The organism is Pseudoselenomonas ruminantium, from assembly GCF_900113715.1.
Lineage (GTDB): Bacteria > Bacillota > Negativicutes > Selenomonadales > Selenomonadaceae > Selenomonas_A > Selenomonas_A caprae.
Genome location: NZ_FOQK01000005.1, coordinates 94,206 through 151,876 on the forward strand (window position 1 = coordinate 94,206; position 57,671 = coordinate 151,876).

The window sequence follows — 57,671 nt, forward strand, 5'->3', positions numbered from 1 at the left end:
CGGCGTTACCGTTGGCTCCGGCGTTACCGTTGGCGTCGGCGTTACCGTTGGTTCCGGCGTTACCGTCGGTTCCGGCGTTACCGTTGGCTCCGGTGTTACCGTTGGTTCCGGTGTTACCGTTGGTTCCGGCGTTACCGTCGGTTCCGGCGTTACCGTTGGCTCCGGTGTCGGGGTTACAATCAGTGATGTATCGATCCAGCTTCCTGGTCCGTCCTCACCTTCCACGATAAGCACGTCATCGATTTTGGAATTTATCGCATCACCAACATTAACACCATTTACGCCGTGAAGATAAATCGAACTATCCGCATTTACCTGCCCTGTAAACGTATCTGCTGTGTCGGAGGCATGATTGGTCCCACCACCAATGCTCACGGTATCGTCAGCATCCACCCACAGATTATTCAGGAGCGCTGATTTGCCAACGTTGCCGCCAATGGTAATCTGGTTGCCGACCAGCATCGCACTGGAGCGAGCATTGTTCGTTTCCTGAAGGAAGCCGATAAGGTTCTTGTTCTGGCTTTCGACATCTGCCCAGCTTGCATCCGATTTCCAGCTGACACCTACGTACGGCTGATCGTAGATATGATCATTATTGGGGTCATTGAACTTCACGCCATGTGACGTGTCATGCGACCATCCCTGATACATATTGGTTGCCACGATACCTTCCGCATTGCCGGTCGTCGTAAAGAACAGGGTTCCCTGTCCATCGTTGGCTTCGCCTTCCGGGCCAGTCACCCAATAGAATTCGCGGCCAGCTTTGACATTCTTACCGACCACAGCAGTCTTGCCCCCAACAAGGACCTCATTCTTTTTGCCAGCCAGCAGGGAACCGACAATCCAGTTCTCGAGCTCCGTCGTTATCGTTGCCAAGTACTTATCCCCGACGGCCGATCCACCAGCGGTTCCCTCTTGCGCAGCCAGTTTTGCTGTCTCCCAGCGGGTCAATATCGACTCATGATTGTTCGTACTACCATGCGACCAGTTTGTCAAGATATGCTTAGCCAGCTGATGGTATTCTGCAGCGGTCAGCTCGTCAAACGGCTTAGCCGTGCCAGTTACATTCTTGTCCCCCAGTTTGACGTGTTCGTTGTAATACGCCTGCAAAGCCTCTTCATAGGCGGCTTCATCCGTGGGCAATGTCCTGTTCTTATAGGTACCATACTGCGCAAAGCAACGTTCCGCAATTTGTGCGCGCTCCTCCGCACTCAAATCGCTAAACTTCTTCCAGACTGTATCTTTAAGGTAATTCTCGTAATATAGCCCAGCCAGTCTCTTCAGATCCGGATCGTTCTTGACCGAATCCTGCAAGGTTTTGCCGATTATTTCATTGACATACAGGCGATAGGAATTAGCCGAATCCAGATTGCCACTGATGAGAATATTGCCACGCGTATCATCGGCAGCCGTGTCAATGATGAGCTCCCCTTGATTAAGCCCCACGGCCACATCGCCATAGAATGTAGCGTTGCCGCCTTTGGTTTCAATCCTGCGATCGCCATTTTCCAGATAGTTGCCATCTGCATCGCGTTCATCAGCAGCATGACCGATATAGGTACCGACACGGCCATCGCTGATGGATGCACCACAGCCAGCAGTAAAGTCGCCGCCATTTGTCTTGATATCGGCATTGAGGATGACCATGCCCTTGGCATCGCCATCGGTATCGGCATGCAGATTGACATGCAGCTTGCCATCGGTCGCCGTTATCGGCGCATTGATGGCCACATTGCGCTGTGCCTCCAGCGTCAGCGTAGCCTCGCTGCCCGCTGTGCCATATGTCGCATCATTGAGGACCATGCGCTCCGTAGATTTCACGATTGGCGAATTGACCGTAATATTCGATACGCCTAAGGAATAAATATCCGCATTTGCTTCCACAGTATTCTGGTCTGCTGCCTGTATCCGCACACTGGTACCATTGCTGAGACGCCAGCTGATATAGTCGGCATTGATATAGCTCTGCTGATTTCCAGCCGTCGCATTCTGTGCCTGATACAGCTGCTCTTCTGTCTGCGCTGTCGTGTCAGCTGGTGTAGCATCAGCATAGCCCTCCGGCGCTTCATTGGTGATAATGATATCGACGGGATCGATGAACCATTCGCCCGCTTTGCCATTCACGCCAAAAGCCTCAATCTGTGCCTTAGTCGAAACGGATAGCACATCACCAGAAGTCTCCACCTGGCCGCCGTTATTGTCACCGCTGGCCGTAAGCACGGCGCCATCGGCGATATTTACCCGCTGGCCCAGCACCTTGACCGTTCCGCCGCTATGGCCGGTTGCAAGACCATCTGCCGACACCTGGCCGGATACATTGACGATACCATGGCTGCCACCATCAAGAACGATTTCCCCCTGCTCATCGACGCGTACACTCTTCGCTTCGATGATACCACTGTGATTGACTACTTCGCTTAAAAGATCTCCGGCACTTTTGGCAGTCATCAGCACACGGCCGCCATCGGCCGTTATCTTGCCGCTATTGAGGATATGCGCATCAGCCACTTCACCGCTGACAGCGATATTCAGTTTGCCCGCCGTATCCATAGCAAGATGCAGGTTCTTAGCTGCACTGAGTGCCACTTCTCCGGCTGGATTCTCGATGCTGCCGGTATTTTCTACCACCGCAGCATGCAGCGCCACAAGTCCGCCCTGCGCCTTTATCTCCGCCGCATTCAGTATCTTTCCTGTAGACGTTTCACCGAGTCCCAAGGAGATTGCTTCCACGCCATCGCCAAAACTCGTCATGAAATTATCGTTTACCTGTGCGGTTGAAGCGATCAAGCTGCCAGTATCTACCTGTGCACCCTGTCCAAACAGAATCCCGCGCGGATTGATCAGGAATACCGTACCGCCTGCCTTGAGGCTGCCATAGATTTCTGAAGCACTATTCCCTACCACACGGTTCAAAGCTATATCTGTCGGCAATTGATTGAACACAACGCTTTCGCCGCGCTCAATGTTAAAAAGATCCCAATCCAACGCTACATGGTGCGAATGCTGATCAATAACCAAAGTATGCTCCTTCTTACCGATTTCAGCTTCACCCGAACGAATTTTACCGCCTGTCGGCAGAGCTTCTACTCCGCTCATGGAAAAAGCCGAAAATGTCACACCCATAGCAACAGCTAAGTGCAGCGCCTTTTTCCGTATTGTCCGCATAGAAACACCTCCCTACTCCTTTTAACCATCGAAACTTCTTCCCTATACTTATATATCGAAACATTCCTGTTACGACTTACCATTTTCAGAAAATATTTACATTTATTTAATATTATAACGCCGTTGTTATAATGTATTTTTAAGGAATGACTTAAAAATATATGCCGCCGCGCAGCCAAAAACAACCATGCGTTTTATTCTTATCATTCTGGGCTTCCTGTGCACCAAGCGGCCAGGCATAGTCTGCCCGTAGGAATGCCGCGTCCGCGAAATTCAGCAGCAGGCCCACACCTGCACCTTGCAGGAAGCGATGATTTTCCCCACTTGTCCGGTGATCATGCGCAATGACCACGCCGCCATGATCGATAAAGCCAGCCAGCTGGCAGCGTATCTTACCTGAAAATGGCAGCAGATAGCGAAGCTCGCCGCGAATAAGATAGCCCATATCGCCCGATGACTCACTGGCAGGATAAGCCCGCACCCCTGTAGCACCGCCTAACGAGAAGCGCTCTGACGAGTCAAGATTCCGGCTGGCCAGCTGTCCCCGTGCATAGAGCTGCCAGCTGACGCGCGGCGAAAGCTGTTCCATATATTGCCAGCTGCCCCGCAGCTTATGATACGTTCCTGCCGTACGGGCTTTCTGCTGCTGGACATAGGCTTCGTCGTTGTCAGCGCCCAATGTTCCCCATTTGTAGTCCATACGCCAGCTCGACTGGGCACGGCTCCAGCGCTTGTCCCCATAGAGCGATAAGACCAGCGCATGCGTATGTTTTTTCAGCTGATAATCTACGGTACGATACTCATCAGACAACATGCTCTTTTCATAGGAAAGTCCGGCATAGAGATTTTCATACTGGCTGCGCCTGAGCGCATACTCAAGGCCAACCGATGCCGTACGCGATGTCCCGCAAGCATCGAGCACCCGATAGGTGTCTCCCAATTGGTACGACAACATGCTATACCCCAGCATCGCCCGCAGTCCATCCGCTCCAAACGGTAACAGATAACGCAGGCTATAATTGTATAGATTGCTGCCCGTCATGCTGCCAGCCAAGTCGAGCTGGCCGCCAGCCTGTTCCGGATTCAAGATATTGTAGAATACACCGTAGGAATTATAGCCGGTATAGCGATTGCCATAATTATCGGCACTGATCATGCCACACTTGCCATAGTGCGGCATAAGTGTCAGCTTCAATATGACCGTCCCTTCCTGGCGGCCAGTCTCCATGCTGGCCTTGGCATCAGCACCAGCCAAATCCGATAGCAGCCATACAGCGCGTTCCAGCTTAGCTCGTGTGATATAGTCGCCAGGATGGAGGAAGCGGATTTCACGCTGCAACACGCTTTCATGGATACTTGTCTTATTGTCGAGCTTGATTTCATCGATTCTGCCGATGAGCACACGATATTCGACGACACCATTCTTGATTTTCTGTGCCGGCAGATAGACACGGGCCATCAGATAACCGCGCTGCCGGAAATACGCCGTCAGCTTTTCCGCTCCAGCTTGCAGCTCCTTGAACGAAACCATCCTGCCTTGATACTCTTTGAGTTGTTCCTGCAAGATGGTTTCGTCTACGATGTCCTGCCCTGTGACAGCAAAGCCTGCGACATTTATTTTGACATCTTCGGCCATAGATAGCGGTGGCCGTTCCGGCTCACTGACTTCAATCGCAGCCGTTCCAGCTGCTTCCGGCAAACCGACTTCCTCCTTGTCCTGTTCCGCACGGCTTAGCGTACCAGCTGTCGGCAGTTCAGCGGCCGCTGCTGTCGAGCCTGCCAGCAGCAAACATACGGCGGTCACTAACATCTTTTGGGTAGCTCTAATCTTGTCTCGCTGCATCATCATCACCTGCTTCGTAAAAAGTACAAAAAAAGAATGCTTGGACATTGCGCCCTAAGCATTCACTTGCCATTATACTTTTGTCAGCCACTCCAGTCACTCCGAAGCCATCTCCTGTGCCCAATAATACCGTCCATCATTTCCCTTGACACAGGCAACGCCCATCTTCGTATAATGACGATTGAGTAAATTGGCACGATGCGTCGGCGAATTCATCCAGGCACGGACGATTGCTTCGGCATCAGCCTTCTTGCTGACCGCCAGGTTCTCACCGAACCAGGCAAAAGATGCATTTGCAAAAACCGATTTGACTTCCCGGCCATCCGGACGGCGATGAGCAAAATTCACTTCTGCTTCTGCAGCACGGACATACGAAGCAGCCGCAAGCTCACGATTGAGCGCCAGCGGTGCTACGCCAGCATTAACGCGCATGATGTTGACATGATAAAGAACTTCCTGATCCAACTCCGCCGCTAATGCGGAAGAAGCAGCAAAAACGACAAGAGCCAGTACCAGCAGGGAAACCATCCGCCGCCAGGTTTTCATCTTTCTCGCCTCTTTCGTTTGCCGCTTGACCGTCATCTTATGAGCACTTGGTATCCTCACTTCGCGCCCTCCTGCCTCGGCAGGGAAGATTCCGATCGCACAACAAACCAGCGAACCCATTATCGAAGCCTCGATAATGATGTTTCCTGCTGGCGCAGCCATCGCATGACTGCAGCAATCCCGTTTTTGCTATTCAGTTTTACAGCATTCTTCTTAGTTATATTATAACGTAAAGTAATCAAACAAGCAATGCTTTTCTTTGCAGCATGCCGATATCTGTAACGATTTGACCGGTAACTGCATCCAGCAATTCTTTTCCATTACTTTTTCGCTGTTCAACAGAAAAATCCTGCCACAGATTTCTCTGCAGCAGGATTTTTAATCATTTTACAAGCTTATAATATTTTTTCTTGCCCTTCTTCAAGATAGCCTCGCCATCTTTGAAGTCAGTCTCCGCCAGCACATAGTCAACATCCGCTACTTTGACATCGTTGAGAGCTACACCATTCTGCTGGATCAGACGGCGGCCCTCGCCCTTCGACGCAACGATCTTGCCGGCAGCCATGACATCCAGCAGTTTATCGTCGGCAGCCGCCTTGACCTCGGGGATATTGGCCCCGGCACCCGAGCCACCGAACATGGCCTCAGCTGCCGCTTTAGCCTCCTCGGCAGCCTGCTCGCCATGAACGATTTTCGTGACCTCATAGGCCAGGATCTTCTTGGCCTCATTGATAGCCGAATCCTGAAGTGCACCAAGACGGCGAACCTCATCCATCGGCAGGAACGTGAGCAGGGCAAGGCAGTTCTCGACATCCGCATCATCAACGTTGCGCCAGTACTGGTAGAACTCATACGGGCTGGTCTTTTCTGCATCAAGCCAGAGCGCACCGCCAGCAGTCTTACCCATCTTCTTGCCGTCGCTCTTAGTAAGGAGCTTGTTCGTCAAGCCGTAGACAGCGGTATTGTTCTTGCGGCGGTTGAGCTCGACACCAGCGATGATGTTCGACCACTGGTCGTCACCGCCCATCTCGAGTTTGCAGCCATAGCGGCGGTTGAGCTCGAGGAAATCGTAGCCCTGCATGATCATATAGTTGAATTCCAGGAACGTAAGTCCCTTTTCCCAGCGCTGCTTATAGCAGTCAGCAGCCAGCATGCGATTGACTGTGAAGCAGGCACCGACTTCGCGCAGCAGATCGATGTAGTTGAGCTTGCGCAGCCAGTCGCCGTTATTGACCATGATGGCCTTGTCATCGCTGAAATCGATGAAGCGGGCAATCTGCTTCTTGAAGCATTCACAGTTGTGCTCGATATCCTCATCCGTCAGCATCCGGCGCATGTCCGTACGGCCCGACGGATCGCCGACCGTACCCGTACCACCACCGACAAGGCAGATGGGACGATGACCAGCACGCTGCATATGGGCCATCGCCATCAGCGCGATGAAATGGCCCGCATGCAGGCTGTCTGCCGTCGGATCGAAGCCGATGTAGAACGTAACTTTCTCTTTATCAAAAAGCTCTCTGAGCTCCTCTTCGTTTGTGCATTGCGCGATGAAACCGCGTTCTTTCAAAGTATCAAATACATTAGCCAACAAACTCTCTCCTTTGAGACTTACTACAAATCATTACTGCATATCAATTACGGCCCTTGGCTATGCCGCCGCCCGGCTCAGGGGCGACTGCTTCAGGAGCGGACGGAGTATTCTTGGAGCCAGCCGGAGCATCTGCACCTTTTGCTGGCTTGCCGCCATTCGCCTTGGCATCCTTGGCGTTTTTCTCGTCCTTCTTCTTGCCATCGTCCTTTTTCTTGACTTCGGTCTTCTTATCGTTTTCCAGCTCACCGATGCTGTCGTGTTTCGAAGCGACGGAACCATCGAAGTTCTTGGCCGGGGTCTGCGCCAGAGCCTTTTCCATAAAGGCCTTCCAGATCTGTGCTGGCAGCTGGCCGCCCATGACACCATTCATTGGCGTATTGTCATCGTTGCCAACCCAGACGCCGCAGACGAGATCGGGCGTATAGCCAACAAACCAGGCATCGTGATAGTCACTCGTCGTACCAGTCTTGCCAGCAGCCGGACGGCCGATATTGGCCCGCGTACCGGTACCCTTCTTGATAACACCCTCGAGCATATCTGTAAGCTCTACGGCACTGCTTTCGCTGACGACGCTGCGCTGTTTGGGTTCCGCCTGCTCAAGCACCTTGCCATTGCGGTCAAGCACTTTGATGACCACGACCGGATTGACATGAACGCCCTTATTGGCAAACGTGCAGTATGCACTCGTGAGCTCTAATGGCGTCACACCTTTGGTCAGGCCGCCCAAAGCGGTCGACAACGTGCGGTCATTCTGAGGTCCGTCGAGCACAAATGTCGAGATGCCCATCTCCTGCGCATAATAAATCGGCTTGTCGATGCCGATCTTCTGCGCAATCTTGACCGTCGGTACGTTCATCGAATAGCGGGCCACATCGCTTAGCTTGACTTTGCCGCTGAAGTTGCCGCTGTCGTTCTGCGGCCGCCAGCCATTGATGTTGATGGGGCTGTCGTCGATGATCGTGTTCGGTGTGAATTTATTCTCCAGTGCTGCCACAAAAACAAAGGGCTTGAAAGCCGAGCCCGGCTGGCGCACTGCCATCGTCGCGCGGTTGAACTGGTCGGTGCCGCGGCCGCCGACCATCGCCTTGACATAGCCGTTGTGCGGGTCGATGGCGACCAAGGCTCCCTGCGGCTGCTGGATCTTGTTGCCATCCACCTTGACATTCGGCAGCTGCTTCATCGCGGTTTCCGCTGCACGCTGTGCATCCATATCGATGGTCGTATAGATCTTGAGCCCTTCTTTGTAGACAGCATCTGCGCCATACTTATCGATGAGCAGCTGCGTCACATAATCGATAAAGTAGGAAGCTTCCGTATTGCTTTCCTTCTTGACCGGCTTCACGATCTGCAATTTCTCGGGCTTGGTCTTAGCCGCCAGGCTGCTGTTGATATAGCCGTATTTTGCCATCTGGTCAAGGACTGTTCCCTTGCGTTCCTGTGCGGCATCAAGATTGTTGAGCGGCGAGTAATAGTTCGGGCTCTTCGGGATACCAGCAAGCATGGCACATTCATTGAGCGTCAGATCCTCGACGTTCTTGCCGAAGTAAGTCTGCGCTGCTGCCTGTACGCCATAAGCACCCTGCCCAAAATAGATCTGGTTCATATACATCTCGAGGATTTCCTGCTTTGTATACTGCCGCTCGAGCTGCAGGGCCAGGAAAACCTCCTGTATCTTACGCGTCAGCGTGCGTTCCTGGGTCAGGTACGCGTTCTTGGCCAGCTGCTGCGTGATGGTCGAGCCACCCTCCGAGACGCCACGGCCGCGGATGTTGGCATAGAGCGCACGCAGGATGCCGCGCGGGTCGACACCGCTGTGCTCGTAGAAGCGGTTATCCTCGACGGCCACGAAAGCATTCTGCAAGTCTTTGGGAACTTGCTGGATCTTGACGGGCCGGCGGTTTTCAGCCGCGTGGACATTGGCAATCTCATTGCCATTGATATCGTAAATCTGCGAAGACGCCGGTGGCAGGATATCGTTTGCCAGATCGGGCTTCGTATTCATGCTGGCAGTCAGAAAACCACAGCCAATGCCCGTGACCATGACCAGGATGACCAGACCAAAGCCGAGGATGACTTTTTTGACGTTGCTGCTGCCACTTTTTGCGGGACGTTTTTGACGGCTCGTATTCGTATTTGAACGTTTCTCCATGAGCTGCCTCCTTAAATTTATACTTTTTCATTTTATCACAAATCGAATGTATCGTCTATGAAATGAACAGCTCAAATCGTTGTTTTCTGCTTATTTGAGGTCTACGATGGTAGCACCGGTTCCGCCCTCATTGATATCAGCAAATTGGAATTTGGCCACATTGCGGTGATGTTTGAAATATTCATGGACGCCCTTGCGGAGTGCGCCCGTTCCCTTGCCATGAATGACAAGCACCTGCGTGAGCCCCGCGATAACGGCATCATCGATGAACTTGCCGAGCACGATTTCTGCCTCATCGACCATCATGCCGCGGATATCGATATCGCGGCCGATGTTCTGCGTCTTTTGCAGGAATGAGCCCGATTGCGTCGTGCGCTTCCTGCCGGCTGCTGCCGGAGCCTTCTCTTTCTCCGCATGGGAAAGAAACGTGCAGCCCGAGGCCTTGACCTTGGTCCGCAGGCCGCCCAGCTGTACCGTGAGCTCTTTTCCCTGTACCTCCAGGACTGTCCCCTTCTGGTCAAGTTTCTTGACGTAGATGATATCGCCTGGCACCAGCGTCTTGACGTCAATCTTCTTGCCGACGCCCTTCTGCGCCATGATGCCCGGTCTTGCCCGGTCAGAAGCCTCATTGATCCTGGCCCGTGCCTCCTGGATGGCCTGCTGGCGCGCCCGGATGCCCTGATCATCAAACTGCTCCTTGAGATCCTTTATGACTTCCTCGGACTCACGCCGCGTCTGGCGGATCATCGCGGCACTCTTCTCCTTGGCCTTGCGGATGATATCGCCCTTCTTCTTGGCAAGCTCCGCCTTCGCATCCTCAAGTTTGCGCTCGAGCTGTGTGACCCGCTGCTGGCGCTCGCGGATATCGGCGTTCATCTGCTCATACATCATCTTCTCATTCTCAAGCTGGTTGATGACATGCTCAAACTGGGCATGGTCAGCCTTGACCAGCTGCTTAGCCCGCAGGATAAGCGAGTCAGAAAGACCGAGCCGCTGGCTGATGGCAAAGGCATTGCTCGCACCCGGAATGCCGATGAGCAAGCGATAGGTCGGCCGCAGGGTCTCGACGTCAAATTCCACGCAGGCATTTTCGATGCCCTCGCGCGTATAAGCAAACGTCTTGAGCTCCGAATAATGCGTCGTTGCCACAGTCGTTGCCCGCACATCGAGCAGACGCTCGAGGATGGACATCGCAAGTGCCGCACCTTCCTCAGGATCGGTGCCCGCCCCAAGCTCATCGAGCAGCAGCAGATCGTCGCTTTCAACTTTGTCGAGAATGCGCACGATATGAGTCATATGCGCCGAAAAAGTCGACAGGCTCTGCTCGATGCTCTGCTCATCGCCGATGTCGGCATAGACATTCTGATAGACTGCAATCTCCGAATCGGCAGCGACCGGCAGATAGCAGCCTGACTGCGCCATCAGCACCATGAGGCCCAGCGTCTTCATGCTGACCGTCTTACCACCAGTATTCGGGCCCGTTATGAGCAGCATGCGGTAGCCATCGCCCAGCGTGATGCTCGTCGGTACGACTTTGTCGCGCGGAATCAACGGATGGCGCGCATTCTTGAGCACGGTCCGCCCTTCCGTATTGAGCAGCGGGCGTGTTGCCTCCATATCCCGGGCCAGCTTCGCCTTGGCAAATGCAAAGTCAATATCTGCCAGTATCATGCAATTGGCCGTGAGCGGTTCACTGTCGCGGCTGATTTCCTGCGACAATTGCCGCAGGATACGCTGTACTTCCTGCTGCTCCGCCAGCGTCAGCTGCTTGACATCGTTATTGAGCTCCACCACCGCCATCGGCTCGATGAAAAGCGTCGAGCCACTCGCCGACTGGTCATGGATAAGACCAGGGAAATGCGCGCGGTATTCAGCCTTGACCGGCAGCACGTAGCGCTCATCGCGCACTGTGACGATGGCATCCTGGAACATTTTCTGATATGCCGCATCGTGAAGGATACTGTTGATCTTATCCTTTATGCGCACCTGCGACGATTTGAGCTCCCGGCGGATGCGGCGCAGCTCGACACTGGCATCTTCGCGCATGTTGCCATGCTCATCGATCGTGTTGCCAAGATTGCGCTCAAGCTGGCCAAGAATCTCCAGCGAACGCGCCCACTCCTTTAGCAGCGGCACCTCGGCCTCAAGATCGCGGAAGAAATACTTGACATTGCGCATCGCATAGAGGGTACTCATGACCTCCTGCATCTCCGCCAGGTCAAGCACCGCCCCTTTGCCCACTTTCGTGAGCAGCGGGCGGATGTCGCGGATGCCGCCGAGCGGTGGTGCGGTCATAGCATAGACCTGCACAGCCTCATCCGTCTCCTGCTGCCATTCAGCAATCTCGGCGATATCCGAGCTCGGGAAGAGCAGCCGGGCCTTTTCCTTGCCCAGCGCTGATCCGGCCCGCTCCTCAAGCATCGCCGTGATTTTCTCATATTCTAATATCTTGAACGATTCATTTTCCATTGTTAAAGCACTCCCCGGAAATGCACGGTAAGTATATTACTATATAATACTATGCTATTCCGTCTATATTGTCTCCAAAATCTACAGCAAAATTGCACCGCATATTTTTTTAGTACGCTTTTAGTACGCACAAAAGCCCCCGTAACAGCCGGGGGCTTGCATATATTATAAGCTATTTTTAGAGTTTCTGCAACGCCATCCGAATAGCTTCACGCTCACGTTCAGAATCAGCTTCCTCCATCATGCGCTCCAACTTGGGACGGATATCGTGACCGCTGAACCCGTCCTCGTAAGACCGGCGATACGATCCGTTGTCCATGTAGCGACCCATAGAATCCCTGCGACGGTAGCTGTTACGATTCGACATCCCGCCGTCCTTCAACTTATTCATAAGCTTCATGTCCATTTATATCACTCCTATCGCACTCACGCCTTCACGGTCGAAGTTAATGCTGGCGTCTACCTTAGCAATCGGGATCGTGCTCAGATTTTGGATAGCTACATTCTGACAGCAGCCAGCTACAATTTGTGCCGTAATATCTCGTGAGATATTAAAGAACTGCTCTACTGCGGCAGGAGTGACCGTCATGATAGACAATCGGTGTCTGTTTGCGTTTCACCATTGTTACCTTCCTTACTTATACATGATTACCCCAGTATGGGGCATAAAATAGTTTTGCGCAAATTATTTTTTACACAAACTATATTACACTCCTAATTGTTCATATCTCACCTTATATACGCAATACTTTATATGTAAAATCTTCCAGCCGGGGTTTACAGTCTATTCTATGAAGTCGTTTTTTAATAGGTTATGTATCGCGAATTTTTTCCTTCGCAAATTGTTTGCTTTCTTTTGTGCCTTGGTTAATTTTGGTAAATCGGTCAGACCAGCAAGTTTCATTCCCGCGTTCGTATATATCTTAGGCATCCAGTTTTCTCCGTAATCACGCATCATCAATGTCCGTTGTGATTGAAGTAGAAGTTCAAACCCTATGTTATCTTGGACAAAATTGCTAACAGCAATAAGTATACGTTCCTGTCCATATAATTCTCCGGTGTATCGTTCGAGATTCATGTAATTAGACATATTTTCATAGTATATCGTTCCATCTAAATCTTGAAACCAACCGTAGGCATTCATATCAATATGTTTCCCACAGTACATATATCTTTTATAATCTTCTGCTGTGTTGTTAATTTCATCTAACACAAACATACCAGTGCATAAATCAGAATGATTATGAGGATAATTTAAGCATGAACAAACAATATCTCCTTTTTTGAATGGCGTAGGAAAATAGCACCAAAGGTAATCAAAATCTTCCTCATCTGTAATATGATAATCGATACCTCCTTTATCTTCAATTTTTGCTTTATGTTTCTCGAAAAACTCTATATTTTGATTTAAATACTCATGAATGCTATCATGTTTAATTAAGTGCCTATACTTAGGCATAGGCAAGTCTGACATATTGTCAACTATCCAGCGATAAGCCTTATATTTCTCGTCCATTGACATTTTAATATTCTGGTAAACGAGCCATGCTGCTTGAATAGTGTTACATTGATAATTTATGTCGTATAGATACTGGCGAATGTCTTTTGAATTAACATAGGATAAAACATTCAAAAATTACACCTTTCCTTTCAGATTTCATATTTAACTTAATTATTTTACGATGCAAATTTAAGTATTAATACATATCTGCAACATGACATAGCTGCTCATATATTTGCCTTGTACTATTTTCTTTATAGACATAAATATGAGACCCTTTTAATGTTATAGGGATTATTACGAATTGCATGAATACCATAATCCAGCTTTTATCATCAAAATGACCCTCAAAGTAATACTCGAACAAACGTGAACTTAAATTATAAGCTAATATGTTTTTTTAGCATTATGGTGCAATACATCATTATAAAATCTGTCCATGCTAATTCTCCTTAAATGAAGAAAGTAATTTTCATAATGTAACCTCCTACATATAAAAGAAGCTAATTACTTGAAATGTTAATGACTAACCTACCATTTGAATCTTTCATAGTATTTTGCAGTTTATTTATATGTTTATCATTATCACATTCTTGATAAGGAACATAAATTGTTATTGCATTAATATTTTTTGAATAGTTGAGAATGGCCGGGATCTCTATGTAGTCATCATATATTAAAGTTAAAGCTACAATATCTGAACCATCAATCAATCTATCAAAGGGATTCATGCTATGAGAATATGGTCGATAGAAGGGACTCCGCCGACAATTGTTTGCCTGTTCATTTATGATAATTTCTACCCCATCATAAGCTTTGTAAAATTGTGCATGATTTGGATAAGGCGAAGATGAAAAAGCAATATCAACATTATTAAGTCGAATATAATATATATCTTCTGCAAGAAAAGATATTTCTTCAAAATTTTCCATTAGTATATCAACTTTCAATAACCCCTCATATATGTTGTTTTTTAAAGACTCAAGACTTACTGCCATGATAATATAACCATATCTTATTCATATCTCCTTGCATCAAGTCGCTAACTTTATCATGGATATAAACATAATGTGGTGGCAAAGGATCCAGTGGAGTAAATCCACATAAATATGCTACAAAAGAATTCCAGCCAATACCTCTAACACACCATTCAAAGTGTTTCAATGAATTTCTCTCAACAAGATAGGATAGCGTTAAATATACTTATGAGAGCTCAGTTTCACTTATATATCTTAATTCTCTTTCCAGTCTTTCTATAACCTTACTAGGTAACTTGTTTACATATATATTCTTTGCTTTTCTATAGGATAGGTCACGCAATTCTTCGATAGGATGCATATAAAACACCTCCGCAATATATTTGAACGTTTTAACTTTGGCTATATATATAATTGATTGCACTAGGCATGATATCAAGGCTTAAGCTGAGCTTATTATAAGAAGCATAATCAAGAGCCCTCATCGGCGCCTCTATAAGTCTTTTTATATTGTTATCAATATGTTGCGCAATGTACTCCAATATTTTTTGTGGAATGACAAGGCCATTAATTGCAACAATATTTTCCAAAATGGCAATACGTGCATTATAATCAGGCTTTTGGATATCTGTTATAAAGCCACTTTTTAAGCAACACCTAAGATTATCATCCAATCGAAACAATTCATCAGGGGCATAATATGAACTAATTACTATTTGCTTTTTTGAATCATATAGTTTATTAAATAGTAAGAAAAATTCTCTTTGTGCACCACGGTCAGCATATAAACCTTCAATATCATCGACTATAAGTATATCAATATCATTATATTTTGTGTAAAAACTACCACATTGTTCTCTCTTAAAGTAAAGATACTCATCCACAAATTGTTCAGCAGATGTATATAGAACTTTTTTATTATTGGTACTAGCCATAGCACTATTGGCTATGGCGTTCAAAAGATGTGTCTTTCCCACCCCCATACTTCCGAAAAGGAAAAGATAGTTTATAATATCTCCAGAGCTATCCACTAAAGAATTAGCAGTTTTGTATGCAATACGGTTTGCTTGATAAATAATAAAGCTTTCAAATGTACATTCATGATTAATTGGTAACGACTTAGCACATATTTGGTCAATAGGGTATTGTCTTTTCGTTACCTCTAAATCAGTTGAAACCACTTTTACACTTATATGTTCTTGACTATTTATAAGCTCGTTTACCAAAGTTTCTATAATTTTTATATAAGGGTTATACTTTCTCATATAAATAGCACTACATCTTGCGCCAATGGTAAAAATTGGCGGTTTCAGTGATATCGGCTTTAAATCCGTCAAAAATATGTCGCAAAAACCTGATGAAAAATATCTTTCTCCTTTAATATAAATTTGATGCCAAAGATTTTCAAGTTCTAGATTACACATACTGTATTCCCCTATTTAGTTCTGCCATCATATCGAACTAGTATAAAGATATTATATGTTTTATTCCATAAAACATATAAGTGTTCTATTTAATTCATCTTCACATAATTCTTTGTATACGTTGATAAATAAATCACGAGCCTCCCATTCATTCTCCATTATATACCTTTTCCCGATACTATAGACAGCTTCTTCAATAAAGGGGTGTGACCATGCTGGAGGAGTAATGGCCGATAAATGACGAATAACTTCATGCCATGCATTTATCGGCTTAGGTGCATTGTGAGCGATTACACCAGCAGTTTTCTCGACACTTCGTATAACATTAAGAACTTGATTGAGTGTTGGCATTTCATTTTGAGTCATACTTAAACGCTGAAACGCTACCACAATTATATAGGGAGAAATATTTAGTAATGATAAAGTTTTAGCTATATGCTCCGTTCGTATAGACTTATCATTTGTATCTGAGAACACTCGACAATAATTGCTTACAATCAAGTTTATCTGATTGCTTTTTTCGATAGCAGATAAAGCATTTTTTACATGAGTTGGTTTATACATCTTGATGTCCTCCTATATTACTGATATTAATTCTTTCTAATAAATTATATATCAGTACATGTACAAAATTTTATACATGTGCAATAATGCTTTATCTCATTTCATAAACACAAGAATTATTCAAGTATAATTAGCTTTTCTTCTAGTGAGCAGCTTTTCCTTCACAAGTTTTAATAGTTCAAGTTGCTGAATACTGTATTGTCCTTCAAAGCCATTCACTGAAAAATGATTAGGGGAACTTATGAGAGCGTATACTACCCCTGTAAAATCATGTTCATGATCTGCCCATTTTTCATCTTTTGATATATCATCATGCCTAAAATTGTATTTTTCTCCTAATCCTGAATATTCGCCAAAAACATACTCAATACTACCGCATTCTTTATATGGTGTTACTTTTGAAGAAATTTTTACCATACATTGCCATTCTTTATTTTTTTTGCAATAATGAGGTATCTCAGCAGCGTTTCTCTTTTGTTCCGTTATTAATTTATTTTTAATAACAGTCAGCCACTCTAGCTGCTGACTGTTATAATCCACCTCAAATCCATCGATGTTCAAGTCCTCATATCTAGTAATCACGTCTTCAAGTACTTCAGCAAATACTTTACGTGTAACAGTCTCACCTAACCATGTGTAGCGGTACTGCATCTTGTACCCAGCAAATTTCTGTATCAGTCTATCCAGATACATATCACTATATTTATCCGTACCATCAACAAGACACCAAGTATTATTTTTGCCATCATAAAAAGGGATAGTCTTATCCACCACTTTATTAAGTTTCATCGCCCTATCTAATTGCTCATATCTCACATTAGATTTAGACATACGAAAACCCATATCAAAATAATCTCCTTATTTATCTATACTATAATAATAGGCATATCCTACAATTTATAATATTATTGTTATCTAATGGCTATATACTCAAATTTTATGTTTCTTGTATATTTCTTGTGCTAATTCTCTTATTCTAAAACGTAACTCTTTAGGCTTTGTTATTTCAATGTACTCTCCAAATGACAATGCCCAAAACGACATAGCAGTTTCGTTACATTTCAACCGGATTAGTAGCCGGGTGTCCTTTTTGTCATCAATTTTAAAATATCCCCAGCCGAACCAATCTACTACGTCTTTTAGGCAATCTTCTTCTATCCAAAACTCAATGTCAATGATATCCGATGAAAACATATGTAGACTTTCTAACATAGTTTTGGGAGGATTATAAGCTTTGTCTATATCACGCCAAGTTTTAATACCAGAGGCCTCCTCCCGTACTAGTGACATTTTATCAATTCTATATGTTGATAAATTCTCATGGGGATCTGTGTTACATAATAGATATAGACGACCACTATAAAGCATTATCCGATAAGGGTTTACCAAATACCTCTCCTTGCTTCGTGGATGTAACACTAATTCTTTATTTGAATCGAGTGCAATATCATTGTAGATAAAACTCACCTTATGATTATTATTTATAGCATCAGTTATGACGGCAATGCTTGCAAGTACTTCTTGATTTGGAGAATTGGGCAATCCTCGCATATCTGCTGAAGTATAGCTTTTCGTTCGTAGCTGGAATGATTGACTCCCATGTCGAAGAAGCTTACCTATCAGAACTTTTGCATCATTTTCAGGTAAAGAACGAATAGACATTACACTGTCTATCAGCAGTTTTAATTCCCCATCACTGAATTCTTGTTCTAAATAGTATCCTTTTCCTAGCTTGTCGCATTTTACGATACATCCAAATATATTTTGAAATTCGTCTGTTTGAAAATTAGTGATATGAGCTGCCAGCGTGCTGCGTGTACAAGTCACTAGATGTTGGCTATTTAGTTTATCAATAATCTGTTTATGTGTTAATGGGGATTTTTTACTGGAATAGCGACTTAAAATATCAAGAATCTGTATACCCAACATACGTTTATTACCAGGACTAAAAGGTTTCTCCATATTGTTCACCTCTAGTTGCGAACATAGTTTCTATATAAATGCTATATAAATCTAAATATTGCGTGCTGATACATGTTACTTTAATATATCGTGATGTTTAAATTCTTTTGATATAAACCTACGCGCTCTTTTATATCCGCTTCTTGATGCATGGTTAAATCCGTATAGAGTCAAATCATTTTTTAGTGTAATATCACGGTATTCACTAATACTTTTCTTGTAATATGTTCTACCAACAGTGTAATTTGCGCTAATAGGTATTTTTTTCACCTCTCCTCCATTAATTTCATCTATTGAAGGAAATGCATAATATGCCTTTTTGCTAAATGCGCATATAATACTTATGTTTTCTTCGTTGCAAAATTCAAAAACTGCTTTATTATAGTGAGCACGTTTCCCCGGTGTGTCACCTCCCCCCCATATTAAATAATCGGCTATGTTATTAGAACCTGTCTCACATGATTCTTCTACATAATTAGCAAAATAAACTTTATTGTAGAAGTCACTAATTCCATCTCTATTCTTACTATATCCAAATGAAGCAGCTATATTATGGAAAAAGTTCTTCCATCTATCTGTAACTTTATCATTTATTATTAAATCTACTATATTACGAGTGATATGCACATTTGCCTCTCCTGGGTTTATATCTTTATCATAATGAGATTCACCAAGAATTAAAATTTTAGGATAGGTTGGATTAGGGGGACGCCATGCAATTTCTGATATATACATATAAATGCCTCCTTATTATAGGAATAACTATTCTTTTTCATCGACAAAGCAACTCCAACTATCTGCATATTGTAGTAACAAAGTTAGTTTCTCTTCATGAGTTGCTACACTTCTATTATCCTCTACATATTGGCCATCATGATATGCTATAGCTTGTACTTCCTCTTCCGTAAGCGGAAAACGTCGTAGAATGAGATATAGACTTCTTAGCGGTACACTAAGATATGTTAATTCGTTGTTAAAACGATAGGGAGGATTGGCTCGATATCCATACGCTTTTTGTTTCTCAGTAGGTTCATTTTTATATATTGTGGATGGTCTGGCATCCCTGCTTTACCTAAATCATGTAACAATGCTACAACTACGCAACTTTCATCACTGATTTCAGGTGCTATTGCTGCCTTTATTTTTAATAGATTTTCCGCCACATTTACGCTATGCTCTAACAAACCACCTTCTATACACAAGTGAAATCTTGTTGAAGCAGGAGAGGTTAAGTATGATGTTTTAGTTTCTACATAATCCATCAATTCTATAAACTCTTGCCTTCTTATAATCACCTTATCCTTTAATTTTTGGTATCGATGCATCAACTCCATTTACCAGCCCTCCTATAATTTATTATGTCACCATATATCTTATATTATGTTTTTCTATGCGTATGCGGCCCCAAGCAAAACTCTAACCTCATTACCTATAGTTTTGCTAGTTGACCCCACCCATTCCATAACTGACTCAGGAAAAGTATTATTCACCATCATAATTGATTTTTCTATGTCTATAATATCCAAAGCAGTGTCCCTACCTTCAATAAATAGGAATACACTTCTTACTTCTTCAACGATAACACGTTTTTTTAATACTTCTAATGCTGATTGTGTAGCTATCTGTAATGTTTCACTATATGAACTATCTAATTCAGAGTTTTCTATGGCCCATGCAACCTGAAGTAGACCTGAAGACTTTAGGTGTAAATGCAAATCAGCTAAATCAAATCCACATAAAAGAGGTTTAACTAGAGTACTATTAATGCCTCGAATAATATTATATGCAGCAATGACCTTACCGCTATCGTCGGTTGCTAAAGTATCCAGCTCAATAATTACATCAACATGAGAATACAATTCCTTAATAATATCTTTAGACGGTAATGTGTTATTGTAAATACCGAGTACCAATGCAATGCTCAACCCACAATCTAGAGTCCGTATATAATCACCCAATTGTCTTGTATAATTTAGAGACTTACTATCACCAGCATCTATTATAAGAAAGCACACATGAATGTCATTTATAATCTCTTTGATTACACTGGAATTTAAGTCTACATTTGTTGATATAAAATTGAATTGACTTATTTTCAATCCATATTCAAACATCTCATTCCAATCACGCACATCCGTTTCTTCAAGGGTCATGAGCTCTTTTATCTTTTCTAAATACCTATGTGTATTCGCACCTATTGCAACTACTGAAGTAATAGCTTCTTTTTCATTCACCTATATCCCTCCTAGCATCATTACCTTCTACGGTGAACAACTGTCTTGCCCAAGCACCTTGAATCCCCCATCCCTTGTGGTCATGGGAATTTATCCATTGATAATTAATCTTTTCTCGTTTATGTTAGCTTATTTCCCCATTGCTTTGCCGATTCCTTCTTAATTTCCAATTATAATAAATTTTTCCATTATGTGTATCTATGCTATCCTTATTGTTTTTCCGTGCAGTTGACATGTCTACCCATGATGTCCACCTCTGTTTTCATAGATAATCGTATTTTTTATAAAATCCAACTGATGTCAAACAATGCATTTTTACTCAAAACCCGAAGCAATCAGCATTGTCCTAACCTTCGTGTCCATTTCATTGTCGATAACAGTACCAAAGAATATTTCTGTTTCTTCATTCTGTGTTTGTTCATGCAGATACTCCGCGGCTTCATTAACAGCATATAGCTCAAGACTTTCACCTGCTGTAACGTTGAAGATAATGGACTTAGCGCCTTTCAGACTATGGTTAAAGAATGGACTGTTAATTGTTTCTTGCAACGCCTCGATGACAGAACCGTCTTCACTTTCACCAATACCCAGAATTGCATCTGATTTGCTGCTACTGCGAAGCATAGTTCGGATATCGGCAAAATCAGTATTGATGTCCCCAAAATCTAATATCAAATCAACGATTAACTTAATACCTTGGCGCAAAACACTGTCCGCTTCGTGAAATGCTGCATTTAGACTCATCTTCATAATCTTGGGTGTCAGGAGGCGGTCATTTTCTATGACAATTAGGGCATCCATCTTGTCCTTGATTTTAGCCAGCCCTTCTTTGGCCGTCCGGTGGCGTTTTCCTCCTTCAAAGGTGAACGGCATGGTAACTATACCTATACAAAGTATGCCCATTTCTTTAATTATTTCCGCAATGACAGACATTGCACCAGTACCTGCGCCTCCCCCCAGTCCTGCTGTCAAGAATACTATGTCAGTTTCTCGAAATGCATCCCTAAGTATTTCAATGTCGTCACGGGCTGCCTTCTCTCCTAGCTTCGGGTCCCCTCCAGTGCCATAATCGTTTGTTACATTCCTACCAATCTGGATAGTTCTAGCCCCACATTTCTGTGCATATCGCAGTGATCTTGCATCGGTATTAATGGCAATCAGTTCCTGATTAGTGATATTATCCTCTATAAGTCGCTCAAGTGCACTGATTCCTGCACCACCTATGCCAATGATTTTCATTCTAATTTCAGGCGATTTTATATCTGCTTTATTGTCCATTAGGCAACCTCCAAAAGTTTTGCAATGGTACTTTATCTAATTCTATGCCTTCATTATATAAATAAGCATGTATAAAAAATTGCACATCCCTCAAAATATTGTTATCAGCTTTAGCTTGAGTTGTAATGTTCTACAAAAACGGCAATAAGCGCCATATCACGTTGGACACCAATAGAATATTAAATCACAAAACGCCCCAACCTACACCGAATGATATAGGTCGGAGCGTCTTTCTATCTGCTGATGGCCGTGTCGGCCTTCTTGGCAGCCTCTTGTGCTTTACCTTTCACCACGGCCACAGTACAGGCAAAAACACTTGCTAGACCTGTATAGCTGTGGAGCAGTGGTTCTCCGCAGGGAATGTACTCATCTGGGCTACTACATTCTATATAGTCCCGAATGGCAGTAAATTTTTGGAAGTCCTCTTCTAGGTTTTTCATTACATCGTCTGAAGTTGTCAATAATAGTTGACACATTTTTTACAAAAAATTCTTTTTATGCCACTGTCTGAAGAGAATCGTAATATCTATGCAGCTTTACCTTTGGAGGCATTCCGCCTATGGCTGAGCAGATACGGCGATTATTCCAGTAGGATTCATAATATCGCCAGATAAGGCTCTTTACCTCAGTGGCGGTCATCTTGGTGGTATCATATCGGCCATAGTTTACCATCCTTTTCAATTCAGCATTTTATATACTGAGTGATTATTTTATATCTGTCAACTAAAAGTGTACTACATCGCTTTTAGTATGCTCACAAAAAATAGAAGGCAAGAACCCGCATAAATAAAGGGCTCTTGCCTTTTGTTACATTACTCCCCGGAAGAAATGCCCCCGCGTGATATCTTCGCCTTCCTGCGCCTTTATCCAGGCCTGCTGTGCCTCATCGAGGTCAGCAGGCAGACGCATCGCCTGGCGGTAAGCCTTGACGATATGGCGGATTTCGTCAGCCGCCATTGCCCGGGCCTCAATACGCATGCTGACGGATAGCGGCGCAAACTTCATCGCATGGGGCAGCATCGAAAGGCTCTTGCTGTTCAGAAGATGCATATGACAGTACTGATCCATCACGAGCGGGAACAGTGCCTCCTTGCGATCCTTGAGGGCATAATGCCCCTTGGTACAAGGCTGGCTGCAGGCCCCCTTATCCACACCGCCAAGGAAGCTGCCCGTCACGCAGTACTCAGAAACCATGAGTTCCAAGCGTCCATGCACGATGCAGGTAAGCGGCAGCGGCGCATCTTTGGCCAGCGCCTGTACCTGCTTGAAACTGAGTTCCGGCGATAAAGTCGCCTCCGCAACGCCATATTCCTTGAGGAATGCCAGTGTCGCCTTATTGTACGCAATCAGCGAATAATCCGCATGCACAGGCAAATCGGTCAGCCGCTTGACGAGCGCCGCAGCGCCGATATTATGCACGTGCACGGCTGCCGGACGGCAGGTCTGCTGCCAGGCCAGCAGCAGCTTTTCTACTGCTTTCTGATGATTCTGTTTGATGATGCGTGGCAGATTGAAATCGATGCGGATGCCTGCCTCCTTGGCCAGCTGCCAGGCCGCCTCGTAATCGGTCAAAGCGATTGCCCGATGCTCATAGGATTCACCACCGAATAAAATACCATCGGCACCGCCTTCGATAGCAGCCTTCATCTTGTCCAACGTATCGACAGCGGCCATAAGCTGCGCTTTGGTTTCCGGCAGCGGCCGCGGCTCAGCAAGTGCAGCGAACTTGTGCGGCGGAAACGCAAACTCTGCCAGCCGCAGTGCATCGAGCTGCTCGACAGCCTGGCGGCGTGCCTCATTGATCTCGCTCATCGGCACCATGACATCGCCTTCGATGCTGACACTGAGCTCCGATAGCGCATAGACCGATGTGCCGAGGCGCTCGACCTGCTTGCGCACGACCTCTTCTGACAGCGGCCGCTTGCGTGCCGGTTCGCCGATAAACGCCGTAGCCGCGCTGGCGATATGCCCCTTGCCGTCATCGAGCTCGATTGTCAGCGGTTTGCCGATGGCAGCTGTTACGCGGACCGCAATCGGGATGCGGCGCACGGGAGCCCCCGCCGTGTACATCGCCTTGCCCTTTTCCATCAGCGCGGCATCATAGACCTTGAACACGCGGTCATGATCGCGCACGGCCGACGGGATGGCAAAGGCGACCGTATCCCCGGCCTGCCCAAAGGCAATGCTATTGCCTTTGGCATCTGTAAGTTCGTGAATCGTAGCCGTTACCCGACCGCCGACCTTGACCCAGAAATCGACCTGATCGCCCAGTGCCAGCCGGCCGCTGAGCTTGACCGTCACCACGCGTCTGTCCCAGTCGTATGCCGTTACGCGGCCAATCAGCAAGCCGCGGTTATTGGGACGGCGGTCGCTCATCATGTTTTTGCCCGGCCGGTCCAAAAGGTATGCCGTCGTAAAGTCACGGTTGAAAATCTGGGCGAGATTATCACGCGCCTCATCTGCGACCTTATACCCCGCACCAGCATAATACGTATCGATGGCCTGCCGGTATGTGCCAACAACCGTCGCAACATACTCGGGACGCTTCATGCGGCCTTCGATCTTGAGCGAGGCGACACCGGCATCGATAAGCTCGGGAATGACGTCGATCGTATTGAGATCACGCGGCGAAAGCAGATAACTTCCAGCTTTGTCCCCCAGCACATCCTCGCCTTTTTCATTGACCAGCGTATACGGCAGGCGGCAAGGCTGGGCACAGCGGCCACGATTGCCGCTGCGGCCACCGATCATGCTGCTCATCAGGCATTGTCCCGAATAGCAGACACAAAGGGCCCCATGCATGAAGACCTCGATCTCTACCTGGCAATTCGCGCAGATATGACGGATCTCCTTGAGGGACAGCTCGCGGGACAGGACGACTCGCGTAAAGCCGAGCTCCTGCAAAGCCAGCACGCCTTCGAGACTGTGCACCGTCATCTGGGTGCTCGCATGCAACGGCAGCTGCGGCACGATCTCACGCGCCAGCTTGGCAACCCCCAGATCCTGCACGAGGATGGCATCGGCGCCTGCATCCGCAAGGAACCGCAGATAATCCTTGATAGCCGGCAGCTCCTCATCGCTCACGATCGTATTGACCGTCACGTTTATGAGCACACCCCGTAAGTGTGCAAAACGGATGGCCTCGCGCAGGCCATCCTCATCAAAATTATTCGCATAAGCGCGAGCACCAAACATGCTGCCCGCCAGGTATACGGCATTTGCCCCGCTCTCCACGGCAGCTGTGAGCGCTTCACGGCTGCCAGCAGGTGCCAGTAATTCTACCAAATCCATTTCCTCCTGTATCATTCAGCCGGTGGCATATCGTCGTGTGCCATCGGCGCTTCCTGTTCTTCCGTATCCGCATCGTTCTGGCTCTGCAGCTGCTGCACTTCCTGGAAGAGCTCCATCTGCTCAGCGTCGAGCCCTGCGGCTGCTTCCTCTGTCGTCGGCAGTTCCGGCAAGTCCTCCAGCGTATTGATGCCGAAGCAGCGCAGGAAAGTCTCCGTCGTCCCATAGAGGATGGGCCGTCCCAGCACATTCTTGCGCCCCACCTCGGCGATGAGCTCCAGCTCCAGCAGCTTCTGCAAGGCACGTTCCACGCGCACTCCGCGGATCTGCTCGATTTCCGCCTTGGTGATTGGCTGCTTGAAGGCTACAATCGAAAGCGTCTCCATCGTCGGCGCAGAGATCTTGCGGTCCACCACCTCGCTCAAGCGCTCGACGATGGCAAAGGCCTCCGGCCGCGTGGCCAGCTGATAGCCGCCAGCCACCTGCCGGATCGTCAAGCCGCTATGGCGGCGGTCCAGGTCGCTTTTGAGCTCAGCCACGAGGTTCTGGGTACCGAGCACATCGAGCTGCAGGATACGTGCCAGTTCCGCCGCCGTTATGGGATTGCCCGCGGCAAAGAGCACAGCCTCCAATACACCCAGCTGTGATATTTCAATCCGTTCTGCCGTTTCAGGCATGTTGTTCTTCCTCCCGGATACAAATATAGATTTCCGCAAATGCCCGCTGCTGCTTCACCGTCACGGTCTTGAGCTTCATGAGCTCCAGCAGTGCGAGGAACGTCACGATCAGCTCGCTGCGCGTGCCCGTCTCGAAGGCCTCCGAAAACAGCAGCCGCCCACGGCTGCGCTCCAGCAGCGACAAGATATCAGCCATCTTGTCCTTGATGCTGAAGGCCTCCGGTGTGACGAGCGCCTTCGGGATCGAAAGCTCATCCTTGACCGACAGCACGGTATGGAAGGCCTCCACCAGCATCCTGAGCGACAGGTTACCTGGGGGCAGATGGTGCACCGGCAAGTCCATCGGCTCACGGCTGACAAACCGCTCCTGGATGCCAGCCATGTCACCGAGCACGGTGCTGACCTGCTTGAACTTGCGGTACTCAAGGATGCGCTGCACGAGCTCGAAGCGCGGATCTTCTTCGGCCTCGTCCGCAGGTTTCTCCGGCTTTGGCAGCATCATCCGCGACTTGATCTGCAAGAGCGTTGCGGCCATGACGAGAAACGAGCTGGCGATTTCCATGTTAAACTCCCGAAAGCGGTCCAGATACGCCAGGTATTGACGCGTAAGCTCCGCAATCGGGATGTCATAGATGTCGATCTTGTTTTTTTCGATAAGATGCATAAGAAGGTCCATCGGACCTTCAAACGCATCGATCTTTATCTTGTAATCTTCCATAGCCAGCCGCTGCCCTTAGAAAAGGATGCCCAGCAACGTACGGAAAACTTCGAGAACCGCCCCGCGCATCGGAATCAGGATCATGCTGAGGACCGGCGTCATCAGGAGCAAAATCAAAATCAGGAAGCTGTAGCGCTCAAGGCTGGCGAACTGATAAGCAAGATCGCGCGGCAAAAGCTGCTTGAGCACATGCGAGCCGTCAAGCGGCGGCAGCGGCAGCAAATTGAAAATCGCAAAGCCGATATTGTACTCGACAATCAGCATGAATACCCAGTAGATGCCCTCGGTTATATGGACACCGACACGGCTCAGGAGCACCAAGGCCACCAGCGCCAGAAAAGCCATCAAGAGATTTGCTCCCGGTCCAGCCAATGAGACCAGTATATCGTCACGGCGCGGCTGCTTGAAATTGTGCGGATTGATCATGACCGGCTTCGCCCAGCCGAAATGTACCAGGAAAAGTGCCAGCATACCGAGCGGATCGATATGCGCCTTAGGATTCAGCGTCAGCCGCCCCATCATGCGCGGCGTGAAATCTCCGAGCCAAACGGCCACCTGTGCATGTGCGTATTCATGGATGACCATCGCGATAATAAGTCCCGGCAGACCAGCTACGATCTGCAGCAGGTTGAAATCAAACATCGTCTACCTCCCTAGCAAGGTTATCTTATTTATTCCCGTTTCTCTGACGCTCCAGCATCAGGATCGATGATACGGATTTAGCATCGTAAATGCGGCCATCGAGCACCATCGCAACTGCCTCATCAAGCGGCAGCCTTACCACATTGATGAACTCATCCTCGTCGGGATGCTGCGGTCCCGGCGTGAGCCCCTCGGCCTTGTACATGTGGATGTACTCATTCGAGAAGCCGACCGTCGTCGCAATCGTCGTAAGCTTTTCCATATGCTCAGCCTCATAGCCCGTTTCCTCGGAGAGCTCACGCTGCGCACAATAAAGCGGATCTTCATCGGGGGCGTCAAGCTTGCCAGCAGGAACTTCCAGCGTTATGCGCCCGATCGGATAGCGGTATTGCTTGACCAGGATGATATCGCCGTTAGGAAAGACCGGTATGACAGACGATGCTCCAGGATGTTCGATGAACTCGCGCGTAGCTTGATTGCCATTCGGCAATTCCACAGTATCCCGTCTGACATGCAGCAAAGTGCCATCAAAGATCGCTTCGCCATGCAGTTTCTTTTCTACTAACTCTTCGTCCATCGTTACTCCTCCTCAAACCTTCATATCTATCTATTCTACTATCTGTTCGCTTTTATTTCAAGCACCCGGTCTCAGCGGAACACCGTCCAGAGGACGAGCACCACAGCCAGCAGGCATTTGCCGCCCACAGCGATGAGTGCCACACTATTCCACGACGAAGTCCCCTCGACATATTGCGACATGCAGGCCACCACTTCATCGGGCTCTTTGGCACGCATGAGCTTGCGCATGCGCACGAAGTCCACCAGCGAGTCGATGAACAGTGCCGCAGCGACCAGGTAGAACACCACGAGCTGCCACGGACGCAGCTCCGCATACTGATAGGTCAGCACAAAGCCCATGACATCGATGAGCAAGAGCACGACCGACATCACCAGGAACGTCTTGCCGATGCTCTTGGCCGACATGAACTTGCCCATCGATTCCATCTCATCTTTCCAGATCTGGCGCTCTTCCTCATCAGCTGCCGGCCCCGTATGCGCCATCAAGGTCTGCAGCGCATAGCCGCTGATCAGCAGCCAGAAAATCGCATAGCATTGAATACCAAGCATCCAAAAACTCCTCGTACAAAAATCATTACTGCCTTTTAGTATACAAATAAAAACACTCCATTGCAACCGCAATGGAGCGCTTTATCCGAAATTGACTGTGTAGTTTTCATGAACGTCTGCGGCGTTTCACCTCGGGCCAGGGACGGATATGCTTCGGATTCGTAGCGATGCCATCGAGCCCACACCATCGTGAGGCAAACGATTCGACAAACACCTTTTTCTGGCGAGGCTTCTTTTCCGCAGGTGCAGCGGCAGCAGCCGTTGCATTGACAGCCAGTTTTTCCTCTGCCTGTGATGCAGCTTTCGTCGCACTGCAGCCACAGTCTTCGATAAACCCACTTTCGAGTTCTTCCTGGGAAAAAATCGTGAAATTGCCACAGGCACAACGGCACCAGTAATACTCGCTGCCGAACTGATCCTTGCGGCCAGTCGATTCCAATACAGTGATCTTGCCATATTGTTTTTCCATGATTTTCCCCTCCTTCCAACAAAAACTAAAACACAATGTCACGTATTCCGATTACTAATATTCTCTTTCTCTTATAAAAATCCTGCAAGAAATTAATTTTTTTCTAAGGATTCCTTACGTATCTTTGCATGGCTGACCATCTCCTTCGCATTATCCAGCGAAGCTGCCGTCATATCAGCACCCGAAGCCATGCGGGCAATCTCGCTGATGCGCTCGCGCTCCGAGAGCTGCCGCACCTGGGTGACCGTCGAGTCCCCTGCCGTAGCCTTGGAGATGTAGAGATGCACATCCGCCATGCAGGCAATCTGCGGCAAGTGGGTGATGCACAGCACCTGCTTGAAGCGCGCGACCAGCGCAATGCGCTCGGCCACCATCTGCGCAGTCCGACCGCCGATGCCGGTATCGATCTCGTCGAACACCATGCTCGGCACCGACGAATCCCTGGCTGCGGCCACAGCCTTGATCGCCAGCGCGATGCGCGAGAGCTCACCGCCCGAAGCCACCTTCTGCAGCGGCTGCTCTGCTTCGCCGGGATTGGCCGAGAAGTACATGGCCACATCGTCGGCACCGTTAGCCTGGAAGCCAGCAGCAGCCGATACCTCGATGCGGAACACCGCCTTTGGCATGCCCAGTGCCGCGAGCTGTCCGCCGATGGCGGCCGACAGCTCGCCAGCCGCACGGTTGCGAAGCTGCGTAAGCGTCTGGGCTTTCTGCGTCAGCTCCGCTTCGAGGGCTGCGATCCTTGCCTTGCGCTCTGCCATATCGTCATCGTAGTTCTCGATGGCACTCAGCTCCTGCTGCACCTTCTGCTGATGCGCGAGCACATCGGCGATCGTCGCACCATATTTCTTGCGCAGACGGTAGATCACATCCATGCGGCTTTGCAATTTGTTGAGCCGCTCCGGACTGAATTCCAGCGTCTCCCCGTAATCCCGAAGCTCATACGAAGCCTCCTGCAGGGAAATGACCGCTTCCTCAACCATCTTCTGGGCATTGGCCAGCGACGAATCATAGCGGCTCATATCCTGCAGATCCTTCTTGACCCGCGCTAATGCCGCCAGGACACCTACGCCCTCCTTGGAGCCGCTCGCCAGCAGATTGTACGACTCTTCCACATAGCCGGCAATCTTTTCCGCATGGGACAGCTTGCGGATCTCTGCCTCAAGCTCCTCGTCTTCGTTCTCCTTGAGCTGCGCCGTTGCAATCTCATTGTCCTGCCAGCGCAGCATGTCAAGGCGCTGGGCGTATTCGCGCGCAGCCTGCTCCTTCTCCGCATACTGGCGGCAGCAGGCACGCCACTCCTCATAAACATGCCGGTAGGCCGCCAGCGCCTCAGCCAGATCGGCGTCGTAATGGTCGAGCAGCGAGAACTGGCTCTCCTCCTTCAGCAGTGCCAGGTTCTCATTCTGCCCGTGGATATCGACCAGATACGCACCGATTGCCTTGAGCACGGCCAGCGTCACATGGCAGCCATTGACCAGCACCATGCTGCGGCCCCCGCGCGTCACCTGCCGCGTGATGATCAGCATGCCCTCCGAATCATCGATTGCCTGCTGGGCCAGCAGCTCGTGCAGCCCCAGCGCCTCATCCTCCAGCGTGAACACCGCCTCGACGCGCAGCCACTCGCATCCCGTGCGGATGGCACTCGCCGAGATGCGCTGCCCGAGGATGGCACCGAGCGAATCGATCAGGATGGATTTGCCGGCACCCGTCTCGCCTGTCAGGATGTTAAGGCCTGCCCCAAATTCCACTTGGACATGCTCCAGCAAAGCAAAATTCCAAACGGTCAATGACTTCAGCATGGGAAAGATCTCCTTTGTCTACGATGAATCATTTCAAATACTCCTGCAGGCGCTTGAGGATTTTCTCGGTCGCCTCTTTGGGCTTGATGATGACGAGGATGGTGTCATCGCCAGCCAAAGTACCGATGACCTCGCTCCAGTTCGCGTGGTCGAGGGCTGACGCCACCGTGCTTGCGCCGCCCGGCAATGTCTTGACGACGATGAGATTCTCGCTGTAATCACAGTCGGTCACCGTGTCAGCGAACAGACGGCGCATGCGCTCCTCCGTGAAGAGCAGCGTATTCTGCATCGGGGAGGCGTAGCGGTACCGCCCATCTCCCGACGGCACCTTGATGAGCATGAGCTCCTTGATGTCACGGGAAACAGTGGCCTGTGTGACCTGGATCCGGCGCTCGCGCAGAGCCGCAGCCAGTTCCTCCTGCGTCTCGATGACCTGAGCATCAATTATGTCTTTTATTACAGCGTGTCGTATACTTTTCATCCGCCAACACCTCTCAATTCTCTATGATTAAACGTCTTTCCATAGCTTGGTCCGCAAGATCTGATAATAGTCCTTGTCATCAAATTTCACGATCCCTGCCTGCACGTTCGACTTCATGACCATGACCTCATCCCCTGGCAGCAGCCGGAAGCTCTCCTGCCCGTCGAACGTGACGATGATGTCCTGATGGATGGCCGCAATCTCGATGCGCACCACATCTTCCTCACCCACGACCAACGGGCGCATGTTGAAGGTATGCGCACAGATGGGCGTCACCAGCAAAGCCCGGATCGTCGGATTCATGATAGGCCCGCCAGCCGATAAGGAATACGCAGTCGATCCGGTCGGCGATGACACGATGACACCATCGGCCTTGTAGTCGATCAGATGCGAATCGTTGATGCTGAGCCCTAAATGCAGCATGCGGGCGACACCGCCCTTGGTCACGACCACATCGTTGATAGCATGGCCGAGGAAACGCTCTTTGCCATGGGAGCGCACAAAGCCAGCCAGCAGCAGGCGGTGTTCGATGCGGTAATCGCCTGCAAGGATTTTCTGCAACTTGGTCTCCAGCTCGGAGAGCTCGATATCTGCCATGAATCCCAGCGTGCCGATGTTGACCCCGCAGACCGGCACAGCCATGGCACCATAGCGGCGGCAGACGCCCAGCAGCGTCCCGTCGCCGCCTAAGCTCAGGGCAAGATCTGCCGGTATCTTTTCGATATCCGGCACACCGTATTCTTCCATGTCAAAGAAGCGCGATTCATCAATCGGCAGGATAAGGCGCACATCCTTGTCCCGGTAGAACGCAAAGATCCTTTTGAGCACCTCCGGGGATTGCGGCTTATTCACGTTGGGAAAAACAGCTATGGTCAGCATCAGCAAGCTCCTTATTTATCCAGCGCACCATGGGCCTCAGCAACCACGGCAGCCAGACGCTCTTCCGTCACCGTATCCTGCTGGGACTTATCCTTCGTCAAGCGGATAAGATATTCGATGTTGCCCTCCGGCCCTTTGACCGGCGAGAAAGTCAAGGCCATCGGCACAAACCCCAGCTCACGGGCAAAACCGGTCACCTTGCGGATGACGTCCTCATGCACCGACGGCTCACGGACGACGCCCTTCTTGCCCACAAACTCACGGCCAGCCTCAAACTGCGGCTTGATCAGCGCCACGAGCTCGCCATCTTCCTTGAGCAGCGTGAACGCCACCGGCAGCACCTTCGTCAGCGAGATGAACGCCACATCGATGGAAGCAAAGTCGAGCAGCTGCCCGATATCCTCCGGCGTCACATTGCGGATATTCGTGCGTTCCATGTTGACGACGCGTTCATCGGTGCGGAGCTTCCAGGCCAGCTGGCCATAGCCGACATCGATAGCATAGACGCGCACTGCGCCATTCTGCAGCATGCAGTCGGTAAAGCCGCCTGTCGACGCACCGATATCGGCACAGCTGCGGCCCTCGATGGGCACGCCGAATTCCTGCATAGCCTTCTCGAGCTTCAAGCCGCCACGGCTGACATAGGGGATATCATTGCCGAGCAAGCGGATTTCAGCCTCAGGCTTTACCGTTGCCCCGGCTTTATCGACCTTCTGGTTGTCGACGAGCACCTCGCCGGCCATAATCATGCGCTTGGCCCGCTCCCGGCTGCCCGCCAGGCCGCGTTCGACCAGAAGCACATCCAATCGTTGTTTTGCCATTATTTCAATCGTTCCTTTACTGTTGCTGCAATCTGTTCTGGTTGCAGCCCGCAGAGCTCCAAAAGCTCAGCAGGCTTGCCCTGCTCAATGAAGCGATCCGGCAGGCCGAGGCGCAAGAGCTGCGTCTTGGCTGCAAGGCCACTGTCCATGAGATACTCCGCCACAGCCGAGCCGAAACCGCCAGCCAGCGCGTTTTCCTCCAGGGTCACCAGCAAGCTGTGCCCAGCAGCCATCGCATCGATGACTGCCGTATCCAGCGGCTTGACGAAGCGCATGTTGACAACACTGACCGCAATCCCCGCTTCGCCGAGGATCGCCGCAGCCTGCTGTGCCCGGTGCACCATCGGGCCGACAGCCAGCAATGCTGCCTGTCCCTCAGCCGTTTCGGCCAGCACCTCTGCCTTGCCGATGGGAATGTCGTGGAAAGTCTCGCTGAGCGGTACGCCCAGGCCGGCACCACGCGGATAGCGGACAGCCGACGGCGAATCCATCTTAACCGCTGTCGCCAGCATATCGCGGAGCTCGGCCTCATCCTTCGGCACGAATACCGTCATATTCGGCATATGGCGCAGATATGACAAGTCAAAAACACCGTGATGCGTCGGACCGTCAGCACCGACAAGACCTGCACGGTCGAGACAGAGCGTCACGGGCAGGTTCTGCAGGCACACATCGTGCATGAGCTGATCGTAGGCACGCTGCGCAAACGTCGAGTACAGCGTCACGACGGGATGGCGCCCATCCGCAGCCATCCCAGCCGCCAAGGTCACTGCATGCTCCTCGGCAATGCCGACGTCAAAAAACCGCGCCGGATACACTTCGCCAAAAGCCTTGAGGCCCGTGCCCGACGGCATGGCCGCCGTGATGGCCGTGAGGTCTGTATCCTTCTCAGCCAGCTCGATCAGCGCCTTGCTGAATACGGAAGTATAGCTCGGAGCTCCCTGCTTTTTAGGGCATTCTCCCGTCTTGCGGTCGAAAACACCGATGCCATGGAATTTATCGGGCTGCTGCTCTGCCGGCAGATACCCCTTACCCTTCTTCGTATGGATATGGATGAGCACCGGCCCGTCCATCTGTCTGGCCCGGCCAAGGATATCCTGCAGCAGGCTCAGATTATGGCCGTCAACCGGCCCGATATAATGGAAGCCGATCTCCTCGAATACACTGCCAGGCACCAGTGCCGACCGCACGCTGTCCTTGACGATGCGAGCCGTACGGTATGCCTTGTCGCCGATATGCGGGATACTCATCAACAGGTTCCCGACATCCTTCTTGGCGCGGTTATACTGCGGATCGAGCCGGATGCGCGACAAGTATTCGCTCATGCCACCGACGTTCTTGTCGATCGACATCTCATTGTCGTTGAGGATAACGATGAGCTTCTTGCCCAAATCCCCCGCCTGGTTCAGAGCCTCGAAGGCCTCGCCCCCTGTCAGCGCACCATCGCCGATGACAGCTATGACTTCATTGCGGCGCCCGCAGAGGTCACGCGAGATGGCCATGCCCAGCGCAGCCGAGATCGAGGTGCTGGCATGACCGACACCAAAGGCATCATACTTCGACTCCGAGCGGTTCGGGAACCCCGTGATCCCGCCGAGCTGGCGCAGGGTATGGAAACGATCGCGGCGCCCCGTGAGGATCTTATGCGAATAAGCCTGATGGCCCACGTCCCAGATCAGCTTGTCCTGCGGGAAACGGAAGACGCTGAACAGTGCCAGCGTCAGCTCGACCGTACCGAGGCTTGGAGCCAGGTGGCCGCCGTTAGCCGCAACCGTATCAACGATGAACCCGCGCAGCTCACGCGCCAGTTCCTCGAGTTCCGACAGGCTGTATTTCTTGATATCATCCGGACTATCTATTTTTTCCAACAATGGATATGCATTCATCCCAAGCACTCCCAATTATTTATTGCGGTCAACGAGGTAGTTCACAAGATCACGCAGAAAATCAGCCTCAGGGCCGAATATCGCCAGGGCAGCCACAGCCTCTGCCACCGTATCCTGGGCCAGCTTGCGGGCCTCAGCCAACGAGGTCAGCGTAACATATGTCGATTTGTGGTTCTTCTCATCGCTGCCGACCGGTTTGCCGATCAGGGCTTCATCGCCGACCACATCGAGGATATCATCGGTGATCTGGAAAGCCAGGCCGAATTTATCGGCATACTCCGTCAAAGCTGCCAGCTGCTCTGCGCTGGCACCGGCCAGGATAGCACCGCTGCGGATAGCCGCACGGAAGAGCGCTCCGGTCTTGCCCATGTGCATGCGGCGCAGCGTCTCCATATCGATGCGCTTGTCCTCAGACTCCATATCGAGTGCCTGACCGCCCACCATGCCATCGGGACCAGCAGCCGTGCTCATCTCGCGCACCACCTGCACGAGCGTCTGCGCATCAGCTCCCGGCTGGCGCAGCATGACTTCGAACGCCAGCGTCAGCAGTGCATCGCCAGCCAAAGTCGCCATACCAGCACCATAGACCTTATGGTTCGTGAGCTTGCCGCGGCGGTAATCGTCATCATCCATAGCCGGCAGATCGTCGTGGATCAGAGAGTAGGTATGGATCATCTCGATGGCACAGCCCGTCTTGATGAACTTCGTGCCATCTGCGCCCAGCGCATCAGCAGCAGCCATCAAGAGCACCGGACGCAGGCGCTTGCCGCCTGCCATCAAACTGTACTCCATCGATTCCGTCAGCGTCTTGTCGACCGGCGTTTCCTTATTGAGTTCAGCCGTGAGTGCCGCCTCTACCAACTGCTGTCTTTCCTGCCAGAGTTCCTTGAACTTCATCGTATTACTCTCCCTCTATCTGCAATTCTTGTTCCTGAATCTTCCCATTGCTCTCGCTCACCAAGAGATCCATCGTCTTCTCGGCGCGGTCCAGTGCAGCCATGCAACTGCTGCCGAGCTGGACCCCCTCGGTATAGTTTGCCATGAGCTCCTGCAGGCTGCTGTCGCCCGCCTCCATCTGCGCGACAATCTGCTCAAGCTTTGCCAGCGATTCTTCAAAAGATAATTCCTTTTTTCTTGGCATCTTACTTTCCTTCCTTTCGCGTCCGGGGCTTTTCCGCCTTCACTGCCTTGTCCATGACTTCCACAGCCACGCGGCCATCCTGCAAGACCAGAGACAAGCGGTCATGAGGGCGAAGCTGCGCAGCCCGCGTGACAAGCTGTCCGTCTTTCTCAGCTGCCACATAGCCGCGCTGCAATACCCGGGCAGGATTCATGCCATCCAGCTTTTCCAGCGCCAGACTCACCGCATGGCGCTTATCCACCACGGCCTGCTGCGCCAACTGGCAAAGCTGCCGCAGCGCGGCATCCAGACGCTGCCTCCGCTCAGCCAGCAGCGTCTGCGGCTCTTGCAGCACACGGCTGCGCAGCAAAGCAGCCAAGCGCAGCCGGCGGCTCTCGATGCCCTTATGGGCCTGCGTCGACAGCCTGGTCATAAGCCCGGCAACATGGCGCTGCAGATCCGCGCGATCGGGCACCGCGAGCTCCGCTGCATTGGATGGCGTAGCCGCACGGACGTCAGCCGCAAAATCCGCCAGGGTGAAATCCGTCTCATGCCCGACAGCGGAAATCACAGGGATACGTGATGCGTAAACCGCCCGCACCACGCATTCCTCATTGAAGGCCCACAGATCCTCCATCGAGCCGCCACCGCGCCCGACGATCAAAACATCGACAGGATAGCTTTCATTGAAGAACCGGATTGCCTCTGCCACCTGTGCAGCCGCTCCCTCGCCCTGCACCTGCACCGGCCGCAGAACAAGCTGCACCGCAGGCCAGCGGTGCTTCGCCACATGATAGATATCGCGCAGGACCGCACCAGCCGATGAGGTCACCACGCCGATCTTGCGCGGAAACTCCGGCAGCGCCTTTTTGTGCTCAGCGGCAAACAAACCTTCCTCGGTCAGCTTTGCCTTGAGCTGCTCAAAGGCCAGCGCCAAGTCGCCAGTCCCCTCAGGTGCCAGCGAATCCACATACAGCTGGTAAGCGCCATCGCGCTCATAGACGGATATCGAGCCCGCCGCCACGGCCTTGAGCCCATTGACCGGCTGGAAGCGCAGGTTCTGCGCCCGGCTGCGGAACATCACGCATTTGAGCGAGCTATTCGCATCTTTCAGCGTGAAGTAACAATGCCCGGAGGGATAGCACTTGAAATTCGAGATCTCGCCGCGCACCATGATGCCACGCAGCAGTTGCTCCCGGTCGAACATGCCCTTTATGAACTTATTGACCTGACTGACAGAATGGATTGCCAAGATATTCCCTCCAAACATACGAAAAAGCCAGCCCGAAAAATCCGGGGCTGGCAGTTTCATTCATCAATGCGCGATCTTCATCATCGCACCCAGGATTCCATTGACATAGCGGCTGGAATCATCTGTACCGTACTTCTTCGCCAGTTCCACAGCCTCGTTGATTGCGATATTTGGCGTGAGCTTCTCCTCCGAGAACTTGATCTCGAAGATAGCCATGCGAACCAGATTACGGTCAACGGCAGCCATGCGCTCGATCTTCCAATCCTTCGAGCTCTCGGAGATCAAAGCATCAATAGCTGCGAGATTCGCGCGCGTGCCCTGTACCAATGTCTGCACATACGAACGATCATGAGCAGACATCTTCTCGGCCTCACTCAGTGCGGTATCAATAGCTAAGGTCTCATACATCCCTTGCTGCTCTTCCGTCTCAGCCTGATTCAAATCTAACTGGAACAGCGCCTGCAGGGCTGCTTCCCTTGCTTGTCTACGACTCATTACTTACCTTCCTCTTATCTCTTTTTAGTTCCGAAAATGATTCGTCAGCTGGAAGAAACGCTCGCTGAGCGATCCCAGGATATCCTCGCCCTGATCCATCTGCGAACCGACAAACAGGCCAACCAACCCGCAGCAAAGGACAAACACCGTACACCAGAAGCCAAAACATAGAATGGCTATGCCCAGTACGATGCCAAGGATCGTCCCCACCGTCTTGCCGCGATGCTGCTGCCAGAGTGCCTCGGCAGTTTCTCTCAGTTCTTCTTTCATCAGCTGTGCGTCACCGCCTTAAACCACACGATGTTTCCTGGCTGGCTGTTTATCCGATATATCAGCCACTACGATATCAACCGGCACCTCGGACAGTTCCATGGACTGCGCCAGCTGCTGCTGGATGTGCTGTGCAAGCTGCGCAGAGAGCTTCGGGATATCGGCCTCACGGCCAACCGTCAGGCTGAGTGCCACCGCCAGCGATGCCCCATCCTTATGGTTTTTCGCCTGGACCTTGACCCGCACGTCGTGGACCCCATGGGTCTCACGCGCCAGACGGTCCACAAAGTTCCGCACGGCGTCGAGTGCTACGCGCACTTCGCCATTCGGGCCGCTGGCAATGACGTATTCGCCCTTGCTCGTGCTCTGCTCCTTCTTGCCGGCAAAGACCTGCCCCAGCAGCTTCAAGCTGATCAAGAAAGCAACTCCGGCACCTGCCAGCGTCTCCTGACGGGTCAGCGCATAGCGAAGCTCCGCCAGCCAGACCGTTTCCGGCAGCTGCCCAAGCGCTGCCCCGATGACAGCCAGTGACAGGGCCGCCGCCGCCAGCGAAAGCAACAGCAACAGGAATCGATTGATTATTCCCATACCATCAACCTCTTTTAACGGACACGTACCTCATCGGTTCTCTCTTCATCCTGCGGGAAGCTCACGCCCTGTACATGGACGTTGACTTCCACAACAGTAAGCCCCGTCATCGTCTCGATGGCCTGCTTGACATTCTCCTGTGCTGCCAAAGCGATATCAGGGATGCGGACACCGTATTTGACAATGATATAGAGATCGACAGCCGCTTCTTTCTCCCCGACCTCAACCTTCACACCCTTGGCGAAGTTCTTACGGCCAAGCATTTCAGCGATACCGCCAGCAATGCCACCGCTCATGCCGGCGATGCCTTCTACTTCCGTAGCGGCCAGACCAGCAATGATGCTGACGACTTCATCAGCAATGCGGATAGCACCTAACGAACCATTCTTCTGAATTTCTTTTTCCTTCTCCATTACGAACCCCTCCAATACTGTACGAAAACACTCGCATTGAAACGTATATTTATACCATAACATATACTTTCGCGAAGAGGCGCCAAGATTCCTGCCAATTCGGAAATAATTGCCTGAAAATCGTGAAAAAACTGCCGCACCATACCTCTGATGATGCGGCAGTCTTAGGCATCATAATTTACCAATTATGCACGCTCGATGTAGTTACCCGTGCGCGTATCGATGCGCAGTACTTCACCCTCGTTGATGAACAGCGGTACACGGACCTCATAGCCCGTCTCAACCTTAGCCATCTTCGTAGCACCCGTAGCCGTGTTGCCTTTGACGCTCGGCTCGCACTCAATGACCTTGAGGTTGACGGAGTTCGGGAGCTGGATGCCGATGATACGGCCTTTGAACGTCTGGATGGAAACTTCCATGTTCTCCATGAGGTAGTTCAGGGCATCGCCAAGCTGCTCTTTGTTGAGCTCAACCTGCTCATACGATTCCGTGTTCATGAACGTGTACATGCCATCAGCCTCATAGAGGAACTGCATGTTCTGCGTCTCGAGGTGTGCTGCCGGCATCTTCTCGTTCGGGTTGAACGTGCGCTCAACAACAGCACCCGTCTCAACGTTCTTGATCTTCGTGCGGACGAAAGCAGCGCCTTTACCCGGCTTTACATGCTGGAAATCGACAATCTGCCAAACGCCACCATCAATCTCAATCGTGAGACCCGTGCGGAAATCAGTACTATTAATCATTAACTTACGCCCTCCAATTATTGCCTTTTAAGCATTTGTTTTCAATGTAACGAATTAATGATAGCATATTTTCAGCCTTTTGAAAAGGGCTCGCTGCTATCTTCTCGCGGATTATATGACTTCGATGAGTTCTTTATCCGCTTTCGTCAGCGGTTCACAGCCATCTTTCGTGACCAGTACCGTATCCTCGATGCGCAGACCGCCCCAGCCCGGAATGTAGACCCCCGGCTCGTCGGTGATCAGCATGTTCTCCTGCAGGATATCGTCACGCTTCAGCGACATGCGCGGATTCTCATGGATCTCAAGGCCCAAGCTGTGACCAAGGCCATGGCCGAAATACTGCTTGAGATCATAACGGGCCAGATTGTCCTGTACCGCCATATGGACGGACTTGCCGGAAACGCCCGGCTTGATTTTCGTCAGCGCCAGCTTCTGTGACTCCAACACAGCCCCATAGATGCGGCGCTGCTTTTCATCTGCATGACCGATGCAGATGGTGCGCGTGATATCCGAATCATAGCCGGCATAGATGGCACCATAGTCCATTGTCAGGAACTCGCCCTCAGCGATGACCTTGTCGGTGGCGATGCCGTGCGGCAGCACGCCGCGGATGCCCGAGGCCATGATGGTCGTGAACGACGGCCCCTCCGAGCCATTTTCGCGCATGCAGTTCTCCAGATGCGCCGCTACCTGCACTTCCGTCATTCCCGGACGCACGTAGGTCAGGATATCCTTGAAGCCGATGTCGGCGATCTCGCAGGCCTTGCGGATATTGGCGATCTCCTCAGCATCCTTGATCTGGCGCAGATCGTCCAGCACCACTGCCGTTGTGAACTCACAGCCGTCCAGCAGCTTGGTCAGCGTGACAAAATCATCATAGATCATGGCATTGCCTTCAAAGCCGATCTTCTTCGCGCCGATTTTCTTGATGCACTCAGCCGTCTTTGCCAGCAGCCCGTTCTCCTGCTCGACGATCGTGAACAGCGGTGCCTGCTGCGCCGCCTGTTCCGTATAGCGGTTGTCGGTGATCAGCATAGCCTCATCGCGCGAAATCACCAGCGTCGTATCGTCGCCGCGGAACCCGCTGAAATAATGCAGGTTCACATACTTCGTCACCACGATAGCATCCAGCTGATGCTCCGACATAAGGGCACGGATAGCCTCTAAACGGCTCTGTTTCATAAAAGGTCAACTCCTGGTTCAGTCTTACATAGGGATATTACTTCTGCAGCTTATAGATGATTGCCTCCAGCGCTGCCATATAGCTCTCGATGCCGAGCCCGCAGATCTGCCCCATAGCCACTGGCGCCAGTACCGACTGATGGCGGAATTCCTCGCGCTTGTGGATATTGGAGATATGTACCTCGATAAGCGGCACATCGATGGCAGCGACAGCGTCACGCAGCGCAATGCTATAATGCGTGAACGCCGCAGCATTGAAAATGATGTAATCGTAGTTGTGATTGGCTTCCTGTATCTTGTCGACCAGGCGGCCTTCGTGGTTGGACTGGTAGAAATCAATGGCGATGCCTGCCGCTTGCGCGCGCTCTGCCATCATGGTTTCGATATCCTTGAGCGTCGTGCTGCCGTAGATTTCCGGCTCACGCGTGCCCAAAAGGTTGAGATTCGGGCCATTCAGTACGAGAACTTTTGCCATGCCTGTTCCTCCCATCAGTAGCGGACGTCAAAGCGTTTTTCATCGGGCACGACGTCGCGCGTTTCCAGCGCAAAGCTCTGCACCCGGATAAAGTAGTTGCCAGCGCGGATGATCTGCTCCAGCTTGTCGATTGCCTCAGCCTCGCCCTGGAGTTCCATCGTGACTGTCCCATCGTCCATGTTCTTCACCCAGCCAGTAATGCCGAGCTCCATAGCATGCTGCTGTACGAACATACGGAAGCCGACACCCTGTACCTGGCCGGCAGCGGTACCAAAATAACGAATAGCCATAATCAACACCACTTTCCCAATTCATTATAAACAACTTCATCTTAATCATAGCACGGTATGATTAGAATTTACAATACAAATCAGAAAATATGATACATCATTTCATTTGTGTAACGTCACGGCGCAGGATCGTATACGGTTCCACCGGCTGCTCCATCTTCATGGACAGCATCATCTGCGGATGCGGCGCAACGCCGATGCTCTCGCCATCAGCATTTTTCATCGCCGTGATTTTCTGGCGGTACAGCGGGCCTGTCGGCTGGAATACTTCGATTTCCTGACCGAGCTTCATATTGTTCCGCTGCTCGACCACCGCCCAGCCCGTCGCTGCATCATAGGAACGCACCAGACCGACGAATTCCGAAGTCTGGTCGTACGATGTCTTGCCATAGATCTGATCGTCAGCGGTCGGCTGATGGTAGTAGAACCCCGTCGTATACGTGCGGTGCGATACCTTCTCCAGCTCATCGAGCCACATCTGCTGCACCTCGAAATGCTCGGGGTCAGCAAAGTAAGCGTCGATAGCCAGGCGGTACGCCTTGACGACGCTTGCCGCATAATGCACGCTCTTCATACGGCCTTCAATCTTGAGGCTGTCCACCCCGCTCTCGATGACATCGCGGATATTCGGCATCAGGCACATATCCTTCGAGTTCATGATATACGTGCCACGTTCATCCTCAGCAATCGGGAAATACTGCCCGGGCCTTGTCTCCTCGACCAGTGCATACTTCCAGCGGCAGGACTGCGCGCAGCTGCCGCGGTTCGAATCGCGGCCCGTGAAGTAGTTCGACAGCAGGCAGCGGCCCGAATACGAGATGCACATGGCACCATGCATGAACATCTCGAGATCCACATCACATTTCTCGCGGATTTCACGGATCTCTGCCAGTGACATCTCGCGAGCCAGCACGACGCGCTTGGCGCCTAGTTTTTTCCAGGCATTCACCGTCGCCCAGTTCGTGTTGTTGGCCTGGGTGCTGATGTGGAGCTCCATCTCCGGGATGAGCTCACGGCACATCATAAATACGCCCAAATCAGCCACAAGCAGGGCATCGACCTTGATCTCGTCCAGATACTTCAAGTAATCTGGCAGCCCAACAAGATCGCTGTTGTGCGGAAAGATATTGACCGTCACATAGACCTTGCGCCCCCGCGCATGGGCGAACTCCACCGCCTCCTTGAGCTCCTCGCGCGTGAAATTGCCGCCGAAGGCCCGGAGGCCAAAGGCCTTGCCGCCCAGATAGACGGCATCAGCGCCATAGAGTATCGCCATTTTCAGTTTTTCCAATGTTCCCGCCGGTGCTAAAAGCTCTGGCTTCTTTATCATAAACAGGATTCCTCCTAAATCAATCTATTTTCTGCAGCCGCTGGTAGCGCGTTACCGCCAGGCCATCGCCGTTCTCCAGGATTTCCGTCGCATAGCCCGGCGTCTCCGTCACCACCCGGATGTACTCACGCAATCGCTTGACAATGGTGCGGAAACGGCGCGGCGGCTTTTCTGCCGACCGCACATAGCCGCGGAACAGCACATTGTCTGCCAGGATGACAGCCTCGTCTGCCAGCAGCGGCTCGACCTTGCGCAGATAGTCCAGATACTGGCCCTTGGCCGCATCGATGAACACGAAATCATACGGTGCTGCCTGCGGCGCAGCACTTGTCAGCAGCTCTGCCGCATCGCCGGTGTGGATATGGATGCGCTCTGCGTATATTGACCGGTCAATATATGCCTGAGCAGTCTTTGACCGGTCAGTACTCAGCTCCAATGTCGTGATTGTTACGTCCTCTGCACCATGATGTGCAATCTGCAGGGCGGAATAGCCAATGGCTGTGCCTATCTCAAGGACACGCCGCGGCCGGCACTCCTCCAGCACACGCAAAAAAGCTGCACGTCCCCGCTCGTTGATGATCGGCACATGGTTCTCCTGCGCATATTGTTCCATTTCCGCCAATAAATTTTCTATCGCTTCCAAGATAACTCCTACTGTCTAGTCCCATTGACCGGTCAACGCACCTGATCGACCAGGATCTGATGATCGGCATAATTCGTCGAATAATGGTTGTGGCCCTTGCGGTCGGCTACAAAGTACAGATAATCCGTATCCGCCGGGTAGAGCACCGCCTTGATGGCCGCCATGCCAGGGCTTGCGATCGGTCCCGGCGGCAGGCCGCGGTGCTGGTAGGTATTGTACGGCGACTCGATCTTCGTATCCTTGATGGTCACGTCTTCCTTCGGCGCATCCAGCAGATATTGCAGCGTCGTATCGGACTGCAGCGGCATGCCGAGCTTCAGGCGCTTGAAGAATACTTGGGCGATGATGGGCCGGTCTTCCGCATAAAGCGCCTCTTTCTCCACCAGCGAAGCCAGCGTTATGACCTCAAAGATCGTAAGGTCCATCTCCTCCGCCCGAGCCCTGAGCTTCGACGTCATCCGCGTGTCGAAGTCCTCAGCCATCATCTTCATGATAGACTCCGGCGTAGCCTCCTCATGGAGCTCATAGGTGTCCGGGAACAGGAAGCCCTCGCAGGCATAACGGATCTCAGGCTTGCGCTCGATGTAGTCATAGGGCGCATACGTCTTGGCCTTGCGCAGGAACTCCTGCTCATCGACCAGGCCTTCATCGGCCAGACGCTTCGCGATCTCCTTGATGCCAAAGCCCTCGGGGATCGTGAACTTCACGACGGCCGTATCGCCCGCCACCAGTTTGTTGAGCACCTCTTCGGCTGACATGTCAGGATGCATGGCATACATGCCCGTCTTGAAGGAGCTGGCCGCATTGCTGGTCTTGACCTTCCACCAGAACGGCCACTTGCTGCTGAGCACGCCGTGCTGCACGAGTTTTTCGCCAATCTCATTGGCCCCCATGCCCGGCTTGACCGACACATAGATCACCTGATCGGCGGACATTGCCGCCCGCTGCGCTGGCTTGCCCTGGAACAAGAGCATGCAGCTGCCTAACAGTACCACAAGGACAGCAATACTCACCACAGCCCACCGTTTCCAGGTCATCCTGTCACTGACCTGCTCCAACTTCCCCGTTACCCAGTCCAAACTCTCCTGATGGTCTGACAGCCACTTTTCGAGGCTTGCCTGCCACGCTTTGAGCTTCTCTCCCACAACAACATCTCCATTCCTTATAAATGCGAAAAAGCTGCCACTCCATCTGGATGGCAGCCCCGCAACAGGATTTACTCCTGCTCTGCTTCGTCAACCAAAGCGTTATAAGCTTCCTGAACCGCCAGAAACTCTTCGTCCGTCGGCTCAATGTATTCCTCTTCGCCATTCTCGTCGACAACAATCTTCGCAATCAGCACATCCTCGTCACCGTCTTCACAGCCGCAGCCGCAGCCATGTTCATGCTCATCGTTGTGCAGGCCGACAAGCAATGCATACTTCTGATCGCCCACCGGGATGATCATCTCTTCTTCGTAGTAGTATTCATTGCCCTGATCGTCCGTCATGACAACCACAACGCCGTCTTCGTTCATGTCTTTCTCTTTATCTGCCATTTGAGTCACCTCTCATAGTAATTTTGTCTAAAAGCATTTTAGCTTATTCCAAGAAAATTTGTCAAGCAAAAGCCGCCATCAGCGCAAGCTGTCCAGATAGCCCTGCAGGATGAAGACCGCCGCCATCTTATCGATGACCTTCTTGCGCTTCTTGCGGGAGACATCGGCTTCGATCAGAGAACGCGTAGCCGCAACAGTCGACAGGCGTTCATCCCAAAACACCACTTCGACGTCCGGATACGTCTCCTTGACCTTGGCCATGAATTCCTTGACGATGCTGCAGCGGTCACCCTCGGTGCCGTCCATGTTCTTGGGCAGCCCCGAAACCAGCGACTTCGTCTCATACTGCTCCATAAGCTCACCCAGTCGCTTCAAATCATCTTCTTCCTTGCGGCGACGGATCGTCTCGACCCCCTGCGCAGTGAGGCCCAAAAGATCGCTCACCGCTATGCCGATTGTACGGTCGCCAATATCCAGCGACATATAACGTTTCATTTACTTATTCTTCTCCAAATACGCTCTTACCAACTCTTCGAGCAGCTCATCACGCTCCAGCTTGCGGATCTGGCTGCGGGCATCGTTATGGCTCGTCACATACGCCGGGTCACCTGACAGCAGGTAGCCAACCAGCTGATTGATAGGATTGTAGCCCTTTTCCTCCATCGCCTGGCAGGCATTGCGGATAATCGTCGCTGCCTTGTTCTCATCATTGCCGAATTTAAACATCATCGTTTCTTCGCTGACCATAGCTGATTCCTCCCGAATATGTTTTCGCTCTATCTATTGTATCATATTCTATCCGCATTTCCTAGAAATATTCTGAAAGACGCCCGTCTCTGCAGAAAAATACCGTCCAGCACAATCTGTGCCAGACGGTGAATAACTGCTTGGTGATTATTTGATCATGTCGTGCTGGATCATGTACTCGGCAATCTGCAGCGCATTGAGGGCTGCACCCTTGCGGATCTGATCCCCGCAGCACCAGAGATTCAGTGCGTTCTCGCAGGAGTAGTCCTTGCGGATACGGCCGACTTCTACATCATCCTTGCCCGACGTGAAGAGCGGCATCGGGTATTCCTGCTCATCGGTGTTGTCTTTGACGACAGCCCCCGGGAAAGCATCGATAGCCTTGCGCGCTGCCTCGACGCTGACCTCATCCTCGAACTCGATGTTGACCGATTCCGCATGACTGCGATAGACCGGTACGCGGACCGTCGTTGCCGTCACGCGGATATCCGGATCGTCGAAGATCTTCTTCGTCTCGTTGACCATCTTCATTTCCTCTTTCGTGTAGAGGTTGTCCTGGAAGACGTCAATCTGCGGGATCAGGTTGAAGGCAATCTGATAATGCTTGTTGAGCGCAGCACCCGGCAGGATGTTCGCCGTTACCTCACGGCCGTTCACGATATCATCGACCTGCTGCTCAAGCTCAGCCATAGCCTCTTTGCCGCCACCCGAGACAGCCTGATAGGTCGATACGACAACGCGCTTGATCTTCGAGATATCATAGAGCGGCTTGAGTGCCATGAGCATGATGATCGTCGAGCAGTTCGGGTTGGCGATGATGCCTTTATGCTTGCTGATGGCCTCAGGATTGACCTCAGGCACGACCAGCGGGACTTCCGGATCCATACGGAAAGTACTGGAGTTATCGATGACTACCGCACCGGCCTTGACGGCAGCCGGAGCAAAGACCTTGCTGGCACCGCCGCCAGCAAACAGAGCAATCTGAACATCCTTGAACGAATCTTCCGTTGCCTCTTCCACCGTATATTCCTTGCCCATGAACTGGATCTTCTTGCCAGCACTGCGCTTGGAAGCGAGCATCTTGAGGTTGGCGAACGGGAAGTTGCGCTCCTCGATGAGATTGAGGAACTCCTGCCCAACGGCACCCGTGGCACCGAGGATTGCTACATTGTACTTTTTCATATAGATACATCCTTTCGATGATTGATAGCAAATGCTACTCTGTCTAATTAGAACTCCAACAGCTGATCAAGACCGATCGTAAGGCCCGTAAGGGAACGCACCTTCTTGGCCGCCAGGCAGACACCTGGCATGAAGGACTCGCGATTCATGGAATCGTGACGGATTGTCAAGGTCTGGCCCAAGCCGCCAAAGATGACTTCCTGATGGGCCACATAGCCCGGCAAACGGACGCTGTGAATATGCATGCCCTCGTAGTCAGCACCACGAGCACCGGCTAATTTTTCCTTTTCCTCCGGATGCCCCTGCTTATGCACCTCACGGACTTCGGCAATCATGGCTGCCGTCTGGATGGCCGTACCCGACGGCGCATCGAGCTTATTGTCATGATGCAGCTCGATGATCTCCACCTCAGGCATATACTTGGCGGCCTGCTTGGACAAAACCATCAGCAACACCGCCCCGATGGCAAAGTTCGGGGCGATGAACGCCGGCGTGCCATTCTTCTCTGCCGCCTGCCGGATCTCAGCCTTCTGCTCCTCCGAAAGCCCCGTCGTACCGACGACTGGCGAGACCTTATGCTCCAGTGCCGTCATGACATTGCCGAAAACGACATCCGGCCGCGTGAAGTCAACCATGACCTCAGGTTTCAGCCGCGCGAGCGCTGCCGCCAGGTCTGTTTCCACCAGAATGCCATTGGCCGGCAGGCCCACCAGCGTACCGGTATCGGCTCCGCCATGGATGTCACAAGCTCCCACGAGCTGAAGATCCTTATCCTCCTGCACCGCCTTCAGGACAGCCTGTCCCATGCGCCCGCAGGCACCATTTACGAATACTGTAGTCAAGCTATGCGCCTCCTAGAATTTTTTACGCACAAAAGATAACTTTATTGTATAGTATGTCCGCCAATTATGTCAAGATGTTCTCGACAAAAAGACGGCAAAATCATCACGTTTCGGTGATATTGAGAAATTGCTGCTGATACTGTAACGCCAAGATCGGCAGGATATCACGCACATCGGCCTGGTTCTCCATCGTCTCGAGCGCCGCCCGGCGCGCCAGCAGCAGGATATCCATATCCTGCAGGACATCGGCGATCTTGAGGTCTGGCAGGCCATGCTGCATCGCACCGAAGAACTGTCCCGGCCCCCGCAGCCGCAGATCTTCCTCAGCCAGTTTGAAACCATCGGTGGTCTCCGCCATGATCTGCAGCCGCTCCTTGGCGTTCTCCGTCTTCATCTCCGAGACGAGGATGCAGAAGGATTGATAGGGCCCGCGGCCAATGCGGCCGCGCAGCTGGTGGAGCTGCGCGAGACCGAAGCGCTCGGCATTCTCGATGACCATGATGCTCGCATTCGGCACATTGACGCCAACCTCGATGACTGTCGTCGACACGAGCAGTTTGATCTTGTCCTCATAGAAGTCCTGCATGACCTGCTCTTTTTCCACGGCCTTCATCTTGCCATGCACGAGACCGACAGGCACATCACGGAAAATCCCATAGCGCAGCTCGTCATAGATCTCCTCTGCCGACGGCAGCGGGCTGTCCTCATTCATCTCGATCAAGGGACAGACGACATAAGCCTGCCGCCCTGCCTCAAGCTGCGTAAGCACGTATCGGTAGATGAGTTCGCGTCGGTCAGGCTGCCGCACAAAAGTGCGGATTGGCTGGCGCCCGGGCGGCAGCTCCTGGATCAGCGACACATCGAGGTCACCATAGACGGTCAGCGTCATCGTGCGCGGAATCGGCGTCGCGGTCATGACGAGGACATCCGGCATGAGCTCGCCCTTCTTTTCCAGCTCGGCACGCTGGGCAATGCCGAAGCGATGCTGCTCATCGGTAACGACAAGCCCCAGCTTGGCAAAACGCACGCCTTCCTGGATCAGCGCATGGGTACCAATGACGATATCCACCTCATGGGCAGCAATGGCTGCATACATCTCCTCGCGCTTTTTCTTGGTCAGCCTTCCCGACAAAAAGCCAACGCGGACACCGAGCGGCTCGAGCTGCGCCTTGAAGCCTTCGTGATGCTGGCTGGCCAGGATCTCTGTCGGCGCCATGAGCGCCCCCTGATAGCCATTTTCCACCGTCTTCACCAGCGCCAGCATAGCAATGACCGTCTTGCCCGAGCCTACATCGCCCTGCACCAGGCGCCGCATCGGCACCGGGCTTTCCATGTCCCGGCAGATTTCCCGCCAGACTTTCGACTGGTCATTGGTCAGCTGGAACGGCAGGCTCGCTTCGAGACGATGCACGAGCTCACTCGAAAGCAGATGGCGGATTCCCTTTTTCTTTTCCCGCGACTGCCGTTTGAGGATCAGCAGGCCGCATTGGATCAGATATAGCTCCTCAAAAGCCAGCCGGTTGCGGGCCGCCTTGAGCTCGGTAAAATCCGCGGGGAAATGGATTTTCTGCAGGGCCTCACGGCGTCCCTGCAGCTGGTAGCGCGTGCGGATGTCCGCAGGTATGACCTCAGGCAGCTCAAGCTCCTCCTGCAGGAGCCCGGCCATGGTCTTGCGGAAGAATTTCTGATTGAGCCGTTCCGTTGCCGGATAGACTGGCAGGATGCCGCACATTTCCTCCGGCGTATCCTCGTCGTCCAGGATCTGAAAGCCGCTGAGCTGGCTCATGGCGAACTGGCCGCGGCCGCCATAAGCATATTCGGCCTTGCCGGTCACAAACACACGCCTTCCCGTCTGCAGCTGTTTCTTCAGATATTTCTGGTTGAACCAGGTCACCTGCAGGAAAGCGCTGCCATCGCCGATGAGTGCCGTGAGGATCGTCATGCCGCGCCGCCCCGCCTGGCGCTCACTCACGTTCATGATAACGCCGGAAACCGTCGCACGCTCTCCCGGCTTTAGCTCCGCGATCCTGGTCAGCACGCTCTGATCCTCATAGGTACGCGGGAACCAGGTCAAAAGATCATAGACCGTGCGGATGCCCATGCGGTTGAGCTCTGCCTTTTTCTTCGGGCCAACGCCCTTGACATATTGGATTGAATCTCGTAACTTCACTCGCCATCACCTAAAACATTCGTTTGTTCCCTATCATTTTAGCAAATTACGCCCAGCCCTTCAATGGCAAAACCTGCCGGATACCTTGCCATCCCTGCTGCTACTATTTATAATAGACAAGTCAGGAGGGATTCGATTGATCAAACTAATTGCAACCGATATGGATGGCACGCTGCTCGACGGCAACCATCGGATATCGTCTGAAAACATTGCCGCCATCCGTCAGGCACAGGCCGCCGGCGTCCGCTTTGTCATCGCCACGGGCCGCATCATGGCTGACGTCCGTGCCTTCATCGAAAGCTACGACCTGCATCCCTGCTATCTTACCATGAATGGTGCCGAGCTCCATGATGAGCAGCATCAGCTGCTGCATGCCGCCTACATCGATCATGCGCGCAGCCGCAAGATCTACGAGACCATCGAAAGCTTCCACCGCTTTAACCTGGAAATCTACACCGACCAAGGCCATTACAGTGCCAATTCCCGTCTGCGGACATATCGCGGCCTGCTCGACCGCATGCGCGAAGTGCGCCCCGGCACGACTTTCTTCAAGAACTTCTACTGGGCACTTCGCAATCCCCACTTCCGCAAGCTGCAATACATCCACGACCTCGAAGGCTTCTGGCAGAGCGATATCCACATCGCCAAGTTCATCACCTTCAGCCAGAAGCCTGAGCTGCTCGCAGCACTCAGCGACAAGCTCAGGCAGGAAGTCCCGGGACTGGCACTTTCAGCCAGCTTCCGCACCAACATCGAAATCAACGACGCCAAGGCCACCAAGGGCAATACGCTGCGCGTACTGACCCAACGGCTCGGCATCCGCGAAGACGAAGTCCTCGTGCTTGGCGACGGCACCAATGACCTTTCGATGTTCGAGGCCTTTCCCACCCATGCCACCGCCATGGAAAACAGCGTACCTGCGCTGAAAGAAAAAGCTGCGCACATCACGGCCGACAACCTGCACCACGGTGTTGCCCAGGCCATAAAGCAATATCTATGAAACAAAAAGCTCACCACGCACAATGCGGTGGTGAGCTTTTTTGCTCAGTAGTTGAACTTAGCCTCAAACATGCGATGCCACGGCAGCGTGACCCGAAGGTTTTCCAAAGCAGCATAGGGAGGCAGGTTCTTGACCGCAAACTCGCGCATCAGCGTATTGATGCGGTTCACGATGCCCGTCTCATAGCTTCCCATATTGCTGTATACATCCCAGCGGCGGAAGCCGGCGATGCTGGCCGCCATCTTTGTGCGGACGTTGGCCTGATAGCCCCAGTCATCCAGATAACGTTTGGTCAGCAGGTTGTCACAGGCATCATCCGGCATCCGGCCCGAAAGGAGCCCCGTCGCGATGACAAAGCCCGTGCTGTTCGTCGGCGTATTCCAGCCCGCATAGGCACGGATCTTATAGAGGAGGCCGCCAGCCTGCAGGGATTTGAGCAGCGCGTTATCGGCACCATTGGCAAAGGCAATGTCTGCAATGCCCACAACCTTGCCCGCAGCTACATAATCGTTGACCTGCTGCGTGAAATACTTCGTGGTGCCGCGATCCACACCATTGTTGGCCAGATTCCCCTTGGCCGCCGTCACAAGGTTCGCCTCACCGGTACGTCCATCCTCATTCGTATTGACCAGCAGCACGAAATCTGCGCGCTCCGGCGTATTCACGACCAGACCGCCAGCTGTGCGCACCGAAGCGCGGATGGTAGCATCGATGCGCGTGTCCGAATACCCCGGCACCGTATCCGCACCTTTGCCCTTGTTGTACTGGACATAGATGAACGGGATCTCCTTCTCCGCATCATTGACTGCGCGGCTGAGCAGCAGCGCGCCAAACTCATCGATACCAGCCAGCACCTGATAGCGCGTATCTGGCAGCCCTTTACCGTAATCCTCCAGCAGAAGGCCTTCGTGGTGGGTCTGCGAATATGGCGCGTTGTCATCCTTGCCGACTACCAGATAATCGATGACACCTTGACGTGTCAGATCGACCAGCTGCTCGCTGACCTTGACGTTCTTGGCACGGCGCGCGCGCCAATCCTGCCAGACTTCCTGCGGCACGGCCTGCTCATGCTGCGCCATGGCCTGCTCCTCTTCTGCAGTGAGCCCCTGCAGCGACTTCTTATCAGCCAGAGCCGAGTACTGGAAGATATCCGCACCATACGGCTGATAATATGCTGGCTCCGCATTGCCCGAATACATGCCGCTCTTCGGCGTGCGCATGATGGAATCAAACACATAGAGCTTGAGACGCGGATTCTCCTGCCGCAGCTGGGCAAATTCCTGCACACGCGCGGCCAGCGTCTGTTCCTCAAGCTCATGCTTCCGCGACGGCACCAGGCCGCCATAGACCATCGAGTCTGAGGAGAACATGGCGGCATCAGCGCCGCGGACATTCTCCTTCGCCCACTGCCAAAGCTTATCCGGATCGCCTGGCTTATCCACGCCACCGCTCAAGAGCTCCTGAGGCGGTATGACAACCTCATAGCCCGCAGCCCGTGCGACATCAGCCGTATCCTCACAGGAAATCGGCCGGTTGTCGTGGGGGATGAAAACGAGCCGCCCCTTGCCAGCAGCCGCAGCGCCGCTCAGTGAACAAGCCTGCAGCGCCGTGATGAGCAGTCCGCTCAGCATCATAGCCTTGATTTTCATCGAATCACTCCCTTTTCTATCCATACTATTCTTATTATACAGCAAAAATTTTAAAAATACCTAAAAAAGAGGAACCTCGCTCAGAGGTTCCTCCCATAGGTGAAGATATATCCGTGTCAGCGAATGAATCAGAGCTGCGGGCCTGCAGCGACAAGAGCCTTGCCTGCTTCGTTCGTCGTGTATTTATCGAAGTTCTTGATGAACATCGATGCCAGTTCTTTGGCTTTCTTTTCCCACTCAGCCGGATCAGCATACGTGTTTTTCGGATCGAGGATGTTCGTATCTACACCCTCAAGCTCCGTCGGGACTTCGAGGCCGAAGAACGGGATCTTCTTCGTCGGTGCATTGGCGATAGCACCGCTATGGATGGCATCAATGATACCACGCGTATCCTTGATGGAGATGCGTTTGCCCGTGCCATTCCAGCCCGTGTTGACAAGATATGCTTTCGTGCCATTGGCTTTGACGCGTTTTACGAGCTCCTGTGCGTACTTCGTCGGATGGAGTTCGAGGAACGCCTGTCCGAAGCAAGCCGAGAACGTCGGGGTCGGCTCCGTGATGCCGCGCTCCGTACCAGCAAGTTTTGCCGTGAAACCAGACAGGAAGTAATACTGCATCTGCTCCGGCGTCAGGATGGAAACCGGCGGCAGGACACCAAAGGCATCAGCCGAAAGGAAGATAACGCTCTTGGCAGCCGGTGCAGCGCTGCGATCGTTGACAAAGCCTTTGACCGTTCCTTTGATATGGTCGATAGGATACGATACACGCGTGTTCTCCGTGATGCTCTTATCCGCAAAGTCAATCTTGCCTTTTTCGTCAAGGACAACGTTCTCAAGCAGTGCATTGCGCTTGATTGCGCCATAGATGTCCGGCTCCGACTCCATATCGAGGTTGATGACCTTTGCATAGCAGCCACCCTCGAAGTTGAAGATACCCTCATCGTCCCAGCCGTGCTCATCGTCACCGATCAGCAGGCGTTTCGGATCCGTGGACAGCGTCGTCTTGCCCGTGCCGGAGAGGCCGAAGAAGATAGCCGTGTTCTTGCCTTCCTTGTCCGTGTTTGCCGAGCAATGCATAGCAGCGATGCCCTTGAGCGGCAGGAAGTAGTTCATCATGGAGAACATACCCTTCTTCATCTCACCGCCATACCAGGTGTTGATGATGACCTGCTCGCGGCTCGTCAGATTGAAGACGACAGCCGTATCGGAATGGAGGCCAAGCTCCTTGAAGTTCTCGACTTTTGCCTTGGAAGCGTTGTAAACCGTGAAGTCCGGCTTGAAGTTTGCCAGCTCCTCTTCCGTCGGTTTTACGAACATGTTCGTAACAAAGTGAGCCTGCCAAGCAACCTCAACGATGAAGCGTACAGCCATGCGCGTATCCTTGTTGGCGCCGCAGAAAGCATCGACAACATAGAGCTTCTTGTTGGAGAGCTCTTTCTTGGCGATTTCTTTGCAAGCTTCCCAAGCTTCTTTCGTCGCACGGTGGTTATCGTTATGATAAGCCTCAGAATCCCACCAAACGGTGTCATGGGAGGTCTCATCATCGACGATGAATTTATCTTTTGGGGAACGGCCCGTGAAGATACCCGTCTTGACGTTTACTGCACCGAGCTCCGAAATCTGGCCGATTTCAAAACCAGTCAGACCTTCTTTGGTCTCTTCCTCGAACAACGTCTTATACGAAGGGTTGTGAAGAATTTCCGTCGTGCCCGTGATTCCATACTGAGTAAGATCGATGTTTGCCATTTTACATTCAACCTCTTTCATAAAATGTATTAACTGTTGATAAGGTTTTCACACTTCACTTTCCTTACCACGAATATTATATTAGCTTATTTTTCCATAAATGTCAACTATTTGCATGGTAAAATTTTAAAAATGGCATTTATCGAAATTGTTTGTCAACAAAATAAAACAAACGAAAAACGCAGTATGGATTGCTATTGTTCCCACTGCGTTTCTCGTGTTCATATCATTCTATCATGCCTCAGCAAAGGCCAGCACTGCCTGGCGCATGCCCTCGCATGCACAGACATCATCATGGCGCTGCGCCTTGGTGCGCAAGGATGCCAAGCCCTGCGGCGTCGGATCGTCGTTGAGTTCCTGGAGCCTATCCAGCATCGCGAACTCATCAAGGCCTGCAGTATCCACGCCCAGTGCCTCAAGCACACTGCCGTTGAATTTATACGGACTTGCCGTCGAGGCGATGACCATATAGCGGTCATCCCCCGTCGCCTGCTGATAATTCTCCGCCACCTTCCAAGCCACGGCCGTATGCGTATCCGGCACATAATGCTTGTCTTTGTAGACACGGCCGATGAGTTCCTTGGTATCCGCATCGCTTGTCCAGTCCGCCCAGAAGGTCTGCTGGATCTTCTGCAGCAGCTCTGCGCCGATATCATAGCGGCCCGTTGCCGAGAGCTCCTGCATCCAGCCGGCAACCCTGGCCGTATCGCCAGTCATATGATAGAGCAGACGCTCGAGGTTACTCGAAATCAGGATATCCATCGACGGCGTAATCGTCTTGTAGAAATCGCGGTTGCGGTCATAGACACCGGTGCGCAGGAAATCTGTCAGGACGTTGTTCGCATTCGAGGCACAAATCAGCTTATGGACCGGCAGCCCCATGCACTTGGCATAGAAGCCTGCCAGGATATCGCCGAAGTTGCCTGTCGGCACCGTGAAGTTGATTTCATCCCCCGCCTCGATCTTGCCTGCCTTGACAAGATCTGCGTAGGCACTGAAATAGTAGACGATCTGCGGCACAAGACGACCCCAATTGATGGAGTTGGCCGAGGAAAGTTTGACACCTTTCTTCCCGAGCTCCTCGTTGAAGGCCTTGTCGCTGAAGATGCTCTTGACGCCGCTCTGGGCATCATCGAAATTGCCGCGTACCGCCGTGACATTGACATTCGCCCCTTCCTGCGTGAGCATCTGGAGCTGCTGGATACGGCTGACACCGCCCTCGGGATAGAATACCATGATTTTTATCTGATCGACATCGCAAAACCCCTCAAGCGCTGCCTTCCCCGTATCACCGGAAGTAGCCACAAGAATCAATACCTTATCCTGCTCGCCAGTCTTCTTGAGGGCCGTGCTCATGAGCTGCGGCAAAAGCTGCAGGGCCATGTCCTTGAACGCACTCGTCGGGCCATGCCAAAGCTCAAGTACGCCAAGATCGTCGAATATCCTGACTGGAGCGCGCATTGCCGCATCGAATTTATGATTGCCATAAGCCCGCGCAACACAGCCTGCAATCTCATCAGCCGTATAATCCGTAAGGAACAGTCCCAGCACTTTGGCCGCGCGCTCTTCATAGCTCAGCTCCCCTAGCGATGCGATGAATGCTGCATCAACCTTTGGCATGCTATCGGGCACGAACAAGCCGCCATCCGCTGCGAGTCCCTGGATAATGGCCTGCGCCGAGTCAAGTTTCACGCCATTGCCTCTCGTGCTGCTATATTTCAAATCAACCGCCTCTTTCTTTTCCATACTATTATAAACTGCTCATCTTTTGCGCCTGACATCCGTCAGAAATTGGTTCTAGACTGTATTCGAGGTTTATTATATCATATATGAAAGGCGAATCCTATAGAAAATATAAGATTGTCGGCTGAGAAAAAACTTTTTTCTCGATATTTTACATTATATTTTAAAATTACATGATTTATACTGAGTTATGTAATTATTAAGGAGTGTTTTACCCTTGTTGAAAATTGCTATGGGCCAGATGGAAGTCATCCCGGGCCATCCTGACCAGAATACCGCCAAAATCCTTGCCATGATCGCTGAATCCAAAGAACAAGGCGCCGATATCGTCATCTTCCCTGAAATGGCTGTTCCCGGCTACCTGCTCGGCGACACCTGGGAGCAGTCCTCGTTCCTCAAGGATTGCGAAAGCTATGGCCAGGATATCATCGCTGCCTCGACGGGCATCACGGTCATCTTCGGCAACATCGCAGTTGACTGGTCAAAAAAGAACAACGACGGCCGCGTCCGCAAATACAACGCCCTGTTCACAGCACAGGACGGCAAGCTCATCCAGCCTGACAACATGCCGTATCCATACGTCATCAAGACCCTGATGCCCAACTACCGGGAGTTTGACGATACCCGTCACTTCTTCAGCCTGCAGAAGCTCGCCCGCGAGCTCGGCACCACCCCTGACCAGCTGCTCTCACCAGTGACGGTCAAAATCAAAGGGCAGCGCTGCCGCATCGGCTGCCTGCTCTGCGAAGATGGCTGGGGCGATAACTACGAGCTGGAACCATTTACGCTGCTTGGCCGCCACAAGCCTGACTTCTTTGTCAACATCTCGGCCTCGCCCTATACCCTCGGCAAGAACGACAAGCGCAATCGCGTTTTCGGGGCACAGGCCCAGCAGGCCGGGGTCCCGCTCTTCTATGTCAATGCCATCGGCCTGCAGAACAACGGCAAGACCATCTACACCTTTGACGGGTCAAGTACGGCGTACAACGCCCAGGGCCATGTCGTTGCCGTCGCACCAGAATACCAGGAAAACCTGGCCCTTATCGATATGGGGCAGATTGACAAGTCAAAGCCAGTTGACAAGTCAACGGAAAAAGACATCGCGCATATCTATCGCGCACTCCACTACGGCGTCAAACGCTTCCTCGAAAACATCCATATGAAAAAAGTCGTCATCGGCATCTCGGGCGGCATCGACTCAGCGGTCGCCGCTGCCCTCTACGCCAAGATCATCGGCCCTGAGAACCTGCTGCTCGTCAACATGCCGAGTGTCTTCAACTCCGCGACCACCAAGGGACTCTCCCAGCAGCTGGCCAACAACCTCGGCTGCCAGTACATGATTGTCCCGATCCAGCAGTCCGTCGACCACACGGTTGACCAGCTCGAGCACACGCTGATGACATATCTGGCCGACGGCAGCATCAGCAATCTCACCGTTTCTTCGTTTGTCACCGAGAACATCCAGGCGCGCGACCGCAGCGCCCGCGTGCTCGCAGGTGCCGCAGCAGCCTTCGGCGGCGGCTTTACCTGCAATGCCAACAAAGCCGAAACAACGGTCGGCTACTCAACGCTCTACGGCGACCAGTCGGGCTTCCTCGCTGCACTGGCTGACCTCTGGAAACATCAGGTCTACGCACTGGCCTACTATATGAACGAAGAAGTCTATGGCCGCGAAGTCGTGCCCCAAGGCATCATCGACATCGTGCCCAGCGCAGAGCTCTCCAGTGCCCAGAACGTCGACGAGGGCAAGGGCGACCC

At 51.5% G+C, this 57,671-nt stretch carries 54 protein-coding genes (1 of these 54 only partly in view); 2 read left to right on the forward strand and 52 right to left on the reverse strand.

Going from position 1 to position 57,671, the window contains the following annotated elements:
- The 49 genes from BM181_RS03990 to recG all read right to left on the reverse strand — a co-directional run.
- On the reverse strand, positions 1 to 3,165 hold a 3,165-nt coding region (locus BM181_RS03990; RefSeq protein ID WP_143092103.1), incomplete at its 3' end, for a two-partner secretion domain-containing protein.
- Positions 3,166 to 3,316: 151 nt separating this feature from the next.
- On the reverse strand, positions 3,317 to 5,014 hold the full coding sequence (locus tag BM181_RS03995; RefSeq protein ID WP_256211286.1) for a ShlB/FhaC/HecB family hemolysin secretion/activation protein: 1,698 nt from the start codon (positions 5,012 to 5,014) through the stop codon (positions 3,317 to 3,319).
- Between the two features lie 90 nt (positions 5,015 to 5,104).
- Positions 5,105 to 5,614, reverse strand: coding sequence for a CAP domain-containing protein (locus BM181_RS04000; RefSeq protein ID WP_177207158.1), 510 nt, complete (start codon positions 5,612 to 5,614; stop codon positions 5,105 to 5,107).
- A 322-nt stretch (positions 5,615 to 5,936) separates the two neighbouring features.
- Entirely contained in the window at positions 5,937 to 7,145 is a 1,209-nt protein-coding gene (gene tyrS / locus BM181_RS04005; protein WP_075442529.1) for a tyrosine--tRNA ligase, read from the reverse strand.
- A 43-nt stretch (positions 7,146 to 7,188) separates the two neighbouring features.
- The gene (locus BM181_RS04010) at positions 7,189 to 9,297 is read right to left on the reverse strand and encodes a transglycosylase domain-containing protein (protein WP_075442530.1); all 2,109 of its coding nucleotides are present in this window, start codon (positions 9,295 to 9,297) and stop codon (positions 7,189 to 7,191) included.
- Positions 9,298 to 9,387: 90 nt separating this feature from the next.
- On the reverse strand, positions 9,388 to 11,766 hold the full coding sequence (locus BM181_RS04015) for an endonuclease MutS2 (protein ID WP_075442531.1): 2,379 nt from the start codon (positions 11,764 to 11,766) through the stop codon (positions 9,388 to 9,390).
- 178 nt (positions 11,767 to 11,944) lie between these two features.
- Positions 11,945 to 12,172, reverse strand: coding sequence for a hypothetical protein (locus tag BM181_RS04020; protein ID WP_075442532.1), 228 nt, complete (start codon positions 12,170 to 12,172; stop codon positions 11,945 to 11,947).
- Positions 12,173 to 12,550: 378 nt separating this feature from the next.
- On the reverse strand, positions 12,551 to 13,288 hold the full coding sequence (locus BM181_RS04030; RefSeq protein ID WP_143092104.1) for a hypothetical protein: 738 nt from the start codon (positions 13,286 to 13,288) through the stop codon (positions 12,551 to 12,553).
- Between the two features lie 482 nt (positions 13,289 to 13,770).
- On the reverse strand, positions 13,771 to 14,265 hold the full coding sequence (locus BM181_RS04035; RefSeq protein ID WP_075442535.1) for a hypothetical protein: 495 nt from the start codon (positions 14,263 to 14,265) through the stop codon (positions 13,771 to 13,773).
- Positions 14,266 to 14,636: 371 nt separating this feature from the next.
- Positions 14,637 to 15,668 (reverse strand): DnaA ATPase domain-containing protein, encoded by a 1,032-nt coding sequence (locus BM181_RS04040; protein WP_075442536.1) that lies wholly within the window; start codon positions 15,666 to 15,668, stop codon positions 14,637 to 14,639.
- Between the two features lie 60 nt (positions 15,669 to 15,728).
- Positions 15,729 to 16,232, reverse strand: a complete 504-nt coding sequence (locus BM181_RS04045; protein ID WP_033169172.1) for a hypothetical protein — start codon at positions 16,230 to 16,232, stop codon at positions 15,729 to 15,731.
- A gap of 120 nt (positions 16,233 to 16,352) precedes the next feature.
- A complete protein-coding gene (locus BM181_RS04050) occupies positions 16,353 to 17,075 on the reverse strand; it encodes a hypothetical protein (RefSeq protein ID WP_075442537.1) in 723 nt (240 codons plus the stop codon).
- An 87-nt stretch (positions 17,076 to 17,162) separates the two neighbouring features.
- Positions 17,163 to 18,194, reverse strand: a complete 1,032-nt coding sequence (locus tag BM181_RS04055; protein WP_075442538.1) for a helix-turn-helix transcriptional regulator — start codon at positions 18,192 to 18,194, stop codon at positions 17,163 to 17,165.
- Positions 18,195 to 18,269: 75 nt separating this feature from the next.
- The gene (locus tag BM181_RS04060; RefSeq protein ID WP_075442539.1) at positions 18,270 to 18,929 is read right to left on the reverse strand and encodes a hypothetical protein; all 660 of its coding nucleotides are present in this window, start codon (positions 18,927 to 18,929) and stop codon (positions 18,270 to 18,272) included.
- Positions 18,930 to 19,156: 227 nt separating this feature from the next.
- Positions 19,157 to 19,528, reverse strand: a complete 372-nt coding sequence (locus BM181_RS04065; RefSeq protein ID WP_256211287.1) for an HD domain-containing protein — start codon at positions 19,526 to 19,528, stop codon at positions 19,157 to 19,159.
- A gap of 54 nt (positions 19,529 to 19,582) precedes the next feature.
- Positions 19,583 to 20,428 carry a hypothetical protein gene (locus BM181_RS04070; RefSeq protein WP_075442540.1) on the reverse strand — a complete coding sequence of 282 codons (846 nt, stop codon included), beginning with the start codon at positions 20,426 to 20,428 and terminating at the stop codon, positions 19,583 to 19,585.
- A gap of 315 nt (positions 20,429 to 20,743) precedes the next feature.
- A complete protein-coding gene (gene ftsZ, locus BM181_RS04075; protein ID WP_075442541.1) occupies positions 20,744 to 21,706 on the reverse strand; it encodes a cell division protein FtsZ in 963 nt (320 codons plus the stop codon).
- Between the two features lie 807 nt (positions 21,707 to 22,513).
- Positions 22,514 to 24,997: a U32 family peptidase gene (locus tag BM181_RS04090; protein WP_256211288.1), complete on the reverse strand. Its 2,484-nt coding sequence runs from the start codon at positions 24,995 to 24,997 to the stop codon at positions 22,514 to 22,516.
- Positions 24,998 to 25,008: 11 nt separating this feature from the next.
- Entirely contained in the window at positions 25,009 to 25,671 is a 663-nt protein-coding gene (gene scpB / locus BM181_RS04095) for an SMC-Scp complex subunit ScpB (RefSeq protein WP_075442544.1), read from the reverse strand.
- Positions 25,664 to 26,389, reverse strand: coding sequence for a segregation and condensation protein A (locus BM181_RS04100; protein ID WP_075442545.1), 726 nt, complete (start codon positions 26,387 to 26,389; stop codon positions 25,664 to 25,666). The genes scpB and BM181_RS04100 overlap by 8 nt, the downstream gene beginning before the upstream one ends.
- Before the next feature lie 15 nt (positions 26,390 to 26,404).
- Positions 26,405 to 27,031, reverse strand: a complete 627-nt coding sequence (locus BM181_RS04105) for a site-2 protease family protein (RefSeq protein ID WP_075442546.1) — start codon at positions 27,029 to 27,031, stop codon at positions 26,405 to 26,407.
- Between the two features lie 25 nt (positions 27,032 to 27,056).
- A complete protein-coding gene (locus BM181_RS04110) occupies positions 27,057 to 27,608 on the reverse strand; it encodes an NUDIX domain-containing protein (RefSeq protein WP_075442547.1) in 552 nt (183 codons plus the stop codon).
- Between the two features lie 71 nt (positions 27,609 to 27,679).
- Positions 27,680 to 28,159, reverse strand: a complete 480-nt coding sequence (locus tag BM181_RS04115) for a hypothetical protein (RefSeq protein ID WP_075442548.1) — start codon at positions 28,157 to 28,159, stop codon at positions 27,680 to 27,682.
- Between the two features lie 106 nt (positions 28,160 to 28,265).
- Complete coding sequence (locus BM181_RS04120) at positions 28,266 to 28,628, reverse strand: hypothetical protein (protein ID WP_075442549.1); 363 nt, start codon at positions 28,626 to 28,628, stop codon at positions 28,266 to 28,268.
- A 92-nt stretch (positions 28,629 to 28,720) separates the two neighbouring features.
- Positions 28,721 to 30,430 carry a DNA repair protein RecN gene (recN, locus tag BM181_RS04125; protein WP_075442550.1) on the reverse strand — a complete coding sequence of 570 codons (1,710 nt, stop codon included), beginning with the start codon at positions 30,428 to 30,430 and terminating at the stop codon, positions 28,721 to 28,723.
- 28 nt (positions 30,431 to 30,458) lie between these two features.
- On the reverse strand, positions 30,459 to 30,911 hold the full coding sequence (argR, locus tag BM181_RS04130) for an arginine repressor (RefSeq protein ID WP_075442551.1): 453 nt from the start codon (positions 30,909 to 30,911) through the stop codon (positions 30,459 to 30,461).
- A gap of 27 nt (positions 30,912 to 30,938) precedes the next feature.
- Positions 30,939 to 31,790, reverse strand: a complete 852-nt coding sequence (locus tag BM181_RS04135) for an NAD(+)/NADH kinase (protein WP_075442552.1) — start codon at positions 31,788 to 31,790, stop codon at positions 30,939 to 30,941.
- A gap of 11 nt (positions 31,791 to 31,801) precedes the next feature.
- A complete protein-coding gene (locus BM181_RS04140; protein WP_075442553.1) occupies positions 31,802 to 32,611 on the reverse strand; it encodes a TlyA family RNA methyltransferase in 810 nt (269 codons plus the stop codon).
- Entirely contained in the window at positions 32,611 to 34,497 is a 1,887-nt protein-coding gene (dxs, locus tag BM181_RS04145) for a 1-deoxy-D-xylulose-5-phosphate synthase (RefSeq protein WP_075442554.1), read from the reverse strand. Before dxs ends, BM181_RS04140 begins: the two co-directional genes overlap by 1 nt.
- 15 nt (positions 34,498 to 34,512) lie before the next feature.
- On the reverse strand, positions 34,513 to 35,394 hold the full coding sequence (locus tag BM181_RS04150; protein WP_075442555.1) for a polyprenyl synthetase family protein: 882 nt from the start codon (positions 35,392 to 35,394) through the stop codon (positions 34,513 to 34,515).
- A 4-nt stretch (positions 35,395 to 35,398) separates the two neighbouring features.
- A complete protein-coding gene (gene xseB / locus BM181_RS04155) occupies positions 35,399 to 35,638 on the reverse strand; it encodes an exodeoxyribonuclease VII small subunit (protein ID WP_075442556.1) in 240 nt (79 codons plus the stop codon).
- 1 nt (position 35,639) lies between these two features.
- Positions 35,640 to 36,869: an exodeoxyribonuclease VII large subunit gene (gene xseA / locus BM181_RS04160; protein ID WP_075442557.1), complete on the reverse strand. Its 1,230-nt coding sequence runs from the start codon at positions 36,867 to 36,869 to the stop codon at positions 35,640 to 35,642.
- 63 nt (positions 36,870 to 36,932) lie between these two features.
- Positions 36,933 to 37,364, reverse strand: a complete 432-nt coding sequence (gene nusB / locus BM181_RS04165) for a transcription antitermination factor NusB (RefSeq protein WP_075442558.1) — start codon at positions 37,362 to 37,364, stop codon at positions 36,933 to 36,935.
- Between the two features lie 24 nt (positions 37,365 to 37,388).
- Positions 37,389 to 37,634, reverse strand: a complete 246-nt coding sequence (locus tag BM181_RS04170; RefSeq protein ID WP_075442559.1) for a DUF2273 domain-containing protein — start codon at positions 37,632 to 37,634, stop codon at positions 37,389 to 37,391.
- Between the two features lie 18 nt (positions 37,635 to 37,652).
- Positions 37,653 to 38,222 carry an alkaline shock response membrane anchor protein AmaP gene (gene amaP / locus BM181_RS04175; RefSeq protein ID WP_075442560.1) on the reverse strand — a complete coding sequence of 190 codons (570 nt, stop codon included), beginning with the start codon at positions 38,220 to 38,222 and terminating at the stop codon, positions 37,653 to 37,655.
- A 14-nt stretch (positions 38,223 to 38,236) separates the two neighbouring features.
- Positions 38,237 to 38,635 (reverse strand): Asp23/Gls24 family envelope stress response protein, encoded by a 399-nt coding sequence (locus tag BM181_RS04180; protein ID WP_143092105.1) that lies wholly within the window; start codon positions 38,633 to 38,635, stop codon positions 38,237 to 38,239.
- A gap of 185 nt (positions 38,636 to 38,820) precedes the next feature.
- Complete coding sequence (gene efp, locus BM181_RS04185; protein WP_075427962.1) at positions 38,821 to 39,378, reverse strand: elongation factor P; 558 nt, start codon at positions 39,376 to 39,378, stop codon at positions 38,821 to 38,823.
- Positions 39,379 to 39,489: 111 nt separating this feature from the next.
- Entirely contained in the window at positions 39,490 to 40,560 is a 1,071-nt protein-coding gene (locus BM181_RS04190; RefSeq protein WP_075442562.1) for a M24 family metallopeptidase, read from the reverse strand.
- A gap of 37 nt (positions 40,561 to 40,597) precedes the next feature.
- Positions 40,598 to 41,035, reverse strand: coding sequence for a type II 3-dehydroquinate dehydratase (gene aroQ / locus BM181_RS04195; protein ID WP_075442563.1), 438 nt, complete (start codon positions 41,033 to 41,035; stop codon positions 40,598 to 40,600).
- A 14-nt stretch (positions 41,036 to 41,049) separates the two neighbouring features.
- On the reverse strand, positions 41,050 to 41,325 hold the full coding sequence (locus BM181_RS04200) for an acylphosphatase (RefSeq protein ID WP_075442564.1): 276 nt from the start codon (positions 41,323 to 41,325) through the stop codon (positions 41,050 to 41,052).
- Between the two features lie 97 nt (positions 41,326 to 41,422).
- Positions 41,423 to 42,655, reverse strand: a complete 1,233-nt coding sequence (locus BM181_RS04205; protein ID WP_075442565.1) for a peptidase U32 family protein — start codon at positions 42,653 to 42,655, stop codon at positions 41,423 to 41,425.
- Positions 42,656 to 42,674: 19 nt separating this feature from the next.
- Positions 42,675 to 43,298, reverse strand: a complete 624-nt coding sequence (locus BM181_RS04210; protein WP_255449206.1) for an O-methyltransferase — start codon at positions 43,296 to 43,298, stop codon at positions 42,675 to 42,677.
- 32 nt (positions 43,299 to 43,330) lie between these two features.
- Positions 43,331 to 44,443: an endolytic transglycosylase MltG gene (gene mltG, locus BM181_RS04215; protein WP_256211289.1), complete on the reverse strand. Its 1,113-nt coding sequence runs from the start codon at positions 44,441 to 44,443 to the stop codon at positions 43,331 to 43,333.
- A gap of 71 nt (positions 44,444 to 44,514) precedes the next feature.
- The gene (locus tag BM181_RS04220; RefSeq protein ID WP_075442567.1) at positions 44,515 to 44,835 is read right to left on the reverse strand and encodes a DUF1292 domain-containing protein; all 321 of its coding nucleotides are present in this window, start codon (positions 44,833 to 44,835) and stop codon (positions 44,515 to 44,517) included.
- Positions 44,836 to 44,913: 78 nt separating this feature from the next.
- On the reverse strand, positions 44,914 to 45,330 hold the full coding sequence (gene ruvX / locus BM181_RS04225) for a Holliday junction resolvase RuvX (protein WP_075427954.1): 417 nt from the start codon (positions 45,328 to 45,330) through the stop codon (positions 44,914 to 44,916).
- Positions 45,331 to 45,582 carry an IreB family regulatory phosphoprotein gene (locus BM181_RS04230; protein WP_075427953.1) on the reverse strand — a complete coding sequence of 84 codons (252 nt, stop codon included), beginning with the start codon at positions 45,580 to 45,582 and terminating at the stop codon, positions 45,331 to 45,333. It lies immediately after the preceding gene.
- Positions 45,583 to 45,729: 147 nt separating this feature from the next.
- Complete coding sequence (locus BM181_RS04235; RefSeq protein WP_075442568.1) at positions 45,730 to 46,764, reverse strand: aspartate-semialdehyde dehydrogenase; 1,035 nt, start codon at positions 46,762 to 46,764, stop codon at positions 45,730 to 45,732.
- Positions 46,765 to 46,811: 47 nt separating this feature from the next.
- Entirely contained in the window at positions 46,812 to 47,606 is a 795-nt protein-coding gene (dapB, locus tag BM181_RS04240) for a 4-hydroxy-tetrahydrodipicolinate reductase (RefSeq protein ID WP_075442569.1), read from the reverse strand.
- A gap of 103 nt (positions 47,607 to 47,709) precedes the next feature.
- Positions 47,710 to 49,776 carry an ATP-dependent DNA helicase RecG gene (gene recG, locus BM181_RS04245; RefSeq protein ID WP_075442570.1) on the reverse strand — a complete coding sequence of 689 codons (2,067 nt, stop codon included), beginning with the start codon at positions 49,774 to 49,776 and terminating at the stop codon, positions 47,710 to 47,712.
- 136 nt (positions 49,777 to 49,912) lie between these two features.
- Here recG and BM181_RS04250 point away from each other — a divergent pair, with 136 nt between their 5' ends.
- Positions 49,913 to 50,776 carry a Cof-type HAD-IIB family hydrolase gene (locus BM181_RS04250; protein ID WP_075442571.1) on the forward strand — a complete coding sequence of 288 codons (864 nt, stop codon included), beginning with the start codon at positions 49,913 to 49,915 and terminating at the stop codon, positions 50,774 to 50,776.
- A 44-nt stretch (positions 50,777 to 50,820) separates the two neighbouring features.
- On the opposite strand, the gene BM181_RS04255 is transcribed toward BM181_RS04250, so the two are convergent.
- The 3 genes from BM181_RS04255 to thrC form a co-directional block, all read right to left on the reverse strand.
- On the reverse strand, positions 50,821 to 52,425 hold the full coding sequence (locus BM181_RS04255; RefSeq protein ID WP_256211290.1) for a DUF4127 family protein: 1,605 nt from the start codon (positions 52,423 to 52,425) through the stop codon (positions 50,821 to 50,823).
- Between the two features lie 128 nt (positions 52,426 to 52,553).
- Positions 52,554 to 54,170: a phosphoenolpyruvate carboxykinase (ATP) gene (pckA, locus tag BM181_RS04260; protein WP_075427947.1), complete on the reverse strand. Its 1,617-nt coding sequence runs from the start codon at positions 54,168 to 54,170 to the stop codon at positions 52,554 to 52,556.
- Positions 54,171 to 54,404: 234 nt separating this feature from the next.
- Positions 54,405 to 55,916 (reverse strand): threonine synthase, encoded by a 1,512-nt coding sequence (thrC, locus tag BM181_RS04265; protein ID WP_075442573.1) that lies wholly within the window; start codon positions 55,914 to 55,916, stop codon positions 54,405 to 54,407.
- 214 nt (positions 55,917 to 56,130) lie between these two features.
- Between thrC and nadE the strand changes: the two genes are divergently transcribed.
- Positions 56,131 to 57,671, forward strand: partial view of an NAD(+) synthase gene (gene nadE, locus BM181_RS04270; protein ID WP_075442574.1) — the 5' portion only. It continues 349 nt past the right edge of the window; only the first 1,541 of its 1,890 coding nucleotides appear in the window; it begins with the start codon at positions 56,131 to 56,133; the stop codon falls past the right edge of the window.

Excerpts from the sequence above, each read along its gene's own strand:
- BM181_RS04035 (WP_075442535.1), bottom strand. The coding sequence starts at position 14,265 with ATGGCAGTAAGTCTTGAGTCTTTAAAAAACAACATATATGAGGGGTTA.
- BM181_RS04235 (WP_075442568.1), bottom strand. The coding sequence starts at position 46,764 with ATGAAAAAGTACAATGTAGCAATCCTCGGTGCCACGGGTGCCGTTGGG.
- BM181_RS04135 (WP_075442552.1), bottom strand. The coding sequence starts at position 31,790 with ATGCTGACCATAGCTGTTTTTCCCAACGTGAATAAGCCGCAATCCCCG.
- BM181_RS04110 (WP_075442547.1), bottom strand. The coding sequence starts at position 27,608 with ATGGACGAAGAGTTAGTAGAAAAGAAACTGCATGGCGAAGCGATCTTT.
- scpB (WP_075442544.1), bottom strand. The coding sequence starts at position 25,671 with ATGCCTGAAACGGCAGAACGGATTGAAATATCACAGCTGGGTGTATTG.
- BM181_RS04015 (WP_075442531.1), bottom strand. The coding sequence starts at position 11,766 with ATGGAAAATGAATCGTTCAAGATATTAGAATATGAGAAAATCACGGCG.
- BM181_RS04090 (WP_256211288.1), bottom strand. The coding sequence starts at position 24,997 with ATGGATTTGGTAGAATTACTGGCACCTGCTGGCAGCCGTGAAGCGCTC.
- ftsZ (WP_075442541.1), bottom strand. The coding sequence starts at position 21,706 with ATGGACAATAAAGCAGATATAAAATCGCCTGAAATTAGAATGAAAATC.
- amaP (WP_075442560.1), bottom strand. The coding sequence starts at position 38,222 with ATGGGAATAATCAATCGATTCCTGTTGCTGTTGCTTTCGCTGGCGGCG.
- dxs (WP_075442554.1), bottom strand. The coding sequence starts at position 34,497 with ATGAATGCATATCCATTGTTGGAAAAAATAGATAGTCCGGATGATATC.
- BM181_RS04170 (WP_075442559.1), bottom strand. The coding sequence starts at position 37,634 with ATGAAAGAAGAACTGAGAGAAACTGCCGAGGCACTCTGGCAGCAGCAT.
- BM181_RS04105 (WP_075442546.1), bottom strand. The coding sequence starts at position 27,031 with ATGTTTGATTTCAACCTGCTGCAGATCGTAGCTGGTCTGCCGGGACTT.
- BM181_RS04120 (WP_075442549.1), bottom strand. The coding sequence starts at position 28,628 with ATGGAAAAACAATATGGCAAGATCACTGTATTGGAATCGACTGGCCGC.
- BM181_RS04255 (WP_256211290.1), bottom strand. The coding sequence starts at position 52,425 with ATGAAAATCAAGGCTATGATGCTGAGCGGACTGCTCATCACGGCGCTG.
- efp (WP_075427962.1), bottom strand. The coding sequence starts at position 39,378 with ATGATTAATAGTACTGATTTCCGCACGGGTCTCACGATTGAGATTGAT.
- BM181_RS04055 (WP_075442538.1), bottom strand. The coding sequence starts at position 18,194 with ATGGAGAAACCTTTTAGTCCTGGTAATAAACGTATGTTGGGTATACAG.
- BM181_RS04115 (WP_075442548.1), bottom strand. The coding sequence starts at position 28,159 with ATGCTTGGTATTCAATGCTATGCGATTTTCTGGCTGCTGATCAGCGGC.
- BM181_RS04045 (WP_033169172.1), bottom strand. The coding sequence starts at position 16,232 with ATGTATAAACCAACTCATGTAAAAAATGCTTTATCTGCTATCGAAAAA.
- BM181_RS03995 (WP_256211286.1), bottom strand. The coding sequence starts at position 5,014 with ATGATGATGCAGCGAGACAAGATTAGAGCTACCCAAAAGATGTTAGTG.
- xseB (WP_075442556.1), bottom strand. The coding sequence starts at position 35,638 with ATGCCAAGAAAAAAGGAATTATCTTTTGAAGAATCGCTGGCAAAGCTT.
- BM181_RS04065 (WP_256211287.1), bottom strand. The coding sequence starts at position 19,528 with ATGGAGTTGATGCATCGATACCAAAAATTAAAGGATAAGGTGATTATA.
- BM181_RS04010 (WP_075442530.1), bottom strand. The coding sequence starts at position 9,297 with ATGGAGAAACGTTCAAATACGAATACGAGCCGTCAAAAACGTCCCGCA.
- BM181_RS04205 (WP_075442565.1), bottom strand. The coding sequence starts at position 42,655 with ATGATAAAGAAGCCAGAGCTTTTAGCACCGGCGGGAACATTGGAAAAA.
- BM181_RS04230 (WP_075427953.1), bottom strand. The coding sequence starts at position 45,582 with ATGGTCAGCGAAGAAACGATGATGTTTAAATTCGGCAATGATGAGAAC.
- BM181_RS04150 (WP_075442555.1), bottom strand. The coding sequence starts at position 35,394 with ATGAAGTTCAAGGAACTCTGGCAGGAAAGACAGCAGTTGGTAGAGGCG.
- argR (WP_075442551.1), bottom strand. The coding sequence starts at position 30,911 with ATGAAAAGTATACGACACGCTGTAATAAAAGACATAATTGATGCTCAG.
- BM181_RS04190 (WP_075442562.1), bottom strand. The coding sequence starts at position 40,560 with ATGAAACAGAGCCGTTTAGAGGCTATCCGTGCCCTTATGTCGGAGCAT.
- recN (WP_075442550.1), bottom strand. The coding sequence starts at position 30,430 with ATGCTGAAGTCATTGACCGTTTGGAATTTTGCTTTGCTGGAGCATGTC.
- thrC (WP_075442573.1), bottom strand. The coding sequence starts at position 55,916 with ATGGAAAAGAAAGAGGCGGTTGATTTGAAATATAGCAGCACGAGAGGC.
- BM181_RS04220 (WP_075442567.1), bottom strand. The coding sequence starts at position 44,835 with ATGGCAGATAAAGAGAAAGACATGAACGAAGACGGCGTTGTGGTTGTC.
- BM181_RS04050 (WP_075442537.1), bottom strand. The coding sequence starts at position 17,075 with ATGGGTTTTCGTATGTCTAAATCTAATGTGAGATATGAGCAATTAGAT.
- BM181_RS04060 (WP_075442539.1), bottom strand. The coding sequence starts at position 18,929 with ATGTATATATCAGAAATTGCATGGCGTCCCCCTAATCCAACCTATCCT.
- BM181_RS04140 (WP_075442553.1), bottom strand. The coding sequence starts at position 32,611 with ATGGCAAAACAACGATTGGATGTGCTTCTGGTCGAACGCGGCCTGGCG.
- nusB (WP_075442558.1), bottom strand. The coding sequence starts at position 37,364 with ATGAGTCGTAGACAAGCAAGGGAAGCAGCCCTGCAGGCGCTGTTCCAG.
- pckA (WP_075427947.1), bottom strand. The coding sequence starts at position 54,170 with ATGGCAAACATCGATCTTACTCAGTATGGAATCACGGGCACGACGGAA.
- BM181_RS04180 (WP_143092105.1), bottom strand. The coding sequence starts at position 38,635 with ATGGAGAAGGAAAAAGAAATTCAGAAGAATGGTTCGTTAGGTGCTATC.
- BM181_RS04020 (WP_075442532.1), bottom strand. The coding sequence starts at position 12,172 with ATGGACATGAAGCTTATGAATAAGTTGAAGGACGGCGGGATGTCGAAT.
- BM181_RS04100 (WP_075442545.1), bottom strand. The coding sequence starts at position 26,389 with ATGGAAGATTACAAGATAAAGATCGATGCGTTTGAAGGTCCGATGGAC.
- ruvX (WP_075427954.1), bottom strand. The coding sequence starts at position 45,330 with ATGAAACGTTATATGTCGCTGGATATTGGCGACCGTACAATCGGCATA.
- BM181_RS04030 (WP_143092104.1), bottom strand. The coding sequence starts at position 13,288 with ATGTCAATGGACGAGAAATATAAGGCTTATCGCTGGATAGTTGACAAT.
- aroQ (WP_075442563.1), bottom strand. The coding sequence starts at position 41,035 with ATGGCAAAAGTTCTCGTACTGAATGGCCCGAATCTCAACCTTTTGGGC.
- BM181_RS04040 (WP_075442536.1), bottom strand. The coding sequence starts at position 15,668 with ATGTGTAATCTAGAACTTGAAAATCTTTGGCATCAAATTTATATTAAA.
- BM181_RS04200 (WP_075442564.1), bottom strand. The coding sequence starts at position 41,325 with ATGGCTATTCGTTATTTTGGTACCGCTGCCGGCCAGGTACAGGGTGTC.